This window comes from Polaribacter sp. (assembly GCF_024639685.1).
Taxonomy (GTDB): domain Bacteria; phylum Bacteroidota; class Bacteroidia; order Flavobacteriales; family Flavobacteriaceae; genus Polaribacter.
Window position 1 is genome coordinate 57,672 of sequence record NZ_JAHEHX010000002.1, and the last position, 57,671, is coordinate 115,342.

A 57,671-nucleotide genomic window follows, 5' to 3' on the forward strand; every position below is an offset into this window, starting at 1 on the left:
CAAAAGTTTTACGCTTATGGGCAAAATAGATAGAAGGAATATCTATTTCTTCTTGTTTGATGTAAGACCAAACATCTAATTCTGTCCAGTTCGAAATTGGAAAAACGCGTACATTTTGTCCTAAATCAATTCGTCCATTTAGCATATCAAAAACTTCTGGTCGTTGATTTTTTTCATCCCATTGACCAAAATCATCTCTAACAGAAAAGATTCTTTCTTTAGCTCTAGCTTTTTCTTCATCTCTTCTTGCACCACCAATACAAGCATCAAAATCAAATTCTTCAATAGCATCTAGTAAGGTTTCTGTCTGCAATATATTTCTGCTTGCATACCTACCAGACTCTTCTTTTACTCTCCCAGAATCGATATTGTCTTGTACGTTTCTTACAATTAATTCTACTCCTAATTCTTTTGCTAATCGATCTCTGAATTCTATAGTTTCTGGAAAGTTATGACCAGTATCAATGTGTAATAATGGAAAAGGTATTTTTGCTGGGTAAAATGCTTTTTGTGCTAAACGTACTAAAGTGATACTGTCTTTACCTCCAGAAAAAAGCAACACAGGTTTTTCGAATTGTGCTTGCACTTCTCTAAATATATATATGGCTTCACTTTCTAAAGCATCTACTTGTATTGTGTTTTGATTCATAATCATATCTTTTATATATGTAAACCACATTCTCTGTTGCTTTCTACTTTTGTTGGATCGAAATATGTAAATTCATTAGGCAAATTCTTTTCTTCCAAATACGCATCTAATTGTTCATCTGACCAATGGTAAAAAGGACTCACTTTTAAAATTCCGTCTTTGCTTACAGAAACAATATCTATACTGTTTCTAAATGCAGTTTGCCCTTTTCTAAGATTTGTAAACCAAACATCTGGCTGATGTTCTTTCATTGCTCTAGCTAAAGGTTCTAGTTTTACTTGCTCTGTAAAAAAAGCATGTCTTGCATCATCTATTGATGGCACTCCTAAAACTATATTTCTATGCGCAACAGTTTGTTTTGGTGAATATAATTGAATGTTTAAATTCAGTTTTTGAATAATTTCTTCTGCATGTTTGTACGTTTGTACTGTATTATAACCAGTGTCACACCAAATAACTTTAATGTTATTATCAACCTTTGTAACCGCATTTAAAATAGCTACTTCGTAAGGTCTAAAGTTGGTGGTTATTACTGCATTCTTAGCTAATGAAATGGCCCAAGAAATTATTTCTGATGGACTTTTATCTTTTAATTCTTTATTAATTTCATCTATATCTAGGTTCATTATTTTCCCCATTTTATTTTGTTCCAAATTCTTTCGTGAAAAAAATAGAGCAATAGTTTTGTTGTAAAATCGATAGAAGCAATAGAGGTTGCTAAAGCAATTTCTCCAGTAAGCAAATAAGAAACAATAAGCGTATCTAATGTACCAACAACTCTCCAGCTCAAAGCTTTTATAACACTCCTTAAAGGTTTTTCTGATGATTGAGCATCTTTAAAACTTTTACTTTCTGATTTCTTATAAAGTAAAACTTGGTCTAAAATCATTTATAATATTGTCCATTTTATTACCCTACCTATTTGGTAGAGTATGCAAACATACATGAATTATATTCAAATAATAAGACTTTAATATTAAATTTTATATAAACCCTATAGTTTTTATAGATTAATAAATTTTAATAGAATTATTTAAAGATATTATATATTAAAAATCTATTTGGATAAGAAAAATTGGGTAAAAAATTAAGAATGGATTAGAAAATCTTTCCTAAAGTAAATTGAATAGGTACTGCAACACCTGCATTTCTTGTAAAAATATTACCATTTGAATAATGCATAATTCTCAACTCAAAATTATATGCTCTTTCTTTACCAAAGAAGACTCCAAAACCCATGGTATCATGATAGGTGATTTTAGGTCCAGATTGAAAACCATCAATATCACTTTTTGAAATAAAAGCAGGACCAATTATAGAGTAATTGGTATAAAAATCGTAATTTTTATTACGATATAAATAAAAACGTAGAACAGGAAAAATAGAAAAAGCAAACACATCGGATTTACCTTCTTGTGATTGAAAATAGGTTGCACTTACACCCCAATCTAAAGAAAAGGTCTTTTCTGATCTGTAAATTAATCTTTGATAGGTTAATGAAAATGCATGTTCTGCTTTTACATCACCCAACCAAAAAACAGGGATTCCAAAACTTTCAAAATTACCTACTTTTACATTCATCGAGAAAAACTCATTCATACCAAAGCCCAAAGCTCCTGTTCCATAACTAATTTGAAAAATATTTTTTGGAAAGAAATAGTCGTTATTGGCATATTGTTCTGCAGTGCTATCATCTACTTGTTGTAAATGATATTCAAAACCCAAAGATGCTTGAGATATAGATGGCTGATTGTACTTGTTTGACTTTGGCATAAAAGTTCCGTTTGCAGATAATCGCCATTTTTCTGATAGCCAGTATTGTAAACCAAATCCATATAAGAAACTAGCAAAATGTGCATCTTCGTAAATTACTTGGTCGTTTATAGAAAAACCAATTCGTGTAACATTTGCAATACCTGCTTCTGCATAAACAGATACCTTATCAGTAAGGTTAAAGTCATTTTTTAAAGATAGACTCCAAGCATTAATCCAAACACTTCTATCATAACCAATATTATTTACATCATCATATTTAAACCAAGAAGCTGGTCTTATAACTCCAAATTGTGCTGACAAGTCATCTGTAATTTTATGACCCAAAAGCATTCTACCAGAAAATCTATTCTTGCTAAAAGTTTCTGTTTTGAAACCATCAATTAAATTATCATTTGAAAAAGGATAAAAAATAGCTCCAAAATTTATACTATAATAAGATTTTGATAAAAATTCTGTGAACTTAGTTTTGCTTTCGTTATTATCTTGAGCGTAAGTTCTATTCCCAAAAAGTAGGAGGAAACCAACTAAAATAAGGAAAGATTTTTTACTATTCATCTATTCTTGTTTAGATGTATTAGAAGTTAAATCTGCCAAAGTTGTATTTCTAAATATTTGTAAAGTATTATCTCTAACTTGAATCATTAATTTATGAACAGCACATGCATTTTCATCTGGGCAATCATCGCACTTTTCATAGAAATTTAAACTTACACAAGGCACCATAGAAATTGGTCCTTCTAAAATTCGCATAATTGTGGTCATTAGAATTTCATCAGGATTTTTTAGCAGGTAATACCCACCACCTTTTCCTTTTTTAGATCCTAACAAACCATTTTTACGAAGTGTAAGTAAGATACTTTCTAAAAATTTTAAAGAAATATTTTCACTTTTAGATATTGTAGCAATTGCAACAGGCATTTTCTCCTCTTGTTTTGCTAAATAGGTCAGCGCTTTAATTCCGTATTTTGTTTTTTTAGAAAGCATGATTCTAAAGTAAACAAATTCTAGCTAACCTAGTTTGTTGTATGCGATTTTTCTAAGGCATAAAAAGTAGCTTGAGCATAATCATCTGCATTTCCGGAATTATTCAGATGATATATTCCAGCTTTAAAGTACATATATTGTCCACCAACATTAAAACCACTATTTACCATATCTACTGTTTTTACAACATCATCTTTTCCTTCTCTTAAAATTGTTACTGTCAAATCATCTCCAACAACGTTTATATTGTAACTAAATTTTTCATTGAGAGCAATACCATCTGTAGGATTAGCAGCAGAATTACTTCTAGTTCCAATCATTTCGTACCATTGCTCACTTCCATTACCATCAGTTTGTTCGTGTGCAAAATAAACAGACCCTAAAGCGTTATCTTTTAACTTTCTATAATATAATCGAATAGGTTCATCACTATTGGCGTGTATTTGTCCAATCACTAATCGTCCAATATGACTGCTACTTCCTGTTGTTGTAACGTGATTTATAGCAAGTGTAGCACTCATATCACCATCATAACCAGCAGCAGCAGTTTTATCTGATTCTGGAGCTGTTCCAAAAACCCAATTGTTCTTATTAACCCCTTGAGTACTGATGCTTGTGTTATTACCTCTTAACATTTCTCGCAATTCTACTCTGGTATAACTTGTATTTGCTGAAGTCTTAAAACCTTCTACAGGACATTTAAAAACCAAACCACCATCTGATCCCGTATAAAAGTAGTTGTTATCTTCATAACCACCATTTATTTCACTTACTGAAATAGTTTTAGAAAAACCACTTCCATTATTTTCTGGTGTGTTCAACTTCCAAGTAGATAAATCAAAATTTTGTGCTGGAGATTTATTAGGATCTAAAACTTCTCCATTATCTACTTTTGCCTCTTGAGTTACAGTAAGGTTTTTTGTGTAACTTCATCCAATAACGGTTATTGTTCCTGTTCGTTCTTCGAAATTTGGATTGCTAGCCACTGTAACGTTTATAGCACCATTATTTGTTCCAAATCTTGGTGAAAGTGTAATCCAATCCATATTTAATTCTGTGTACCAGTATAAATTTGAAGTAACTATAACTGACTGAGATTCTTGGTCTGCTGAAAAGATATTTAGCGTTGATAAAGCAACTGTTCTTCTATAATTACTTCATTATCTGGTTCTGATGAACTACAAGATTGTAGGATAAAAAACACAACACTTAACAAACTTAATTTGAATACAAATTTCATAGATATAGTGTTAAATTTATTTTTTTTGTAAAAGTACAAAATTGGTTAACCAATTATAATAATTTCATCTTAAAATTTTATGAATTGTAATTAGAGCTAATTTACAAGGTAAATAAATGTTAGTTGCTTAAAGCTTGTGTTAGATCTTCTATAATATCTGCCACATTTTCTAAACCTACAGAAACACGTACCAAACCGTTTGTAATACCAACTTCTAATCTGTCTTCTTCTGATAAACGACCATGAGTTGTAGATGATGGATGTGTAACAATGGTTCTTGTATCACCTAAATTTGCTGATAAAGAACACATTTTAATTTTATCTAAGAATTTTCTACCAGCTTCAATTCCACCTTTAATTTCAAAGGCAACAATATTACCTCCTAATTTCATTTGCTGCTGAGCAACATTATACTGAGGATGTGATTTTAGAAATGGATATTTTACCAAATCAACATTTTTATTTTCTTCTAAAAACTCAGCTACTTTCAAAGCATTTTCGCAATGTTTTTCTACTCTAATCGCTAAAGTTTCTAAACTTTTTGATAAAACCCAAGCATTAAAAGGAGACATAGCTGGTCCTGTATTTCTAGCAAATAAATAAATTTCACGAATCAAATCTTCTTTACCAACTGTAACTCCAGCTAAAACCCTTCCTTGTCCATCCATTAATTTTGTAGCTGAATGAATTACCAAATCTGCTCCAAACTTTATCGGTTGTTGTATGTAAGGTGTTGCAAAGCAATTATCAACAATATAAATTAGATTATGTTTCTTAGCAATTTTACCAATTAAAGCTAAATCTAAAATATCAACAGCAGGATTTGTTGGAGTTTCTATATAAAGAATCGTTGTATTTTCTTTAATTAGGCTTTCTACCAAATCAACTTCATCAACCTTGAAATAGGAAGTTTCAATATTCCATTTTGGTAAATATTTGGTGAACATACTGTGTGTTGAACCAAAAACAGATCTGCAAGAAACAATATGATCGCCTGCATTTAACAAGGCTGCAAACGATGAAAAAATTGCAGACATACCTGTTGCAAAGGCGTAACCACTTTCTGCACCTTCCATAGCAACCACTTTACTTACAAACTCACTAGTATTTGGATTTGTAAATCTGCTGTATAAATTACGTTGTTTTTCTTCTGCGAATGAAGCTCTCATTTCTTCTGCATCATCAAAAACAAAACTAGATGTTAAATATAAAGGCGTAGAATGCTCAGAAAACTGACTTCTTTCAGTTTGGTTTCTTATTGCTTCTGTTTCGAAATGTTTTTTCTTAGTCATTTATAATCTTTATGAAATTCTGATACAAATTCAGAATGACTTTATGTTTTAATTATTATGTTTTGCCAATCTTAAAATATCACCAAAAACACCTCTTGCAGTTACACTTGCTCCTGCTCCTGCTCCTTGAATTACAATAGGTTGTTCTCCATAAGATTCAGTGTAAATTTCAAAAATTGCATCAGAACCTTTTAAGGATCCCAAAGGAGTACTTGTTGGTGTAGAAACTAGTTTAACTTCTAAATTTCCTTTTTCTTTAGATAAATCTCCACTTAACTCACCTATATATCTTAGCACATGATTTTTTTCTTGTTGTTCTTTGAGGATTTGATATTCTTCATTCAACAAATCTAGCTTGCTTAAAAAATCTTCAGGAGAACCTTCTCTTAAATTTTCTAGAATTAAATTTTTAATGTTAACCTCATCAAACTCATTTTCTAAATCTAATTCTCTTGCTAAAATTAGTAGTTTTCTGGCCACATCATTTCCACCTAAATCTTCTCTTGGATCTGGTTCTGTAAAACCTTTATCTATAGCTTCTTTTAAAACTTCAGAAAAAGGAACATTGTTTGCAGAAAAATTATTGAATAAATAACTTAAACTTCCAGAGAAAACTCCTCTAATCTTTGTAATATTTTCACCTGATTCGTGTAATAAACGAATGGTATCAATTAAAGGTAAACCTGCACCAACATTGGTTTCATATAAATACTGTTTTTTGTATTCTTTTAACTTTGCTCTTACTTCTTTATAAAAATCAAAAGACAAGGTATTTGCAATTTTATTGCACGAAACTAAATCGAAACCAGCTTTAATTAACGGAATATAATTGTTTACAAAGTTTACACTTGCTGTATTATCTACAGCAATTAAATTTTCTAAGTGATGCGTTTTTGCAAAAGCAATAATATCACCTACAGATGCATTTTCATCACCATTTTCTAATAAATTTTGTTTCCATTTTTTAGTAGCTCCATTTTTATTTAAGAGCACTTTTTTAGAATTGGCAACTGCAAAAACAATCAATTGTATTTTACGCCTTTCTAATACAGATTGTGTGTTTTCTATTATTTGATCTATTAATGTTCCACCAACCAAACCTTTACCAAAAACAGCAATATTTATCTTTTTGGTTACTCCAAAAACTTGACCATGAATTACGTTGACAGCTTTATATAATTGCTCTTTTTTAACAACCAGACTCACATTTTTACCAGAAACTGTGTTATTAAATAAAAGTGGAACAATTTGATTCTTTATTAGAGCATTATATGGATGATGAAATTCGCTTAAATCTTGCCCAATAATAGAAATAACTGCAACATCATTATTTACTGAAACATGATTTACATCTTGTGCATAAAGGTCATTTTCAAACTCTTTCTCTAACGCTTCAACAGCTTGTTTTGCTTTATTTGAATCGATAATTAAACCTATACCTCTTTCAGAAGAACCTTGTGCAATAATACTTACATTGATGTTTCTATCACTCAGCGTTTTAAAAATTCTAGCATCAATGCCAACTTTACCCAGTAAACCTCTACCTTCAAAATTAAGTAAAGAAACATTATCAATGGTTGATATAGATTTAATCCCTTTTGCTGAAGATTCTGAAGTGATTAATGTTCCCTGATCTTCTTTATTAAACGTATTTAAAATACGTAAGTTGATGTTTTTCTCTAATAATGGTATTATTGTTTTTGCATGCAAAATGTTAGCTCCAAAATTGGCTAGTTCATTAGCTTCAGAAAATGATAACTGTGCTATTTTTTTAGCATCAGCAACAATATCTGGATTTGCTGTAAAAATTCCATTTACATGTGTGTAATTTTGTAACTCATCAGCATCTAAAAAATTAGCTAATAAAGCTGCTGTATAATTACTTCCATTTCTACCTAAAGTAGTTGTTTCTCCTTTTTTATTTGATGAAATAAAACCTGTTACAACATTTATTGCACCTTTATTCTCTTTAAAAAATTTAAGAATCTTTTCTTTAGACTCTAATTGAATTGGCTGCGCATTTCCAAAGTTTTCATCAGTAATTATGAGTGATCTCGCATCAACAGGATTAACGGATAAACCCTCTTCCTCTAATAAACTTGCTACTAATTTTACTGATAATATCTCTCCTTGAGCTAAAACCTCATCTTTTATTTTTTGGCTAAAGTCCCCTAATAAAGAAACCCCTTCAAAAATGATTTCTAGTTTTGTAAACTGCTCTTTTAAATCTATTGAACTATTAGGGTATTGCTGATATTCCCTAAACTTTTTAAAAGCAATTCTATAATCTTTTTTTTGAGCTGCTAACTCTAAAATGGCTTCTAAATCATTGGTTGTATTTCCTCTTGCAGAGAGAACAACTGTAAATTTTTCTCCATTTTTATCTTTATCAACAATAATATCAATAGCATTTTTTAAACCTTTTTCATTTGCTAAAGATTTACCTCCAAACTTTATAACTTTCATCTTCTTTTCTCTGTAATCTTTATTAAAAATAGGCTCAATTATTTTTTCTAACTGATTGTATTCTATTAAAAAAGCATCATGACCATGCACTGAATTAATTTCATTATAGGTCACATTCGCTTTTGTTAATGCCAATTTTTTATGTGTTTCTCTGTTTTCTTCGGCTGTAAAAAACAAATCAGAATCCACACCTATAATATGAATATTGGCATCTATTTGATCTAAAATTGCAATGTCTTTTTTGCCACCAACAGTAACATCAATCGTTTTTAACAATTGATTCATTAATTTATATGAAGATAATTGATAACGTTCTTGCAACTTTTTCCCATGATGCAATAACCAACTTTCTACATTAAAAATTGCTGAATCTTCATTTTTAGACCTGTGAAAACGTTCTTTAAAAGATTCTGGTGTTCTGTAACACAACATTGCATGCATTCTTGCATCATGCACAGGATTGCTAGAGTTTACTAAAAATTGTTCTTGAATTTGGCAATTTGCGATTAACCAATCTGTAGATTTCCAATCTGTGGCAATTGGCAAAAAATGTTGAGTTAATTGATTGTTTAAAACAACCATTTCCCAAGCAATTCCACCACCTAATGAACCCCCAATTAAAGCAAATAGTTGTTTAATTTTTAGGGTTGATAATCCTTCTAAAAAAAGTTTAGCAACATCTCTAGCAATAAAATCTTTGTAATTATCTATCAAAAATTCATCAAAACCATTACCAGGAATATTAAAAGATAGCACAGTGTAAACATCAATATCAATGGCTTTTTCTTTACCCACAATATCTTGCCACCAACCGTTTTTACCTGCAACTTCACTATTGCCTGTTAATGCATGGTTGATTAAAACCACAGGAGCTTTACCTAACTCTTTCCCAAAAACTTGATAACTCAAATTTAATTCAGGAATTTTTGCACCAGCTTCTGTGGTAAAATCTTTTATTTTAATATGTTCTAATGGATGTGCCAAATTTGCTATTACCAATACGTAGAAAGTTTTGAAAACTTTTTAAAAATTAAACATTTATATTTGTGAAAAAGCTGCTTTTAAATCTGCTTTTAAATCTTCTAAATCCTCTATACCAACAGATAAACGTATTAAATCTTGAGAAACACCTGCTCCTTCTTGTGCAACCTCATCTAATTGTTGGTGAGTAGTACTTGCAGGATGAATAATCAATGATTTAGTATCACCAATATTAGCTAGTAAAGAAAATACTTTTGTTTTATCTGCAATAGTTTTTGCAGCTTCATAACCTCCTTTATGACCAAATGTTACAATTCCACTTTGTCCCTTAGGCAAATACTTTTTTGCTAACTCATTGTATTTATTACTCTTTAAACCTGGATAATTTACCCAAGCAACTTCTTCTTGCTCCTCTAACCAAGTTGCAAGCGCTAATGCATTTTCTGAATGTTGTTTAATTCTAACTGGTAATGTTTCTAAACCTTGAATGATGTTAAATGCATTTGTAGGACTTAGTGCTCCTCCAAAATCACGTAATCCTTCTAAAATTAGTTTAAATGTATAAGATGCAGCCCCTAAAACTTCATGGTATTTTAAACCATGATAACCTGCTGAAGGTTCTGTAAATTCTGGGAATTTACCATTTGCCCAATTAAAAGTTCCTGCATCAATTATTGCGCCTCCTAAAGATGTTCCTTGACCACCAATATATTTTGTTAGTGAGTGAATTACAATATTGGCTCCGTGTTTAATTGGATTTAATAAAGCTGGTGTAGCAACAGTATTATCTACAATAAAAGGAACTTCTGCAACTTTAGAATGCTCAGCTATTGCCTCTAAATCTAATACATCTAACTTAGGATTTCCTAAAGATTCTACAAAAAAAGCTCTTGTATTGTCTTGTACAGCAGCTGCAAAATTATTTGGATTAGAAGCATCTACAAATGTTGTAGTAATGCCAAATCTAGGTAATGTCACGTTTAATAAATTAAAGGTTCCTCCGTACAAACTACTAGAGGCAACAATATGATCTCCTGCTTTTAATAGTGTTAATAAGCCTGTAGAAATTGCTGATGTTCCAGAAGCAAAAACAACTGCTCCTATTCCACCTTCTACAGCTGCCAAACGTTCTTGTAAAATTTGATTTGTTGGGTTGTTTAACCTCGTGTAAATAAAACCTAATTCTGCTAAAGAGAATAAGTTTGCTGCATGATCTGAATCATTAAAAACATAAGATGATGTTTGATAAATAGGAACTGCTCTTGCTCCTCCATTAGATTTTACATCATGACCTGCGTGCAACGCATTTGTTGCTAATTTGTGAGTACTCATTTTTCTATTTTTTTGAGTTAATAAATAATTAAAGTCAAAAGCATCAATTTTTTTGATGTGTTTACTAGAAAAATGTTATTAAGAAAATAGAAAGTTCAAGGAAATGAACATTCTTTTTTGTTATCTATCCAATCTCTTTTGTGAGATGCTGATATAAATTCAGCACTTTGGGTAGAATTTAGCACCTTCTTTATTTATAAAGGGTTGCTAAGGCTTCATAGGGTCTAATCCCTCCACCTTTCTTGATAACATTTCAATAAGTTAGTGAACTTTGTGAGTACAAATATTGCAACAGAAAAAGTTAACATCCAAATAAAAAGGACTAAATTTTTTAAAATGTATCATTTTCATAAAATTTTGAATCTTAAATTCTCGATTCTTTAAAAATGACCTTAATATCCTGTTAAAAATGATTTATTGATGATGTCATTGCAAATAATTATGGTACTAAATTGATTATATCTAAAATTATGATGTATTTTTGCATCATAATTAGAGGAAAAATTTGAACTGATTGCAACCTCATTAAAAAAATGCTAAAGCAGTAATTCTATACTCCTTTTAGCTTCCTGCAATCTTTATCGAATTTTTTAAATCAATAAAAAGAAGAGTATTATGTCATATTTATTTACCTCAGAAAGTGTTTCTGAAGGACATCCAGATAAAGTTGCAGATCAAATTTCAGATGCATTAATCGATAATTTTTTAGCTTTTGATAAATCTAGTAAAGTAGCTTGTGAAACTTTAGTTACGACAGGTCAAGTAATTTTAGCTGGTGAAGTAAAATCGAAAACTTATTTAGATGTACAACACATTGCAAGAGACGTTATCAATAAGATTGGTTATACAAAAAGTGAGTACATGTTTGATGGGAATTCATGTGGAGTTCTTTCTGCAATTCATGAGCAATCACCAGATATAAACCAAGGTGTAGATAGATCTAGTCCAGAAGAACAAGGGGCAGGAGATCAAGGTATGATGTTCGGTTACGCAACAGATGAAACTGAAAATTACATGCCTTTAGCTTTAGAATTATCTCATAGATTGCTAAAAGAATTGGCAGAAATTAGAAGAGAAAATTCAGACATTACTTATTTAAGACCAGATGCGAAAAGCCAAGTAACTATTGAGTATTCTGATGATAACATTCCACAAAGAATAGATGCAATTGTAATTTCTACACAACATGATGATTTTGATACGTCTGAAGAAGTTATGTTATCAAGAATTAAAAAGGATATTGTAGAGATTTTAATTCCTAGGGTTATTGCAAAATTACCTGAACACATTCAAAAATTATTTACTGATAGTATTACTTATCACATAAACCCAACAGGAATTTTTGTAATTGGTGGTCCTCATGGAGATACAGGTTTAACTGGTCGTAAAATTATAGTGGATACTTATGGAGGTAAAGGTGCTCACGGAGGAGGAGCTTTTTCTGGTAAAGACCCAAGTAAAGTAGATAGATCTGGAGCTTATGCTACAAGACATATTGCAAAAAACTTAGTAGCTGCAGGTCTATGTAAAGAAGTTTTAGTACAGGTTTCTTATGCTATTGGTATTGCAAAACCAACTAGTATTAATGTAGAGACTTATGGTACAGCAACTATTAATTTATCTGATGGAGAAATTAGTAAAAAAGTAGAAGAAATTTTTGATATGCGTCCTTATTTTATAGAACAACGTCTAAAATTAAGAACACCTATTTATTCTGATACTGCTGCTTATGGACATATGGGTAGAACTCCAGAAATTAAAACGGTTACTTTCTCAAATCCTATGGGAGAAATTGTTTCTGAAGAAGTAGAAACCTTTACCTGGGAGAAATTAGATTATGTGGACAAAATAAAAGAATCTTTTCAATTATAAAGAAAGAACTTTATAGTATTTAAGACGCTCTAATGTTAACATTAGAGCGTCTTTTTTTTGATAAAACCTTTGAGGCTCTTTAACATTTATTTAAGAGTTCTTCATGTAATGTTTACGTAAATTGGAAAACAATTCAAATTAAACATAATCATGACAAAAAAAGTATTCTCGCAATTGGTTTTAATTGCGCTTATTTTTGGTTTTTCTTCGGAGGCGAATGCACAATTCTGGAAAAAGAAAAAGAAAGAAGCACCAAAAAAAACAACTCCAAAACCAAGAGCTAAACCTAAAAAAGGAGCAATATTACCTTATGCTAAGGTAGTAACAAAAGAGATGAAAACAGACGAAGGTTTGTTTGATGTTCATTCAAAAGACAACACATTTTTATTCGAAATTCCAGATTCATTAATGGAAAGAGAAATGTTAATGGTAACTCGTATCGCTAAAACTGCGAGTGGTATCGGTTTTGGGGGAGGTAAAGCAAATACACAAGTATTACGTTGGCAAAGAAAGGATAAAAACATTTTGTTGAGAGTTGTATCTCATGATGTTGTTGCAGACACTATTTTACCTGTTCATGAAGCAGTTGTAAACTCTAACTTTGAACCTATATTATACACTTTTCCTATTAAAGCATTTAATAAAGATACCACTGGTGTAGTAATTGATGCAACTAATCTATTAACTGAAGATGTAAAACCATTAGGTTTTCCTCAATACTACAGAACCAGATATAGAGTTACACGTTTAGATAAATCTCGTTCTTATACTGAAAGAGTAAGTAGTTACCCGCAAAATATAGAATTAAGACATGTAAAAACATATTTTGCATCTAGCCCCCCTTCAAATGGAAGTGTTGGATCTATTTCTTTAGAAATGAGCAACTCAATGATCTTATTACCTAAAGTACCTATGAAACGAAGATACTTTGATGAAAGAGTAGGTTGGTTTGCAAGAGGCCAAACGGATTATGGTTTAGAAGACCAGAGAAGTAAAACTGTACAATATTTAGACAGATGGAGATTAGAGGTAAAAGATGAAGATATTGAGAAGTTTAAAAGAGGTGAATTAGTAGAACCTAAAAAACAGATTGTTTATTATGTAGATAGAGCTACACCAAAAGAATGGGTACCTTATATTAAGCAAGGTATCGAAGATTGGCAAGTTGCTTTTGAAGCTGCAGGTTTTAAAAATGCAATTATAGCAAAAGATCCTCCGAGTAAAGAAGAAGATCCAAATTGGAGCCCAGAAGATGTTCGTTATTCTGTTGTAAGGTATTTAGCATCTCCAATTCCAAACGCAAATGGTCCTCACGTAAGTGACCCAAGATCTGGAGAAATCTTAGAATCTGATATTAATTGGTATCATAATGTAATGACATTATTACACAACTGGTACTTTATACAAACTGCTGCTATTAACGAAGAAGCTAGAAGCAACAGTTTTAAAACAGAAATTATGGGACGTTTGGTACAGTTTGTATCTTCTCATGAAGTTGGTCATACCTTAGGTTTACCACACAACATGGGTAGTTCTGTAGCATATCCTGTAGATTCTTTACGTTCATCTTCTTTTACAGATAAATATAGTACAGCTCCTTCTATTATGGATTATGCACGTTTTAATTATGTTGCTCAACCAGAAGATAAGGGTGTTGCTTTAATGCCAAACATTGGTGTTTACGATGAATATGCAATTTCTTGGGGTTATAGACCAATTTTAGACACAGATGCCAAAGCTGAGAAGGAAACTTTAGATGCTTGGATTATGAAACATGCTGGAGACCCAATGTATCGTTTTGGTCATCAACAAGCAGGTGGTGTTGTAGATCCTAGTTCACAAACAGAAGATTTAGGAGACAATGCAATGAAAGCATCTATGTATGGTATTAAAAACTTAAAAAGAATTTTACCTAACTTAGAAAAATGGACTTCAGAAAAAGGACAAAATTACGATGAGTTATCTACAATGTATGGCCAATTATTAGGTCAGTTTAACAGATACATGGGTCATGTTTCTGCTAATATTGGTGGTGTTTATGAGTACTACAAAACATCAGATCAAGAAGGAGCTGTATATACACATGTTGACAAAGCAACTCAAAAAGAGGCTTTAAATTTTGTGATAGACAATCTTTTTGAAACTCCAACTTGGATGTTAGATGAAAACATTTTTAGTAAAATAGAATTCTCTGGAGCAGTTGAAAGAGTTCGTGGCTTACAAGCTAGAACATTAAACAATGTATTAGATGCTGGTAGAATGGCTAGAATGATTGAAAATGAAACTTTAAATGGTGCTAAAGCTTATACATTAGTGAATATGATGAGCGATTTACGAAGAGGTGTTTGGACAGAACTTTATAACGGAAAATCTATAGATACCTATAGAAGAAACTTACAAAGAGCTCATTTAGATCGTTTAAATTATTTATTAAATGAAGCTAAAAACCAAAGAGGTTTCAATAATGGATACTTAAAAAGAAGTGGAATTAACATTAATCAATCTGATTTAAAATCAGTTGCAAGAGGAGAGTTAAAAAGAATTCAAAGAGATTCTAGAGCTGCAGCTTCAAGAGGAAATACTTTAAGACGTTACCACTTACAAGATGTTGTTGATAGAATTGATATGATTTTAGATCCTAAATAATCTAAAATACTGATAAGAAAAAACCTCGCAATTGCGAGGTTTTTTTGTGTTATAACTATGGGTTTACTTCCATTTAATTCCACAACCCATACTCGGTTTTTGATTTTTGACAGATTCTTTACCTTCTAAAAGGTTACCTATAGCATTTCTAATATCTTTTCCACTTAAAGGCACTAAATTGCCTGGTCTTGAGTCATCTAATTGTCCATGATAAACTGCCTTTAAATCTTTATCAAAAACATAAAAATCTGGTGTGCAAGCAGCATTATAAGATTTTGCAACTTCTTGAGTTTCGTCAAATAAATAAGGAAAAGGATAATTTAAATTTTCTGCAACCTCTTTCATAAATTTAGGAGCATCTTGCGGATAATTCTCTATTTCATTAGAACTTATTGCAATAAAATTAATCCCTTTTTCTTGAAACTCATTTGCCATTTTTACCAATTCAGAATTCACGTGAATTACAAATGGACAATGATTACAAATAAACATAGTTACAGTTCCTATACCTCCTTTTAATTGATGTAAAGAATAATATTTTTCATCTACAGTATTTATTAAATTAAACTCTGGAGCTTCTTTTCCAATTTCAAATTCGTTAGATTCTGTTCGTGCCATTTGTATATTGTTTGTTTGTCAGTTCAAGTGGTTTCGATTTTTCATCGAAATTATATCGAGAACTTTTGATTTGTAAAAACTTATTCTCGATACTAATTTAAAAATTTTTCATTTTTAAATTCACTCGAATTGACAGTTTTTAATTTAATTATCCTTCTGCTAAAGCATTTGCACAAATATAGCCACCTGTCCAAGCATTCTGAAAATTAAATCCTCCTGTTACAGCATCAATATTTAAAACTTCACCAACAAAAAATAAATTTTTATGTTTTTTACTTTCAAAACGCTTAAAATTTATTTCTTTTAAATCTACTCCTCCTGCTGTTACAAATTCGTCTTTAAAAGTAGTTCTACCATTTGCATTATAAATACCTTTTGTAAGCTCAGTTGCTAATTTTTCTAATTGAGTATTTTTTAAATCTGCCCAATTCTGATTTTTAGTAATTCCAGAAAACAGCACAAAACGTTCCCATAATCTTTTTGAAATTTCAGTAAAGGGTGATTTTAAAATCACTGTTTTTCGAGGTTCTTTATTTTTTAGATTTAAAAGCACATTCAATACTTTATCAGTAGATCTAGACAGCCAATTTACCTCAACATTGTATTGGTAATTTTTATCCGCCAAAATTCTTGCACCAAAAGCTGATAATTTTAAAATGGCTGGCCCACTCATTCCCCAATGTGTAATTAACAAAGGTCCAGAAGCTTCTAACTTTGTACCAACAATAGTTACAGTTGCATTTGGTACAGATGTACCTAATAAATCTACTAATCTTTTATCATTAATATTAAAAGTAAATAAAGAAGGTACAGGATTTATTACTGTATGATCTAACGTTTTGCAAAGTTCCCATACTTTTTTAGAACTACCAGCAGCAATAACAACTTTATCTGCGATAAAACCTTGTTGTTTCGTGTTTATAACCCATTGTTTACCTTGTTGATAAACTGAATTCACACCATGGTTTGTCAACACTTTAATTTCTAACTTATCAACAGCTTTTTGAAAGCAATCTATAATAGCTTGACTAGTATTGGCTTTTGGAAAAACGCGATTATCATCTTCAATTTTTAAAGGCACACCTTTGTTTTCAAACCACTCAAAAGTATCACCAGTCATAAACTGATGAAAAGGACCCAACAACTCTTTTTTTCCTCTTGGATAAAACGCTATTAGTTCTTTGGGTGTAAAACAAGCGTGAGTAACATTGCATCTTCCTCCTCCAGAAATCTTAACTTTCTGTAAAACATCTTTTCCTTTTTCTAGAATCGTAATATCTAAGTTTGGATTATTTTCTTTCGCATTTATGGCTGTAAAATAGCCTGCTGCTCCACCTCCAATTATAATTACTTTGCTCATAGAATCATTTCTGAATAGGTAAGAATTGTTTCAAATCCTTTATTTTTAAAATAACTAGGTGTTTCTTTAGTTCCTGTTGCTAAAATAAAATCTCCACCCCAAGCCCCTAAACTTTTTATTGCACCAAAATAATTTGGAAACAACTTTTCTTTAACTGGCTGTAATTTTATTATCGAGCTTATAATTTGTTCGTGTTCTGTTATTAAATCATTGAAATTATCTAACGAAGTTACTTTGGTAAACTCTTCTGAAATTTCTGAAATTCTTTTAATTTCCTTGTTAAAGTCATTGTTACTTTCTCTAAACTTAGTAATACCTTCTTTAGAATCTTGCTTTTGATTTAGATATATAAAGTATAAGTTATCTTTAAAGATAGGATTGAACTCAACAGCAGCTACTTTTGGATTTTGGGCTTTAATTTGATAAAAAATAGGAGTATCATTTTGAGCACAAGCAATATCATAACCACTACCTTTAAATGAATTCCATAATAACTGAAAAGCATCTACTTTAGACCAACTTGCTATAGAATTTATTAAAGTTGATGAACTACCTAAACCCCAATTTCTAGGGAAATTCAATTCAGTTTTCACTACAAAACCATGTTCTTCCTTTAAAAAATCCGGATTTAATCTTTTTGCTTCAGTTAAAATGTCTAGTAAAGTCTCTGCTATAAACTCTGCACTTCCTTCTTTATCTGAATTAAATGTACATTTTATCAAACGCAATTTTGGTAAATCAAAAACTGCCTCAAACCAACATTCTCCTGTATTTGTAAAACTACCCCAAATTAATTGAGGTTCTTTAATTTTTTCAAGAACTAAATCTTGTCCAAACTTTGTGGGTAGAGCCAAAGATTTAGCACCATCTAAAACAAGGTATTCTCCTGTAAGCAACAATTTTCCATTAGAATAATAATTCATTACAATAAATCGAATTGTTTAAAATGATGTGTAAAATGTTTTACTTGGAATTTTTCCCAATATTCAAAATTTAATTCCCCAAAAAAGGGATGAACTACTATTCTATCTTTTTCTTTTTTAAACACAATTACAAATTGTTGTATTTGATCATGTAAATCATCTATAGCTTCTTTGATGGAATTGAATTTTAATTCAGCCGGTCCATCTGATAAATAAGCTGCTTTAAAGCCCATTTGCAATTCATTTTCTGAATCTAAGAATGGTTTTCTTCTTGCGCTTTTTTCATCAGTAACAAAAACGTCTATATTCCAATTACCGTTTGCAATTTGAGTTATTGCGCTTAAATGTTCAATCATTTGCTGAGCATTCATTTGCCCAAAAACAGGTTTAGAATCTTTGTTTAATTTAGATAATTTAGACTTTACATCATCAAAATTTAAAAAGTCAACCCAATTTACCTTTGGTTTTCTAAGTGTCTTTATTTTTTCTACAACTGCAGAGTGAGAAACTGTTCTTTTTTCAAAATACTTCTCCACAATTTGCTTTTCGTTTTCTGTAGCGTCAAAGTGATTCAATATGTTCTGCAAGTGCATTTTCATATGACCATGCTGAATACCTTTTGTGGTTAATGCTCTTAAAGCTGCAAAATTTTGCGCTAAACCAGCTGCTGCCATTATTTGCATTAAGTGTCTAGCAGATGGTTTTTGCAACATCTCTAAAGACAATTTAGCCATTGGATGTAATGCTGTTAAACCACCAACAGTTCCCAATGCTAAGGGTAAGTCTATCCAAAATTTAAAAATTCCATCATCAATTGAACAATGAGATAAACTTGAATAATAACCACTCCTAGAAGCATACGCATGTGCACCAGCTTCAACAGCTCTAAAATCGTTACCAGTTGCTAAAACAACCGCATCTACCCCATTCATTATTCCTTTATTATGAGTAACTGCTCTATAAGGTTCAATTTCTGCAATTTCAACTGCTTGCTTAAATTTTTCTGCAAATTTCTGAGGATCATCACCTCCTAAATCATCTATTTTACAGTTAACTTCTGCTCTTACCAGACATTCAGGAACGTAATTAGACAGAATACTCATTACAATCTCTATGTCTTCATTTTCAAATTGTCTAGCAATTGCTTCTAAACAAGAATTAATAAAGTTTGCACCCATGGAATCTTTAGTTTCAAAGGTGACATGTAATTGATAATAGTTAGCAAGTTTATCTCTTTTATCAACCAAAGTAATATCTAAAATACCTCCACCTCTTTTTTCCATATTTTTTGTAATGGAAGCTGTAGCTGCATAAAGTTCAGTTTTATTCTCATTAAAATAATTATGAAGTTCCTCTTTTTTACCTGCATACATAAAGTGCACCTGACCAATTTTAGTAGTACCTAAAACTTTTGTTTTAAAACCACCTCTTGTACTCCAAAACTTTGCAACTTTAGAAGCTGCAGCAACCACAGAGCTTTCTTCAATAACCATTGGTATTACATAAGTTCTATCATTAATTAAGAAATTTGGAGCTACACCAAAAGGCATATAAAAGTTAGAAATGGTATTTTCTATGAAATCATCATGCAATTTTTGAAGATTGCTGTTTACGTTCCAATATTGCTTAATTGTTGCAATAGTTTCAGATCGATTTTGAAAGTAATTTCCCGTTAACCAATCCATTTTTTCTTGTTTGGTTAGTTTAGAAAAACCAGATATAATTTTGCTCATTTATGCAGATATAAACTATGTACAACAAATATAAATTAATCTTAGATAACAATGTAGAATAATCAAGATTTCTGATTTTTTAGGATATTTTTTGCTGATTTTTCCGTAAACTTGGCAAACTTTTATCAAATACAAAGTCTGTAATGAAAAAATTAATCATTTTAGCAACCATAGCTTTATTAACAGGTTGTTCAAAAAATAATTCAGAAATATCAAAAACTACACCTAAAGGAACAAAAGAAATTACACTCGAAGAAATTTTGGATGGTACTTTTTCTGCAGAAAGAATGAATGCCCTTAATTCTATGAATGGCAATTTTTATTCTCTTTTAAACAGAGATGAAAATGGCAATACTTCTGTTGACAAATACAATTATAGTACATTAGAAAAAACTGAAACTATTGTTACCAGTGCTGATTTAAAAGAGTTAGATGGTTTTTCTTCTTACACGTTTAATGATGATGAAACCAAACTAATTTTAGGTACGCAATTCAAAAAAATGTTTAGACGCTCTTTTAGTGGTACATTTTATGCGTATGATGTAGCTTCTAAAAAACTAACTTTAATTGGCAAAGATATCCAAGAGCCTTTGTTTTCTCCTGACAATAAGAAAGTAGCTTACGCAAAAGGAAACAACATTTTTATAAAAGATTTTTCTAGAAATGCATTAATTCAAGTTACTAAAGATGGTAAAAAAAATAGTATTATTAATGGAATTACTGATTGGGTTTATGAAGAAGAATTTGGTTTTGTAAGAGCTTTTGAGTGGAGTAAAAATAGTAAATATTTAGCTTTTTTAAGGTTTGATGAATCTGATGTACCTACTTTTTCTATGGATATAGTTGGTAAAGAACTGTATCCAGATCAGCAAGTATTTAAATATCCAAAAGCAGGAGAAAAGAATGCAGATGTTACCTTACATATGTATACGTTAGCAAATAGAACTACCAAAAAAATTAATTTAGGAAATTACGAATATATTCCAAGAATTAAATGGTCTAATAAGGATGCTGTTTTAATAGCTACTACTCTTAATCGTTATCAAAATAACTTAAAACTTCAAAAAGTTAATGCATTAAGAAATTCATCTACAGTATTATTAAACGAAACTGATAAAGCATACATAGATATTACAGATAATTTAACTTTCTTAACAGATAATTCTTTTATTTGGACAAGTGAAAGAGACGGTTTTAATCATATCTATCATTATGATTTTAATGGAAACTTAATCAATCAGATTACAAATGGAGATTGGGAAGTAACCAATTACTATGGTTTTAATCCAACCAAAAAAACTATTTATTATCAATCTGTAGAAAACGGTTCTACAAACAGAGGTGTTTATTCTATTGGTTTAAATGGGCAAAACAAAAAATTGTTAAGTAACAAAGATGGGCAAAACGCAGCTGCATTTAGCACCAACCTTAATTACTTTATCAATACATTTTCAACTTCAGAAATTCCACCAATTTATAGTTTATATTCTGCAGAAGGAGAAATGCTAAAAGTGGTAAAAGACAATGCCGAGTTGAAAGAGCAATTAGTAGATTATAAAATGAGTCCTAAAGAATTTTCTATCTTAAATATTAATGGTAATGATTTAAATATGTGGATGATTAAACCCGTAGATTTTGATGAAAACAAAGCCTACCCAATGTTAATGTTTCAATACTCAGGTCCAGGTTCTCAACAAGTGGCTAATAAATGGAATGGAACAAATGATTACTGGCACAATATGCTTGCGCAAAAAGGGATGATTGTTGTTTGTATAGATGGTAGAGGAACAGGTTTAAAAGGCGCTGAATTTAAAAAGGTAACTCAAAAAGAATTGGGTAAATTCGAAGTAGAAGATCAAATAGCAGCAGCTAAAAAATTAGCTGAGCGTTCTTATATCGATAAAAAGAATATTGGCATTTGGGGATGGTCTTTTGGAGGCTTTATGAGTACAAACGCCTTATTAAAAGGTAGTGATATTTTTTCTACTGCAATTGCTGTAGCTCCAGTTACTTCTTGGCGTTTTTACGACACTGTTTATACTGAACGTTACATGCAAACACCTCAAGAAAATGCTAGTGGTTATGATGAAAACTCGCCTATTAATTACGCAGATAAATTAGATGGTAACTACTTATTAGTTCATGGTACAGGAGATGATAATGTTCATGTACAAAACTCAATGAGAATGATAAATGCATTAATTGAAGCCAATAAGCAATTTGATATGTTTATAGTTCCAGATAGAACTCATGGTATTTATAAAGGCGCAAACACAAGATTGAATTTATACACAAAAATGACCAATTTTGTGGAAGAACATTTAATAGAAAAGTCAAACACAACAACTGAAATAAAAGGATAATTATGTTAGATAAAGGAGTTAGTACAGCTACAGAAGAACCACAAATGTTTGGGCATCCAAAAGGATTGTTCTATTTATTCTTTGCAGAATTATGGGAGCGTTTTAGTTTCTATGGAATGAGAGCGTTATTAACGCTTTACATGGTAAATGAAATTTTTAAAGCAATAGCAGAAAGAGATACAGCTACAGCAATTGTATATGCCTCTTATGGTTCTTTAGTATATGCATCAACTGTTATTGGAGGTCAAATTTCTGATAAAATTTTAGGGATGCGTTCTTCCATTTTTCTTGGGGGTATACTTATGGCTTTAGGACATTTTGTTTTAGCTATTGAAAACGATACTGCTTTCTTTTTAGCACTAGCATTAATTGTAGTTGGTAATGGTTTCTTTAAGCCAAATATATCCACCTTTGTAGGTGCTCTTTATAAAGAAGGAGATGTAAGAAAAGATTCTGGCTTCACCATATTTTATATGGGTATTAATATAGGAGGTTTTGTTGCTCCATTGCTATGTGGATGGTTAGCATTAGAATATGGTTATCACTATGGTTTTGGTCTAGCTGGTATAGGAATGATGGCTGGATTAATTTTCTTCTGGAGTGGAATAAAAAAGAATGTTTTTGGCGACAAAGGAATGCCACCAAGCCAAGAAATCTATGAGAAAAAAATAGTCGGAGTTCCTCAGAAAACATTAATTCCAATTATTGCATTTTTATTTGTACCAGTCATTGCCTATTTGTTAGCTTCTTGGCAACAAAATTATGTAAGTGGAATATTTAAATTTATTGGTTTTGCAGTATTAGCGTATTTAGTTTACATCATGGTTAAATTAGATTCTGATGCTCGTAAAAAACTAATTATGGCTGTATTAATTACATTTTTTATGACACTTTTCTGGGGTTTCCATGAATTATCTGGGAGTGTAATTACGCTTTTTGCATCTAGAAATGTAGATTTAGCAGGTATTATGAGTGCAGCACAAACCAATGCGTTAAACTCAATGTTTATTATTGTCTTAGCAATACCTATTTCTTTATTATGGGGTTATTTAGCAAAAAAAAGATTAAACCCAAGAACACCTTATAAATTTGGATTAGGATTACTATTTGCAGGTTTATGTTTTTATATCTTATCAATTTCTGGTGCAAGTGCAGATGAAAATGGTTTAGTACCCTTTGTATATCTTTTAATTATGTACTTTATTTTATCTATTGGAGAGCTATTTATGTCTCCTGTTGGGTTATCAAAAATTACAGATTTATCACCTAAAAATATTGTTGCATTTATGATGGGAGTTTGGTTCTTATCATCAGCATTTGCTTTTCAAATTGTAGGATTCATTGGTGAGCAATTGGCCATTGAAAGTACAGACAAAAATGTAGGTGGTTTAGAAACCTTAACAATCTATACAGATGGTTTTCACTTAATTGCTATGTATGCATTAGGTGCAGGTGTAATTGTACTATTATTTTCCCCTTTAATGAAAAAATTATTGGGTAATGTCCATTAACAAAAAATAGCAAGCCTACTATTTCTAGGCTTGCTATTAAATATCGGTTTTTCTGCTATTTTTTTTAAACAATAATTTATAAAATGCGAATTATACAAAAAATTCTTTTTTACTTTTTAATACTTTTATCGCTTAGCACTAATGCTCAAGAAGAGGTTAATTGGTTGTCTTTTGAGAAGGCTATCGAATTAAATAAAGAAAATCCAAAACCTATACTAATAGATGTGTATACAGATTGGTGTGGGTATTGCAAAAAAATGGATAAAGAAACCTATGCTAATTCAACAATTGCAGGCTACATTAATAAATATTTCTATGCCATTAAATTAAATGGTGAAGGTAAAGAAGATATTAGCTATAAAGGTCATACCTTTAAATACAGAAAACAAGGTAAAAGTGGGTTTCATGAATTATCAGCAGCTTTACTAGAAGGTCAATTGTCATATCCTTCAACGATTTTCATGACAGAGAAAGAACAGATGTTGCAAAAAATTCCTGGCTATTTATCTTTAGAAAGGTTTGAGAAAATTTTAGCTTATTTTAATACAGGAGTCTATAAAGATCAAGAATGGGCAGACTTCGAAAAAAATTTTAAAAGCAACTTAAACCCTTAATCTCCTAAAACAAAAGCTCCTTTATTTGCGGTGCTATGAAACGGGATGTTTAAGCTTTAGCAATAGATTGCCAATCATTAACATAACTTTTGTAATTAGATCCATCTGCAATTATTTGCTTTGGCGCTAACTTTTTTATAAGACGCTCTAGATTAATTTTAGGTGACTGTTTTAGAAGTATTATTTGATTTTTAAAATTGCTGAGATTATAAACCCCTAAAGAATCTACCACCAAAACTTTTTGATTTCTAAAAGCAAAAACATTAGGGATGTTTTTTACAGCATTTAATTTCAGATTTTGGTTCACTTTATAAGATACAATTGCATTTTCTTTGCTTATTGACGTTGAATCTAAATCATGATTTATTTTAAAATTTGCACCATTTCTTTGACCAATAATTGTATTTCTTGATTTATGAAACACAATAAATTCGTTTTTATTCTCCTTTTGATGTTCTTTCAACATAACCAAACCTTGTAGCAAAATAATAGATAACAGTGCATAAGTTAATATCCTTGGCTTTCGATTTAATAAAAATAAAACAGAAAAAACAATTGACAAATAAACAACAAGCATGAATTCTAGTGAAAGTGAAATTTCTGTAAATAAAAAATCTTCTTGCTTAGAAATCCAACTCACAAAATTATTCATTAAAGAAATAATTTCACCAAAGAATTCTGCCAAATATTGAGGTAAACTATTAAATAGAGCTAGTGTTATAATTAAAATTCCACCTATTAAAATCAAACCTAAAACTGGTACAATAATTAAGTTTGATAAAATAAAAAGGCTTGGGAATTGATGAAAGTAGTACAGACTTAAAGGTAATACACCAATTTGAGCAGCTAAAGAAACAGTGGTTAATTGCCACATCTTATCTATTAATTTAATCTTTGGCTGCCATATTTTATAAATTTTAGACTGCAACACTATAATACTAAACACAGCCAAATAACTTAACTGAAATCCTACATCAAATAAAAATAGAGGATTAAAAATAAGCAACAAAAACTAAGAAGAAATTAAAGAAAATAAAATGGTATTATTCCGATTAAAAAATAACCCTATTGTAATAAATGTAAACATGGTTACCGCTCTAACAACGCTCGCAGATAATCCAGCTATAAAAGCAAATACCTAAAGAAAAATTACAATTAAAATTGTTTTTAAAACTTTACCATTCTTAATCTGCTCTAAAGGTTTTAACAAAAAAGAAAGAATTAACAAGATAATAACTACATGTAAACCAGATACTGCCAAAATATGAATAGCTCCAGCATTGGCATAGTCTTCTAATAATTGCTTTGATATTTGAGCTCTTTTCCCAAGTAATAAAGCATTAATTACAGCCAACTCATCTGGTGTAAATTTATAATTCTCAAGAGAATATTGTACCTCATTCCTAAATAAATTTGCATACCCTAACCAAGAACTTTTTGCAGAATGTATATTCTTATATTCTTTATTCTTTAAAAATATTTGCTGTTGTATTCCCTGCTTTTCTAAATATGATTTATAATTAAATTGATAAGGATTTAAGGGTGGGTTTATAGTTTGAAAATTAGAATTTACGATCAATACATCATCAACAAAAAAAGTGGATAGCGTATCTTTTTTAGCACTATTTACCAGCACTTTTCCTCTTGTAAAGACTGTTCCTAATTGTATAACCTCTGCTTCATACTTTTTATTATATTGGCTTTCTTTTAAGACTTTACGTACCTTTAAAACAGCTAAAGAGTTGTTTTTTAGATAATTTTCGTAATAATTGATATGATTACGATCATTATGCAAAACAACTAAAGCAATTCCGAAACAAAAGAAAATTAAAAAACTAACAAGTGTCCTAAGGATTTTTTTGTTAATTAAAAGTACAACTAGAAGTAATAAAAAAACGAGAATAATAAAAGGAATAGAAAACGTCCAGATTTTAAAATAAAACTGACAAAGAATTCCTAAAATTAATAACAAAGCGAAGTGCAGAGGTAAATAAGCAAGTACCTTTTTCATAGCAATTTAAAGGTACTACTTTTTTAACAAAAAGAACTTTAGCTAAAATACTATTAATTAAACCTTAACTATTCGTTCTTTTTTGCATTGGAAACAATTATTTTGGCAGTCTTAGTTGAGGCTCCCTTACCTCCTAATTTCTTCTCTAAATCAAAATAATCTAAGAACATTTTTTTTCGATGACTCTCGTCTAAAACCTTAGTAAGTTCTTGCTTTAAATTAGATTTCGTTAAATCATTCTGAATTAATTCTTTTACAACCTCTCTATCCATTATTAAATTAACGAGAGAAATGTATTTTAAAGTAATAATTCTTTTTGCTATTTGATAAGAAATAAAACCACCTTTATAACAAACCACTTGTGGCACTTTAAACAAGGCAGTTTCTAAAGTTGCTGTACCTGAAGCTACAAGTGCTGCATAGGAAACACTAAGTAGATCATAAGTTTTGTTATCTATAAAACTAACTTCCCTATTTCCAATAATGTTTTTATAAAATGAAAAATCTAGACTTGGTGCACCTGCAATTACAAAAGTATACGCTTTAAAATCATCAACTAAAGAAAGCATTACGTTTAGTTTCTTTGTAATTTCTTGCTTTCTACTTCCTGGTAAAAGTGCTATAATTGGCTTATCGCCCAAATTATACTCTTTTCTAAATTCAAATTCACTTACCTGTTCTCTTCCAGCAATGGCATCTATTAATGGATGACCAACAAATGTTGCCTCATAGTCAAACTTTCTATAAAACTCTTTTTCAAAAGGGAGTATCACAAATAACTGATCTACATCTCTTTTTATTCCTTTAACCCTAGTTGCTCTACTTGCCCAGACTTGAGGAGATATATAATAATTTGTTTTGAATCCTTGTTTTTTTGCCCATTTCGCAATTCTTAAATTAAAACCAGAGTTGTCTATAAAAATTAAAACGTCGGGTTGAAATTTTTCAATATCTTTTTTACAAAAACCAATAAAAACAAGAAGTTTGTTTAGGTTTTTTAAAACTTCGAAGAACCCCATAAAAGCGCGTTCTTTGAAATGGCTTACCAAATAACCTCCAACTTTTTGCATTAAATCTCCTCCCCAGAAACGAATATCTGCATCACTATCTTCTTTATATATAGCTTTCATTAAATTAGAACCATGTAAGTCACCTGAAGCTTCACCAGCAATAATATAGTATTTCATTAAATGATTTTTAAGATTAATGTTGTTAAGGCTATTAAAACAATAGCTAATAAAACTCCCTTTGCTCTTTGGTCTTGATTTTTCTTAATAAAAATAAAGAAAACGAATAAGTTTGGTATTGCTGCTATAGTCAACACTCTTCCATATAAATTTCCTTCTGCGATAATTTGTAATGTTTCTGAAAAACTGAATTTAGAAAAATACTCGACGTATAAAAAAAAACCGCCTGCAGTTGCAAATAAAGCAACTAAAACACCAATAAATATTTCTTTTTTTACAGTTCCCAAGCGTTTAATTTTTGAATCATATGATGTGCAGTTAAATCAAATTGAACAGGTACAATAGAAATATATCCATTTTCTAAAGCATAAATATCGGTGTCTTGTCCTTTATCTTTATTTACAAATTCTCCTGAAAGCCAATAATATTCTTTTCCGAAGGGACTTTTTCTTTTATCAAAATCTTCTTTCCAAACTCCAATAGCTTGCCTACAAATTTTAGTCCCTTTTATATCTTCTCTCTTTTCATTGGGAATGTTAACATTTAAAACAATACCCTCAGGTAATCCATTTAATAGTGTATTTAACGTTATGTTTTTTATAAAATCTTCTGCTGGTTTAAAGTCTGCATGCCATTTAAAATCCGATAACGAAAAACCAATAGCTGGTATTCCTTCAATTCCAGCCTCAATAGCTGCGCTCATGGTACCAGAATAAATTACACTTATAGATGAATTTGCTCCGTGATTAATACCAGAAACACATAGGTCTGGTTTTTTATTTAAAATTTCGCTGATTGCCATTTTAACACAGTCTGCAGGTGTTCCAGAACACGTATATTCTAATTGCGGTCCGTCATCAATAGTAATAGGGTTACAGGTTAATACATTATCTACAGTAATTGCATGCCCCATTCCACTTTGTGGGCTATCAGGAGCGACTACAACAACGTCTCCAATTGTATTCATAATTTTAATTAATGCTCGTATTCCAGGCGCAGTAATTCCGTCGTCATTGGTAACTAAAATTAATGGTTTCTCTTGCATACTAAACGTTTTAAATACAAATGTAATTTATTTTATGGTATTTTCTTTTTAACATTTTGTAAAGAATAAAAAAGCAGTAAAATTGGTAACATTGTAGAGAATTAAGCCAATAGTTTTACAATACTATAGAAAGGCTAAAAAATTATCATTATTTTAGTGGTTTAACTCTAGTTTTTTAAAATATAAAATAACTCCAGAAGATTTATGAAGACGCATTTTAAGATTATTACTTTATCATTTACTTTTTTACTTTGTTTTAAAAGTTTTTCATGGAATACATCAAAAATAGATTCAAATAATGATCCTGAAAAAGATAAAGTACTCGTTTATGTTTTAAAGAATATTTTAACACGTGGACACTTTGTAGTGAAAGACATGAATGATGATTTTTCGGAATTTGTATATCAAAATTTTATAGACGGCTTAGATGGTAGTAAGCGTTATTTTACTCAAAAAGATATTAAGGAATTTTCGCAATATAAATATCAGATTGATAACCAATTATTACAAGATGATTTAACATTTTATAATTTAGTATATGGCCGCTTTTTAGAAAAAATTAAAAATGCCAAATCATATTATGGAGAATTACTAGCACAACCATTTAATTTTAAGAAAAAGGAAACCATAGACTTAGATTACAAAAATGTACCTTTTGCAAAAAACAATAATGAATTGATAGATTATTGGAGAAAGCAACTAAAACTACAAACGTTAAGTAGAATTCAGGAACAAACTGCTATTCAAAAAAATAAGTTAGAGAAAGATAAAAATTTTCCTGAAAAGGCTTTTAAAACTTTAGAGAAAGAAGCTAGAGCAGAAGTGCTTAAAAACATGGAAGAACTCTATATTAGAATAGAGGAATTAGAACATGACGATTGGTTTTCTACTTTCTTAAATGCAGTTGTAGGTGCTTTTGATCCTCATACAACTTATATGGATCCAAATATTAAAGAACGTTTTGATCAGAATATTTCTGGTAAAGTAGAAGGTATTGGAGCTCGTTTACAGAAAAAAGGTATTTATACTCACGTTTCTGAATTAGTGGCTGGTGGCCCAGCTTCTAAACAAGGTGAATTAGAACCTGGAGATATTATTTTAAAAGTGGCACAAGGAGAGGAAGAACCTTTAGATATTGTTGGTATGCGTTTAGATGATGCCATAAAATTTATAAAAGGTAAAAAAGGAACTGAAGTACAATTAACAGTTAAGAAAAAAATTGATGGCTCTATTAAAATAATCTCAATAATTAGAGATGTAGTACAATTAGACGAAACCTTTGTAAAATCTAGCATTGTAGAGAAAAATGGAAAAAAATATGCCATTATAGATTTGCCAAGTTTCTACATTGACTTTTCTGATGACAATTATAGAGACTCTGCAAAAGATATGGAAAAGGAAATTGAGCGTTTAAAAGCTGAAGGTGTAGCTGGCTTAATTGTAGATCTTAGAAATAATGGTGGTGGTTCTTTAAAAACAGCGATAGAAATTTCTGGTTTATTTATAGATAAAGGACCAATTGTACAAGTAAAATATAGAGGAGAAAATCCTATTATAAAAGAAGACATAGATCCAACTATTCAATGGGATGGAGCTGTAGTAGTCTTAGTAAATGAATTTTCTGCATCTGCTTCAGAAATTTTTGCAGCGGCAATGCAAGACTATAAAAGAGGTATCATCTTAGGAGGTAACCAAACTTATGGAAAAGGTACTGTACAAAATATTCTACCCATCAATCAATTTTACCCTAAATATGAAAAAGATTTAGGTTACTTAAAAATGACTATTCAAAAATTCTACAGAGTTAATGGTGGTTCTACACAAAAAGAAGGTGTGTATTCAGATATTGCCATGCCAAGTAGATTAAGTTATATGAAATATGGAGAGCGCGATTTAGATGGTGCTTTAAACTGGGATAAAGTTCCACAAGCAAAATACACACAGACAAATACCTATGCTAATTTTAATGATGTGATTTACAATAGTAAACAAAGAATTGCGAATAGCGAGAACTTTAAAATGGTAAATAAGTATGCTAAATGGTTAAAAGAAAATCAAGAAGACACCTCTTTTTCTCTAAACTACAAAGAGTTTTTTACTGAAAATGAATTAAAAGAAAAAGAAGCCGATCAGTTTAAATCTGTTTTTGATTACAAATCAGACTTAACATTTACTTCTCCAAAATACGAAAAGGAGCTTTTTAAAAATAATAAAGATCTAGCTGATAAAAGAGTTGCTTGGCACAAAAATTTATCTAAAGACATGTACATTTCTGAAGCTTTAAATGTGTTAAACGAATTAAAACTTCAAAAAAAATCAGAAAGCATTAAAAATTAGTGCTTTTATTTAAAAACAACTATACTTTCTGATAAAAAATATTTTCGTCAGCTATTTTTAATAAAAACGATGAGTTACAAAGTTGGGTTTGCAACAAAGTGGTCAGATTTTGATCCTAATAGACATATGCGCCATACTGCATATAACGAATATGCTGCAGAGGTAAGAGTTCGATATTTTTCTAATCAAGAATTTTCTATTGAAAAATTTAACGAACATGATATTGGACCAATCCTCTTTGAAGAACATACCTCATTTAGAAAAGAAATTCATTTAGGGGAAAATATTTCTGTAAACATGAAAGTTTCTGGGCTTTCAAAAAATAACGAACGCTGGAAAATAACCCATGAAGTTTTTAACGAGAACGGAAAACTTTCTGCAATTATAAAGGTGTATGGCGCTTGGATAGATCTAAAAAAAAGGAAGCTAACTGTACCTCCTAAAGAAGCACAAAAATTATTTTTAAATGCAGTTAAAACTGATGACTTTGAAGAAATTAAATTAAAAGAATAAATACTATAAATAAAAAAGCTTCTCAGATGAGAAGCTTTTTTTTAAGTACAGGCGGAGAGACTCGAACTCTCACACCTCGCGGCACTAGATCCTAAGTCTAGCGTGTCTACCAATTCCACCACGCCTGCATTTTGGACTGCAAATATAAACAATAAGCAGAAACTACAAAGCAGTTCATTATTATTTTTCTATTTTTGAAAAAGAATTAAATTATGAAGGAATGGAGAGCATAAACAATTACATTAAACAACACAAACAAAGATTTTTAGATGAACTTATAGCACTTTTAAAAATCCCTTCAGTAAGTGCAGATACCGCATTCAAAAAAGAGGTATTATTAACTGCTGATTTTGTAATGGAGCAATTAAAAAAAGCAGGTTGTGATACCGTTGAATTGTGCGAAACTCCAGGCTATCCAATTATTTACGGAGAAAAAATTATAGACAAAAATTTACCTACAGTTTTAGTGTATGGCCATTATGATGTACAACCACCAGATCCGATAGAATTATGGGATTCGCCCCCATTTGAACCCGTTATAAAAAAAACAGAATTACACCCAGAAGGAGCAATTTTTGCACGAGGTGCTTGTGACGACAAGGGGCAGATGTATATGCACATAAAGGCATTTGAATACATGACCTCTTCAAGCAATTTACCTTGTAACGTGAAGTTTATGATTGAAGGTGAAGAAGAAGTTGGTTCTGAAAGTTTGTCTTGGTTTGTTCCAAGAAATATAGAAAAATTAAAAAATGATGTAATTTTAATTTCAGATACAGGAATGATTGCAAATGACATTCCCTCAATTACAACAGGATTAAGAGGCTTAAGCTATGTAGAGGCAGAAATTACTGGACCAAATAGAGATTTACACTCAGGTTTGTATGGAGGTGCAGTAGCGAATCCTATAAATATTTTAAACAAAATGATTGCATCACTACATGATGAAAACAATTTTATTACCATACCAGGTTTTTATGACAATGTAGAAGAATTATCTAAAGAAGAAAGAGCAGAAATGGCCAAAGCTCCATTTAATCTTAAGGAGTATAAAGATGCTATTAAAATTGATGATGTGTATGGCGAAAAAGAGTATACAACTAATGAACGTAACTCTATAAGACCTACTTTAGACGTTAACGGAATTTGGGGAGGGTATACTGGCGAAGGTGCAAAAACAGTTATTGCTTCTAAAGCATATGCTAAAATTTCTATGCGACTAGTTCCAAATCAAGATTGGAAAAGAATCACAAACTTGTTTGTAAAACATTTTGAAAATATTGCTCCAAATGCAGTAGCTGTAAAAGTTACACCACATCATGGTGGCCAGGGGTATGTAACGCCAATAAACACAACTGCTTACGAAGCAGCAAGTAAAGCTTATGAAACTACTTTTGGAAAAACACCAATTCCGCAAAGAAGTGGTGGTAGCATTCCAATTGTGGCTCTCTTTGAAGAATACTTAAAAAGTAAAACTATATTAATGGGTTTTGGTTTAAATTCTGATGCCATTCACTCTCCTAACGAACATTTTGGAATTTGGAATTATTTAAAAGGAATTGAAACTATCCCTTATTTTTATAAATATTTTACAGAATTGCACTAAAAATAGTTTAATAGTGGATTTGTAAGTGTTTTCTTTGATACTAATAAAACTCAAATCCAAGATGGTTCTTTTAATGCCATTAATACACTAAACCAGTTTATGTTAAACAACCCATCCATTAATGCAAAATTAATAGGATATACAGATGAAACTGGAGTTGAAAAAAGAAATATTGCATTATCTCAAGATAGAGCAAAACGAGTTTTAATGTTTTAGTAGCCGCTGGCATTAGCCCTGCAAGGATAAGTTATTTTGGAGGAGGAGAAGATAAATCTGTTGGTGTAAATGCAAGACAGCTTGCAAGAAAAGTTACATTCAACATTAAATAATTATATCTAAGAATGCGTATATCTTAAAAGAACACAGCAATGTTATTACTCCTTTAAGATATACGCCTTTTTAATGTAGTCTACTTTAGGATATTCAGTTCTTAAAAAAGCGTTTCCAAATTTAGCAATTGAAGCTTGTTTTCGGCCTAAGACCTCTCCATAACCATCGTAAAATTTTAATATATTTTCTTGGCCATCAATTACTTTAGCAATTACTGGAAAACCAGTAACTCCAGAATAAGCAAGCTTATCTAATCTATAATTTTTCTTTAAATTAATAAAAATTTGATTAGACCTCGTTTCTACTCCGCCTCTTGCAAACGCAATAGTCATAGAATCATTTTTTTGTAAAACTGGTTCATCTTTAATACCTCTTTTTTGCCAAGCATTATTTATTAAGCTATCATTATGAATACCAAATTGTGCCACAAATTTGGGCACAACTCTAAAAATAGAAACATCTTCATAATAGTTGTGGGTAATAAGTTGATACAATCTATCTACTCCTGCAGGAGACCATTCTCTAACGGCTTTAATATCAAAATTACCTTGCGTAGTTTCAAAACGTGCTTTAAAAGTTGCTGGCGCTTCTTTTTCTAACCATTTTTCTTTAAATTTTTTTGATGCACAAGAATTAAGTATTAAAATAGCCACAAAAGCAATACATTTTTTCATAATTCTATGTTTTAGAACGAATATAACAAAAAGCTCAAAGGTTAAAAAAATAATGAATAATCTAATTTCACTTGGCATAGCTATAAAATAAAAAAAGCGTCCCTTTAAAGGGAAGCTTTCCATTGGTTAACAAAACCAAGACACTTTTACGAAAGTGCCAAAACAACACAACTTTATCACTCTAACAAAAAGTGATCGACAAATATACTTAGATTTTGGATATCATAAAATAAATATCCTTTTTTTTACTATTTTCTGAATGCTCTATTAATTGATAGATTGTATCTTTGCAACCATTATTTAACACTAGAAATTTACAAAGCAAATGCAATTATCAGAACAAGAAGTTGTACGTAGAGAGAAGCTCGCAAAATTAAGAGAATTGGGTATAAATCCTTACCCAGCAAATTTATTTCCATTAGATTCTAATTCTAAAGAAATAAAAAATGATTTTGCAGAAGATAAAAAGGTTGTTATTGCTGGTAGATTAATGTCTAGAAGAATACAAGGTAAAGCGTCTTTTGCAGAGTTACAAGATGGTGAAGGTAGAATACAAGTGTATTTTAATCGTGATGAAATTTGTACTGGAGAAGACAAAACATTATACAATGACGTTTATAAAAAATTACTAGATATTGGCGATTTTATTGGTATAGAAGGTTCTTTATTTACTACAAAAGTAGGTGAAAAAACAGTAATGGTTAAAGATTTCAAATTACTTTCTAAAGCTTTAAAACCTTTGCCATTACCAAAAGTAGATGCAGATGGTAATACTTATGATGCGTTTAACGATCCTGAAATGCGTTACAGACAACGTTATGCAGATTTGGTAGTAAACCCAAATGTAAAAGAAGTGTTTATTAAAAGAACAAAATTGTTTAATGCAATGCGTTCTTTCTTTAATGATGCTGGTTATTTTGAGGTAGAGACACCTGTATTACAACCAATTCCAGGAGGTGCAGCTGCAAGACCATTTATTACGCATCACAATTCATTAGACATTCCTTTATACATGAGAATTGCCAATGAATTATATTTAAAAAGACTAATTGTTGGTGGTTTTGAGGGTGTATATGAGTTTTCTAAAAACTTTAGAAATGAAGGAATGGATAGAACTCATAATCCTGAATTTACAGCAATGGAAATCTATGTTTCTTACAAAGATTACAATTGGATGATGGATTTCTGTGAGCAACTTTTAGAGCATTGTGCAATTGCTGTTAATGGAACATCAAAAGCAACCTTTGGTGAGCATGATATCGATTTTAAAGCACCTTATGCTAGGGTAACCATGGCAGATTCTATTAAGCATTTTACAGGTTTTGACATTTCAGGTAAAACCGAAGATGAAATTAGAGCAGCAGCAAAATCAATGAATATTGAGGTTGATGAAACTATGGGTAAAGGAAAATTAATCGATGAAATTTTTGGTGAAAAATGTGAAGGAAACTACATTCAGCCAACTTTCATTACAGATTACCCTAAAGAAATGTCTCCACTTTGTAAAGAACACAGAAACAACCCAGAATTAACAGAGCGTTTTGAGTTAATGGTTTGTGGTAAAGAAATTGCAAATGCATACTCTGAGTTGAATGATCCAATTGACCAACGTGAACGTTTTGAGCATCAACTAAAATTAGCTGCTAAAGGTGATGATGAAGCTACAGAATTTATAGATCATGATTTCTTAAGAGCTTTAGAATACGGTATGCCACCAACATCTGGAATGGGAATTGGAATGGACAGATTAATTATGTTCTTAACCAACAATCAATCGATACAAGAAGTGTTATTTTTCCCTCAAATGAGACCCGAGAAAAAAGCACCCTCTGTTGAGCTGAATGATGAAGAAAAAGCGGTTTTAGCAATCATTACAAAAGCAGAAAAAATAGAATTGGTAAGTTTAAAAAATCAGTCTGGTTTATCTAACAAAAAATGGGATAAAACCATTAAAGGATTAACCAAAAAAGAAGTTGCAAAAGTTTCTAAAACTGAGGAAGGCTTGTTCGTAGAAGCTTTATAAAGTTTGTTTAATTTATAGAAAAAAGGGGTATTACAACATGTAATTCCCCTTTTTTTATTCAACAAACAAATATTTGTAAATATGTTTGTAAGACTAGCCCTTAAACTTCATTCCTAAATGAACAACTTTTTTGGTTTCAAAGAACGGTTCATCAAAATAATTTGGTAAATCATAAATAGTTGCTGAAGTATATTTTTGGAGCTCTTGGGTTAAATCACCCCCTTTTAAATACAGGATTCCATTTTTTAAATCGTGATTTTGCTTTTTTGCAATTTTACCTTTTGTCCATCTTACAAAAGTTTCCATCTGCGCAACAGCTCTACTTACAATAAAATCGTAGGTATCTTTTACATCTTCTACCCTACCATGTGTAGTGGTCACATTTTCTAGGCCTAAACCTTCTGCCACCTCATTAACAACCTTAATTTTTTTACCAATAGAATCTACTAAATGAAACTGAGTTTCAGGAAACAAAATAGCTAAAGGAATCCCAGGAAAACCACCTCCTGTGCCTACATCCATCACCTTTGCTCCAGGTTTAAAAGACATTACTTTTGCAATACCTAATGAGTGTAAAACGTGACGTAGATAGAGTTCATCTATATCTTTTCTAGAAACCACATTTATTTTTAAATTCCAATCTTTATATAAATCCTGTAATTTAGAAAATTGTTCTATTTGAGTTTCTGTTAAATCTGTAAAGTATTTTAGCAGTATATTCATTTAAAAAACATTAATGCACAAAAGTAGTTATTTGGTCTTAACAATTATCAATAATATTAGACGTTTAACATAGTAATTATTTTAAAATACATATTTTTACAACATAATACACAAACATGAATACTATCACATTTTCTAGAGTTCAAAAAGCAAAATTTTTTAGAACTTTAAATAAAAGAGTTAACACGTATTTTAAAGAAAATAAAATTAATAGAACCGGTAACTGGAAATTATACTCCAAAGCCATCGTTATGTTTTCACTATTTTTAGTACCATTTATTTTAGTACTTACAGTTTCTATGCCTCAATGGGTTATGGCATTATTTATGGTTATAACAGGTTTAGGTATGGCTGGTGTTGGCATGAATGTAATGCACGATGCTAACCACGAATCCTTTTCGAAACGTAAGTGGGTAAATAAGTTAATGGGTAGTAGTATTTATATTTTAGCAGGTAATGTATATAATTGGAAAGTCCAACACAATGTTTTACACCACACATTTACCAATGTAAAAGATCACGATGAGGATATTGATGCAGGAAGAATTATTCGCTTTTCTTTGCATTCTAAATGGTTAAAAATTCATAAAGTACAAAAATACTATTCTATCTTTTTATATGGTTTACTAACGATTAACTGGGCTATTACAACTGATGTAAAGCAAATGCATAGGTATTTAAAAAGAAAATTATCTTATGGTAAATTTCCAAATCCAAAAACAGAATGGACAAAATTAGTAATTTCTAAGTTGGCTTATTATGCCCTTTGGATATTATTACCAATGTTAGTTTTAGATGTTGCTTGGTGGAAAGTTTTATTAGGTTTCTTTGTAATGCATTATACTGCAGGTATGATTTTAAGCTTAGTTTTTCAATTGGCACACATTGTACCAAATACAGAAATGCCTATGCCAGATAAAAATGGAAATTTAGAACATACTTGGGCAGTCCATCAATTATACACCACAAGTAACTTTGCACCAAGTAATTGGCTTATAAATTTTTATACTGGTGGTTTAAATCATCAAGTTGAACATCATATTTTTCCGCACATTTCTCATGTGCATTATGGTAAATTAGCTAAAATTGTAAAAGAAACTGCTGCAGAGTTTAACTTGCCCTATAATGAGTATGCTACTACTAGAAGAGCACTTATTGAGCACTTTAGGCACCTAGGCGTTTTAGGACAAAAACCAGAATTAGTAGCATAACAAATTATTTAAAAATGTCACACCCATTATCAGACAGAATTAACAGTTTACCTGTTTCTGCAACTTTAGCAATGGCAGCTAAAGCAAGAGAATTAAAAGGCCAAGGAAAAGATATTATTGGTTTAAGTTTAGGAGAGCCAGACTTTAATACTCCAGATTTTATTAAAGTCGCAGCTATTGAAGCTATCAATCAAAACTATAATTCTTATTCTCCTGTAGATGGTTATTTAGAGCTAAAAGAAGCAATTTGCGTTAAGTTTAAAAGAGATAATGGTTTAGATTACAAACCAAACCAAATTGTAGTTTCTACAGGTGCAAAACAATCAATTGCAAATGTTGCGCAAGTATTATTAAATAAAGGTGATGAAGTCTTATTACCTGCCCCTTATTGGGTTAGTTATTCTGCAATAGCAACTTTAAGTGAAGCTACTTTTGTAGAAATACCTTCTTCTATAGATACCGATTTTAAAATTACTCCAGCTCAGTTAGAAGCAGCAATTACGCCTAAAACTAAGATGATATTCTTTAACTCTCCAAATAATCCTAGTGGAACTATTTACAGCGAAGCAGAATATAGAGCTTTGGCTGAAGTTTTAGAGAAACATCCACAGATATTTATTTTATCTGACGAAATTTATGAACACGTAAACTATGATACAAAACCTTTTAGTTTTGCAGCTATAGAAAGCATGTTCGATAGAACTATTACAGTAAATGGTTTAGCTAAAGCATTTGCAATGACAGGTTGGAGAGTTGGGTACATAGGTGCTCCTGAATGGATTGCTAAAGCTTGTACAAAAATGCAAGGCCAAGTTACTTCTGGCACAAACTGTATTGCACAAAGAGCTGCAATTACTGCTGTTTTAGCTCCAGTAGAGAAAATACAATATATGGTTGATGAGTTTAAAACTCGTAGAGATATTGTAATTGGATTACTTAGAGAAATTGATGGTTTTAAAGTAAATGTACCTGACGGTGCCTTTTATGTTTTTCCAGATATTTCTGCATTTTTTGGTAAATCTATAAATGGTACCAAAATTAATAACGCCAATGATTTTTCTTTATACATTTTAGAAAATGCAAATGTTGCCACTGTTACAGGTGATGCTTTTGGGGCTCCTAATTGTATTCGAATATCTTATGCTGCTTCAGAAATTCAAATACGAGAAGCAATTAAAAGAATTAAAATAGCACTTAGTTAATAAAACTTTTATAAAATTAAAAAATCTCATAGCGATCTGTTATGAGTTTTTTTTTGAAGTTTCTAAATTTAGAAAACCACCAACACAAGTGTTGATGGTTTATCATTGACCTAGGGTTAATAAAAGCTAGTGTAATACCAACTTTTTACTATTATAAGTTTTAAAATCATTGGACACCTTTACACGTCATCTAAACCATTTAAACAATCTTCTTGTGGTACTGGAGCTGTAGGACATCTTGCTCTGTCATTTAAACTACTAGAAAGTCCGAAAGCAAAAAGGTTTGAATTTATGATAGAGCCAACCTCTAAGTTTTGTACATCTTCAATCATGTAAACAGTACCCGTTTGATTTGCAGAAATGTAAAACCTACCTTCTACATCAAAATATACTGCACCAAAAGTATATTTTAAGCCATTTAAAATTGGTACAACACCTAAGTTTAAAACCACTCCACTTTCAGGATCTACAAGATATAACTTATTCGTATTCTTTTCTACAGTATATAACAAACCATCTACAGCATTAAATGCCCAATCATGGATGTTTAAATTACTAGATAATGTAAATGTTGAAAAGAAATTTTCCATAAGTATCAGACTCAGGATTTAAGTCTACTCTGTAAGCAGCACTTCCCCAAGGTTTTAAATGGTAAACACCTGTTGCACTAACATCGCCCACATACCTATTTGCAGTGGGTAATTCTGGAATATAAAAAGTTTCCGTTTCAAAATTCTTACCAATTTTAACGATAGATTTTAAAGGTGCACTTAATGATCCCCAGATATAACCATCTGCAGGATTATATCCTACTGCATTTACGCTTCTTGGAGTTACATCCTTTTTTACCAAATAAGAATTTCCTGATGCCAAGTCTAATGCATACACATCATTTGCCTGAAACAGATAAGCATTATAATCACAATTAAAAGGTTGCTCTTGTGCATGAATAAAAACACTAAAAAAAAGTGATAAAAAAGATAAACTAATTAAGTAGGGTATTGGTTGTTTCATTATTCTCTTGATTTTCTACAAAAGTATAATTCACAAATATGGATTTACTTTGATTAGAGATTTAAGACAAATAAGTATCGACGAACTGTATTTTAGTTTAGTTGAACTGCGCCCTTCTTTAACAAAAAAATCATGCCTAAAAAGCATGATTTTTTTTATTGAAAAGTATTTTTCTTTTAATCTACATTATCGTGTAAAAAAGAATTATTAGATATAAAATCGATATCATCTGTGTCTTTTTTTAATGCTGTTTTAATTTTACTGATTGGCACATTTTTATCTAGATCTACACCTTGTCTTTTATAGGCTGGTTGTCGCTCTATTTCATCTATATTTTTATTTAAATTTTCATTAAAACTATAGTTAAACTTCTTCATACTCTTGCGTCTTTCTTCTGCTCTTTTTTGAAGTTCATTTATGGTTAAATCTAAAGGAGAGACTTCTTCACTTTGCGTATCGATTTGATTAATTTCTGACTGTGGAGTAGCTGTTTTTAATTGAAATTTTATTTCTTCTTCTACCTTAGGCTCCATAATTTGTGAACTTTTACCAATAGTAGGTAATGTATCAAAATCTTCTAATACGTAACGTGTTTCTTTTTTAGTTTTAACTTCAGTAGCTCCAAAAACTTCAATCTCGTTTACATCAACTTCATTCTCATCTGTTAAATTAAATCGAATCTCTTCATCTTTAGTGATTTCTGTATAGTCGTTTAAAGGAATATCAAATAAGGATTCAGAAGCATTTTGTATTGGTGCTTCTTCTTTTTTTACTTCTTCTTTTGGAGCCTCTGTTATAATAAAACCATCTTCAGAAACTATATCTAGAATGATCTCCTCATAACTAACTGGCATGTTTGCTATAATTTCATTCGTCTTTATCAAATCCATATTTGAACCTTGATCTTCTAAATCTTCTTCTAAAGTATGAACAATTTTAGCATTTGATTGTTGACCATTAGCTATTGGCCCATCTAAAGTTGGTTGTCTCGAAATAGTTTTCTCTTCGAAACTATACGTTGCACGTTGTTCTTCTTCTAATGTATGTATAATCTTTTTTACCTCAGTATTGCTAATATTGCTCTGTTGATCTGCTGCAAAACCGGTAGCTACAATAGTTACAGAAATGGCTTCTCCTAAATTTTCATCTTCACCAATACCCATAATAATATTGGCATCATAACCTGCCTCATCTTGAATGTAGTCATTAATTTCACCAATCTCATCTAAAGTAACTTCACTTGTACCTGAAACAATTAAAAGTAATACATTTTTGGCTCCTGTAATTTTATTATCATTCAATAAAGGAGAGTCTAATGCTTTAACGATAGCATTTTTAGCTCTTGTTTGTCCTTCTTCTTTTGCAGAACCCATTATTGCTGTTCCGCTGTTAGAAAGGACTGTTTTTGCATCATGTAAATCAATATTTTGCTTATAATGATGTGTAATAACTTCTGCAATTCCTTTAGAGGCTGTAGACAAAACCTCATCTGCTTTAGAAAAACCTGCCTTAAAACCCAGATTTCCGTAAACTTCACGTAGCTTATTATTATTAATTACAATTAAAGAATCTACATTTTGACGAAGTTGATCAATACCTAATTGAGCTTGTTTAGTTCTTCTCTTTCCCTCAAAAGCAAATGGCATAGTTACAATACCTACTGTCAGGATATCCATATCCTTTGCAATTTTAGCAATAATTGGAGCGGCTCCAGTTCCAGTACCTCCTCCCATACCAGCTGTTATAAAAACCATTTTTGTTTGGTTATTTAACATCTGTTGTATCTCTTGCATACTTTCTTTTGCAGCTTGCTCTCCAATTTCAGGATTAGCACCTGCCCCCAAACCAGAGGTAAGTGTTGCTCCTAATTGAATTTTGTTTGGAATTGGACTATTTTCTAACGCTTGTGCATCTGTATTACAGATTACAAAATCTACTCCATTTATATGCTGTTGAAACATGTGATTAACAGCATTACTTCCACCTCCACCAACACCTATTACCTTAATAGTGTTTGATTGTGACTTTGGCATTACAAATTCAATATTTTCAAATTCTAAGCTCATACTAACTTTTTATTTTTGTGTTCTTTTGGTTTGTCTTTTTTACTCTGGTAATTTATTCAGCGTTATCTAAAAAATCTTTTAAACCCTCTGTAAATTTCTCAAAGAAAGTTCTTGTTTTAGGCTTTGGCTTTGTTTTAATACCTGGGTCTGCTTCAGGTTCTTCTGTATTTAATATTTCTTCTTTCTGTTCTATGCTTTCAAGAGCAACTTCTTCATCTTCTTCTAACTTATTCTCTTTTTCCAAACCTTCCATCAACAAACCTACAGCAGTTGCATAAGAAGGACTTGTTAAAGCCTCATCTGATTCTCCTGCTAAATGTTCATTCGGATAACCTATTCTGGCATCCATACCAGTAATATATTCTACTAGTTGACGCAAATGTTTTAATTGAGAGCCTCCACCTGTTAAAACAATTCCTGCTATTAATTTCCCTTTAGCAGTCTCATGTCCATAATTTTTAATTTCTAAATACACGTGTTCAATAATTTCTTGAACTCTAGCATGAATAATTTTAGATAAATTTTTGAGTGTTATCTCTTTAGGCTCTCTTCCTCGTAATCCAGGAATAGAAACAATCTCTGTTTCTTTATTTTCACCCGGCCAAGCTGAACCAAACTTGATTTTTAACAACTCAGCTTGTTTCTCTATGATAGAGCAACCTTCTTTAATATCATCTGTAATTACATTACCTCCAAACGGAATTACTGCTGTGTGTCTAATAATACCATCTTTAAAAATTGCCAAATCGGTTGTTCCGCCTCCAATATCGATTAAAGCTACTCCTGCCTCTTTTTCTTCTTGACTTAAAACGGCTTGTGCAGAGGCTAAAGGCTCTAAAGTAATTTCATTTAAATCTAACCCTGCACTTTTTACACATCTACCAATATTTCGGATAGAAGAAACTTGCCCTACAACTACATGAAAGTTTGCTTCCAAACGACCTCCATACATACCAATTGGCTCTTTAATATCTGCTTGAGAATCTACTTTAAACTCTTGTGGAAGTACATGAATTATTTCTTCTCCTGGTAACATAACCAATTTATGCACTTGGTTCACTAAATTTTCAATATCTAAAGCATCAATAACCTCATCTGCATTATTTCTCGTAATATAGTCGCTGTGGTGTAAACTACGTATGTGTTGACCCGCAATACCTACAACAACATCTTCTATTTTAAGGCCAGAAACACTTTCTGCCTCATCTACAGCTTGCTGTATAGATTGAATTGTTTGTGTAATGTTGCTCACTACTCCACGTTTTACACCTAAACTTTTTGCTTTACCAATGCCAACTACCTCTATTTTACCATAATCATTTTTACGACCAATCATGGCAACAATTTTGGTGGTACCAATATCTAAACCAACCGCTATTTTGTTATTTCCCATTTTAGTTTATTTAGTGCACACAACTTGGTTGTGATATTTTACATTAATTGTTTTATAATTTTGAATAGTTTTATCTTCAAAAGTTGTATTATAAAACGCTTTTAACTTTTTAAATTTTAAATCGATTTTAGTTAAATTTCCAAAATCGATTTTATAATCTCCGCTTCTCATTGAGAATTGAAATTCATTTTCTGCAGATTTTTCAATTCCAACAATTTCTTTGTGAAGAAAATCATCTTTCTTTATAGCCGTAATAAGCTTTAAAAGTTCTATAATTTCTTCTTCAGAAAAGATACCTAAAACTAATAAAACTCTAGAAGAATAGTTGACTGATAAGGGCATCTTTACACCTTGCTTATCAATATAATAAGCCTCACCATCTCCAAGAATCCTAGCAATTGGCTCTCGTTGTTTTACCACCGATATAAGCTTACCGTCTACCGTTAAAAAAACATCTGCTTTAGCTACATATGGATTATTTGAAACGTTATTTTCTAGATTATATAAATCTATCATAGATTTTGGATTATTTTGCATCTTTTTTGGATTTTGTATTAACAATTTATTAACCATAGAATGAGTTAAAAAATTATTGTCTCCAGAAGCAAAATCAACCAAAGGAACTCCCACTTTTATGGCTTCATTTCTTTTGCTTGAAAAAGCAAAAAGCAATCCTAAACCAGCTATAGTTAGGAGAAAAAAAAGGTATTTTAAACTTCTTTTAAACTTCATTTTTTAGGGGGTAAGTTTATTTTTAACCTCATTTATTAACACTCCAATATCTCCAGCTCCCATCATAGCGACTACTTTACAGGAAGAACTCTTAATTTCTGTTACTAAGCTATTTTTTTGCACTACTTTTTTATAGTCACAGTCTATTTTACTTAATAGCCAAGATGAGTTAACGTTAGGTATGGGTTGCTCTCTAGCTGGATAAATATCTAAAAGCAAAACCTCATCAAATTTAGAAAGTGCTAATGCAAAATCTGAAACAAAGTCTCTTGTTCTAGAAAATAAGTGAGGCTGAAAAACAGCAAGCACTTTTTCATTTGGATACATTTCTTTAATGGAATTTTCTACAGCATTAATCTCTGTAGGATGATGCGCATAATCATCTATTAAAACTAATTCAGAAGTTTTAATTTTATAAGAGAACCTTCGCTTAACACCTTTAAAGGTTGCTAATTGCTCTTTTATTTTTTGCAATGAAACCCCAGACACATTTGCCATGGCTAAAGCTGCCATAGCATTCATAACATTATGTTTTCCTGAAAGTTGCAAGGAAACATCTGTAATACTAGCTGTTGGGGTTTTAACATCAAAAAAATAAGTTCCATTAGATATTTTTAAATTATATGCCATAAAATCTGCTGATTCGTTAATAGCATATGTAAGACCCTCTAAAGGAAGTCCTTTTGCAATAATTAGAGTATCTGTAACTTTCTTTGAAAATTCTAAAAAAGAATTTTCTAACGCAGAAGCCTCTCCATAAATATCTAAGTGATCTGCATCCATAGAAGTTATACAAGCAATATTTGGACTTAGTTGTAGAAAAGATCTATCAAACTCATCTGCTTCAACAACAGATATTTTATCATCACCCAAAATTAAATTTGAGTTATAATTTTCTGCAACTCCACCTAAAAAAGAAGTTGCTTTTTCTGGCTGCATAATATGCCCTAAAATAGATGATGTTGTTGTTTTACCATGTGTACCTGCAGCTGCAAAACAGAAAGTAGATTTTGTAATTGCTCCTAATATTTCTGCTCTTTTAAGAACGATAAAATTTTTGTTCTTAAAATAATTCAATTCCGCTGAGATTTCAGGGATTGCTGGTGTAAATACCACCAAAGTTGTTTCTTTATCTAAAAATGATAATGGAATATTTTTTACAATATCCGAAAAGTGAATAGCTACACCTATTTTCTCTAATTCTTCAGTTATTTCAGAAGGTGTCTTATCATAACCAGCCACATTTTTACCCTGCGCAGCAAAATATCTTGCAATGGCACTCATACCTATGCCACCAATACCTACAAAATAAATATTATGTATGTTTTTTAAATTCACTTCTTTAATAATTTTTTTACTTCATTCACAATATTGCTTGTTGCACTAGGCAAGGCTAGTTCATTTATATTTTCTGACAATTGTTGTTGTTTACCTTCGTCTTTTAACAAGGTTTCAAAAACAATTTTAAAAGTATCTAACTCGTTTTCTTTTAGCAAAATAGCTCCATGTCTAGCTACAATAAATTTGGCATTTTTAGTTTGATGATCTTCTGCCACATTTGGTGAAGGAATAAATATTACTGGTTTACCTACAATGCATAATTCAGACACAGAACTTGCACCCGCTCTAGAAATTATAATATTTGAAGCTGCATAAGCCAAATCCATTTTATTGATAAACTGATGAACTTGAACATGCTTTAAATCATTATACTTTTTATATTCATCAAAGTATAATTTTCCACATTGCCAAATTACTTGAACATCCTGTGCTTCTAAAAACTCTAGGTTACTTTCTATAAGTTGATTTATTTTACGTGCACCTAAACTACCGCCTAAAACTAAAATTGTTTTCTTTTTTGTGTCTAACTTAAAGAACGTTTTTGCTTCATGAACCTTAGAATGGATACTTAATAAATCTTGACGAACAGGATTCCCTGTTTTTATAATTTTATCTATCGGGAAAAAGCGCTGTAAATCATCATATGCAACACAGATTTTACGTGCACGTCTTCCTAATAATTTATTTGTTATTCCTGGAAAAGAATTTTGCTCTTGAATTAATGTTGGAATTTTTTTTCGATTGGCCATAATCAATGTAGGACCACTTGCAAAACCTCCTGTACCAATAGCAATGTCTGGTTTAAATGTCTTTATAATTTTTGATGCTCTCCATAAACTACTTAACAATTTTAATGGAAAAATTAAATTCTTGGATAAGTTTTTTCGCTGAATTCCTGCAATCCACAGTCCCTCAATTTTATATCCTGCTTGAGGTACTTTTTCCATTTCCATTTTATCTTTTGCCCCTACAAATAAAAAATTTGCATCTGGGTAACATAACTTTATTTCATTTGCAATAGCAATTGCTGGGTAAATATGCCCACCTGTTCCACCTCCTGAAATAAGTATATTAAATGGTTTCATGCAAAATATCTAAAGGGTTATCATCTAAAATATCTTCTTCTGTCTCTTGCTTAGAAGCACTTACACTTAGTATCATTCCTAAAGCAAAACAAGTCATCCAAATAGAAGTACCTCCACTGCTTATTAAAGGCAAGGTTTGCCCTGTTACAGGGAACAAGTTTGTTGCAACTGCCATATTTATAATGGCTTGAAAAATAATTGGACACCCTACACCTATGACTAGCAATGTTCCAAAAATGGTAGCTGTTTTTCGTATGACTACAAAGATTCGGAATAATAATAAAAAATAAATTAGGGCTATAATAATGCCGCCAGCTAACCCATATTCCTCTATAATAATTGCAAAAATAAAATCTGAGGAAGATTGTGGTAAAAAGTTTTTTTGAACACTCTTACCTGGTCCTAAACCAATTGGACCTCCAGTAGCAATCGCAATTTTAGCTTTTTCTACCTGATAGGCATCTTTATCATTAGTGTAAGAAAAACGCTCTATTCTGTTTTGCCAAGTTTGTACACGATTTGGCATAGCATCTGGAAAAGCTTTTGCTATTAAAACAAAGAAAGAAAGTATTAAAATACCAACTCCAAGTATAATACCTAAATACTTTAATGGATAACCACCAATAAAAGTAACTACTAAAATCATTAAAAAAATGATTGCTGTAGTAGAAAAGTTTGCAGGCAAAATAAGTATTAATACTGCTGCAACTGGAAGCCACAACTGCAGAATACTTTCTTTAAAATTAATAACCTGTTCTTTCTTTTTAGCCAAATATCTAGCTACGTAAACCATTAAAACCAAACCCGCAAGTGTAGAGGTTTGAAAACCAACACCTACAAAAGGTATTCGTATCCACCGACTTGCATTTGCACCACCAATAGTGGTTCCTTGAAGCATAGTAAAGACTAATAAAACGATAACAATTGGCAACATTAATACAGATCCTCCAGAAAAAAAACGATAAGGTATTTTATGCACTCCGTAAATGATACCAAACCCCATAATTAACAAAACCATATGTTTAACTAAGTACCCTAAAGTAGATCCAGAACCAACTACGTAAACCAAGTTTGTGCTTGCACTATAAACAGGCATAAATGAAAAAACTGCTAATATGGCTACAATAGCCCAAATAGTTTTGTCTCCTTTAATATGTTTAAAAATAGTTTTCAATTGGCTTAATCTCTTATAAATTTCTTACTGCCTTTTTAAATTGACGCCCTCTATCTTCGTAATTATCAAATAAATCGAAACTTGCACAAGCAGGAGAAAGTAAAACAGTGTTACCTCTTTCTGCTAATTTATGAGCAACCTTTACAGCTTCTTCAGCACCAGCAGTCTCCACTATGGTTTCTATAACGTTTCCAAACGTATGTTTAATTTTTTCGTTATCAATACCTAAACAAACAATTGCTTTTACTTTTTCTCTAACTAAAGGCAACAAGTCAGTATAATCGTTACCTTTATCCACTCCTCCAACAATCCATACTGTTTGTTGATCCATACATTCTAAAGCATAAAATGTAGCATTAACATTAGTTGCTTTAGAGTCATTTATATAATGTACATCTTTAATTTTTGCCACATTTTCTAAACGATGTTCTGCTCCTTCAAAATTAGACAAGCTTTCTTTAATAGCTTCTTTTCTAACTTTTAATAACTGAGCAGCCATTGTAGCTGCCATAACGTTTTTAGTATTGTGTTTTCCTTTAATTGATAATGATGATATTGGCATTTGTAATGTATGTTTTTGAATGTTGATTGTTAGTATATTGTTTTTTAAAAATGCTCCATATTCGAGCTCTTTATTTAATGAAAATGGAACTAATTGTGCTTTTGTTTTATTTTCTTCTAACCCTTTTGCAATTACATCATCATCTGCGTCATAGATTAGAAAATCTTTAGCTTCTTGATTTTTAGTAATGCTAAATTTTGAGTTTATATAGTTTTGAAAATCGTAATTATACCTATCTAAATGATCTGGTGTAATATTGGTTAGAATAGCTATGTGTGGTTTAAAATCTAAGATTCCATCTAACTGAAAACTGCTTATTTCTAACACATAGTTATCATAATTATTTTTGGCAACTTGCATTGCAAAACTGTCTCCAATGTTACCTGCAGCACCAACATGTAAACCTGCACTTTTTAAAATATGATGCGTCAACAATGTTGTTGTTGTTTTACCATTTGAACCTGTTATACCAACCATAGTTGCTTTAGTAAAGGCTGCTGCAAATTCAATTTCAGAAATTACTGGAATTGCATTTTTAACTAATTTTTGAACTATAGGAACTGTATCTGGAATTCCAGGACTTTTCATAACAACATCAGCCGCTAAAATTTTAGCTTCTGAGTGTTGATTTTCTTCAAAATTTATTTGGTGATGTAAAAGAACTTTTTTGTATTCTTTGGTTATTGCTCCTTTATCAGAAACAAAAACTTTATACCCTTTTTGTTGTCCTAAAATGGCTGTACCTACTCCACTTTCTCCTCCTCCAAGAATCACCAAAAACCCACCCTCTCCTAAATAACCTAGAATTGATTTTTCTGTATTTTTTTGATGCTTCATATTTTTAATAAAAGTCACTCTTGCTTTCCAAAGGAAAAGTTAAGACTAGTACTTTTTACCTTAATTTTAATGTTACTATTGTAAATACTGCTAATAGAATTCCTACAATCCAGAAACGCACTACAATTTTACTTTCGTGATAACTTAACTTTTGATAGTGGTGATGTAAAGGAGACATTTTAAAAATTCTCCTTCCTTCACCATATTTTTTACGTGTGTACTTAAACCAAGAAACTTGCATGATTACTGATAAGTTCTCAACCACAAAAATTCCTGCTAAAATTGGCAACAACAATTCTTTACGAATGGAAATGGCTATAACCGCTATGATTCCTCCAATAGTTAAACTACCTGTATCACCCATAAAAACTTGAGCAGGGTAAGTGTTATACCATAAAAATCCGATTAAAGCTCCTGCAAAAGCAAGAATAAAAACAGTCATTTCACCAGAATTAGGAATGTACATGACATCTAAATAATCTGCGAAAATGATATTACCAGAAACCCAAGCAAAAACAGCGAGTGTAATTACAATTATTGCTGATGAACCTGCTGCTAAACCATCAATACCGTCTGTTAAATTTGCTCCATTAGAAATACCTGTTACAATAAATACTGTAATAAAAATGAAAACAATCCATCCATGTTTTTCATATTCATCACCTAAAAAACTTAAGGCTTTAGAATACTCCAGCTCATTGTCTTTAAAAAATGGCACTGTTGTTTTGGTAGATTTATGTGCCTCTCCAAAAACTTGGTTTCTACCATTTTCTTGAATAGTTTGTTGCTTAATTGGCAATTGTTCTTTGATAGTTACACCCTCATTAAAATATAACATAGAACCCACAATTACACCTAAACCAACTTGCCCTAATACTTTAAACTTACCACTTAGACCTGCTTTATCTTTTTTGAAAACTTTTATATAATCATCTAGAAAACCAATAAAACCCATCCAAACTGTGGTAATTAGTAAAATAATTATATAAATATTATCTAACTTAGCAAGTAAAATTGCAGGAATAAGAGTAGCTAAAATTATTATGACACCACCCATTGTTGGTGTTCCAGATTTTTGTTTTTGACCTTCTAATCCTAAATCTCTTACTGTTTCTCCTACTTGCTGTTTTCTTAAAAAATTAATTATTCGTTTACCATAAATAGACGAAATTAAAAGAGACAGAATAAACGCTGCAGCTGCTCTAAATGTGATAAACTGAAATACACCTGCACCTGGAATGCTAAACTGGGTATCTAAATATTGAAAAAAATAATACAGCATTCTATTTCTTTTTTAGTTGATTAAAACAATTAGTAACTTCTTCTAGATCATTAAAATGAGTTCGCTCTCCATTTATTTCTTGATAACTTTCATGACCTTTACCAGCAATTAAAATAATATCTCCAGCATCTGATAACTTACAAGCTGTTTTTATGGCTTGCTGTCTATTAATCACTGTAAGTGTTTTGTTGTAATGTTCAGGAGAAATACCCGCTTCCATTTCATCTAAAATACTTTGTGGATCTTCTGTTCTTGGATTGTCTGAAGTAAATATTGCTTGATTACTTAAATAAGCAGCTATATTTGCCATTTTTGGTCTTTTAGTTTTGTCTCTATCACCTCCACAACCAACAACCGTAATTACTTTTTCGTTATTGGTTCTGATATCATTTATAGTTTCTAAAACATTTTTTAATGCATCTGGCGTGTGTGCATAATCTACAATTGCTGTGACTCCATCATCAGAAACAACATATTCAAAACGACCATTTACACTTTCTAACTGACTTATAATTGGTAAAATTTCTAGCCTCTCCAAACCTAGTAACTCTGCAGTTGCAATAATTGCTATAAGATTGTAGATATTAAAAACACCAATTAATTTTGTCCAAACCTCTGTATTATCAATAGAAATTAAAGTACCTGATAAATGTTTTTCTAAAATCTTAGCTTTAAAGTCAGCCATTGTTTTTAAAGCATATGAGTATTTTTTAGCCTTTGTATTTTGCAATACGAAACTCCCATTTTTATCATCGATGTTGGTTAAGGCAAAGGCAGATTTTGGTAAAAAATCAAAAAAATTCTTTTTTACATTTCTATACTCAGAAAAATCTTTATGGTAGTCTAAATGATCGTGAGATAAGTTTGTGAAAATTCCACCTCTAAAATGTAAACCCTCTATTCTCTTTTGATGTATACCATGTGAACTCACCTCCATAAAACAGTACTCTACACCTTCATCTAACATTAAATCTAGGTACCTATTTATAGTTACAGAATCTGGAGTTGTGTGGGTAGCTTTATATTCTTTATTATCAACTAAAACTTTAACTGTAGATAATAAACCTACCTTGTAACCCGCCTTTCTAAAAAGCTGATAAAGTAAAGATGCTATTGTGGTTTTACCGTTAGTACCTGTTACACCAATTACAGAAAATTTCGTCGATGGATTTTCATAAAAGTTAGCTGCCATTATTGCTAAAGCCTCATTTGCATCAGCTACTCTTACATAAGTAATTCCCTCTTGCCTATCAAAAGAAAACTTTTCGCAAACTACTACTTTTGCTCCAAGTGCTATTGCTTTGTCTACATACAAATGACCATCAACATTTACTCCTTTCTGAGCAATAAAAACAGCATCTTTTTTAACAGCTCTTGAATCGAATACAAGTTGATTTACCAAAACATTAGTATCTCCATAAACTTGTTTAATTGCCACTTTATATAAAATGTCTTGTAATTTTCTCAAGCTATGAAAGTTTTAAAGTTATGGTTTCTCCTTTTTTCAACATCACGCCTTTTTTAATAGATTGATTTTGAACTTTCCCTACACCTTCAGCTCGAACTTTTAATCCTATATTTTCTAATAAAGCAATGGCATCCATGCCGTTCATACCTTTCACATCCGGAACTTTTGTATGAACTTTATTTAAAACTTCGTTAAATGTATTATATGCTTCATCTATAGAGGTAAAGTAAACCTCATCAGTTACAGTTTGATTGTTTATAGGAGTGGCGGTATAGATCTTTTGAGCAATTTCTTTAAATACTGGTGCTGCCACTGTTGCTCCATAGTACCCTTTTTCTTTTTTTGGATCGTGGACCACAACAATACATGAATATTTAGGCTCCTCTACTGGAAAAAAACCAGCAAAAGAGGCTGTGTAATGCTTTGTAGAGTAATACCCACCTTCCCAATCACCATTGCTGTTTTTTACTCTTGGCATAAACTTTTTTGCAGTTCCTGTTTTACCTGCCATAGAAAAATTTGGAGAATAAATATTAGTTGCAGTTCCTTTAACAACTACATTCTCCATTACTTTTTTAATTTTATTTAAAGTTTCATTAGAAGCTATTTTAGGATGAAGAACTTCAGTAGAAAAAATTTTTTCTGCTTTATCCTCTCTTCTCAATTCCTTTACAAATCTTGGTTTAACCATAATTCCGTTATTTGCGACCGCATTGTAAAACATTAGTGTCTGCATAGGTGTTACAGAAACTCCATAGCCCCAAGACATCCACTCTAAAGAAATTTTACTCCAAGATTTATCTTTAGGCTTTGGCACATAAGGTTTCCCTTCTCCTTTTATAGAAAATCCAATAGGTTTTGTGAATCCATAGGTTTCTAATTTAGAGATAAACTTCTCTGGATAGTCATCATAATGTTCTTTGATTAATTTTACAATGCCAACATTAGAAGAGACCTCAAACGCTCGGGCTGCTGAAATTTTACCATAGCCTCCTCTTCTTGAATCTTCCACTTTTTTTCCATGAATGTAAATTCGACCTTTTTCAGTATCCACAACAGTTGAGGTATCTATTTTTTTATCATCTAAAGCCGCCATTAAACTGGCTAACTTAAATGTAGATCCTGGCTCATGGCTTTCCCAAACTGCATAGTTTCTTTTTTCGTAGTATTTTCCTTTAGAAGTTCTGCCAAGATTAGAAATTGCTTTTACCTCACCAGTTGCAGTTTCCATAACAACAGCACAACCATGATCTGCTTCAAAATATTCCAATTGCCTTAGTAAGGCATGATGAGTTATGTCTTGAATATTTACATCTATAGTAGTTATTACATCATGCCCATCTATAGGTTCTTTTTCATTTACATCAGAAATAGGTTTCCATTGATTTTTAGCAATCTTTTGTTTCCATCGCAATCCATTTTCACCTTGCATAAAATCAGCAAAAGCTCCTTCTATACCAGCCTCACCTCTAAAATCATCATACCCTATTGTTCTTTCTGCTATTTTTCCTATTGGATGTGCTCTTACTGTTTTATGTTCTGCAATAAAACCACCCCTATATACACCTAATTTAAAAATAGGGAATTGCTTTAATTTTAAATAATCATTGTAACCAACATTTCTAGCGATAAGTAAGTATCTATTTTTTTGTTTTCTAGCAGCTCTTAACTTAGCTTCATAGTAACTTTTACTTTTCCCAAACATAACTCCTAACTCTTTTGCTAGGTTTGCAACATTTTTCTCAAAAACAGTAGCATCTATTGCTAAAAGATCTACTCTAATAGTAAATTTAGACATAGACGTTGCTAACAAATTACCGTCTGCAGCATATACATTTCCCTTATTTGCATATACAGTATCTTGTTTAACGGTTAGCTCTGTAGCAAGTTTTTTATATTTTTCTCCCTGAAAATATTGTATATTGATAACACGAAAAATAATTGCAAAAAGAAAAAGCGTCATAAAAGAAGCTACTATGTAGAATTTTGTAAGTATGCTTTTTTTGTGAGTTGCCAATTGTATTTAATCTTTATAAGTTACTTTAATCTTTTCTGGGGGAGTTTCTGAGGGCTTCAACCCAATTTTTAATGCATTTTCCCTAATACTAGACTCCATTTTCATTCGCATTAATATGGTGCCTGTATCTACATAAGCTGCTCTTAATTCCCGTTTCTTTTTATTTAGTTCAGCTATCTTTATTACTTTTTTGTCAATATTATGAGCACTTGTAATTGTTATTAATAGCAAGGAAACAATAAAAAGGATAACCTTCCAATTGCTAAAAGCGGACTCATCTGTGAGAAAACTTCCTCTTAGAATGTCATATATATTCCTCTTAACCTTTAACATTACTTTAGAGTAGCCAGCCTTAACTTGGCACTTCTTGCCCTATTATTAACTTTTATTTCTTCTTTAGAAGGGACAATCAACTTCCCTACTTTCTTTAAAGGTTCATTAGAGTTTCCAAAAACATCTTTTTCAGGCTCACCTTCAAACAATCCAGTTCTAATAAAACGCTTGACCAACCTATCTTCTAGAGAGTGGTAAGAGATTACACTTAGCCTACCATCATCAGACAATAAATTTGGTATTTGCTCTAAAAACTCTTTTAAAACCGATAACTCTTCATTAACCTCAATTCTTATCGCTTGAAAAATTTGTGCTAAAATTTTATGTTTTTTTGCGTTTGGTAAAAATGCCTTTAATACTTCTTTCAATTGAAAACTAGTTTCAATAACCCTAGTCTTTCTTTCATGCACAATAGTTCGTGCTAACTTCCTTGAATTCCTTAACTCTCCATATAAAAATAGAATTTCCGCAAGTTTTTCTTCAGAATATTGATTAATTAATTCTTTAGCAGAAACTTTAGATTTTTGATTCATTCGCATATCTAAATCGCCATCAAATCGGATGGAAAAACCCCTTTCAGCTTCATCAAACTGATGAGAAGAAACCCCTAAATCCGCAAGAACACCATCTACCTTTTTTATGCTATGAAATCTTAAAAAACGAGAAATGTACCTGAAGTTTTCAGGGATTAAAACGAAACGCTCGTCGTCTATAACGTTTTTAAGCGCATCAGGATCCTGGTCAAAAGCAAATAATTTACCGTCTTTCCCTAAACGTTTTAATATTTCTTTAGAATGACCTCCACCACCAAACGTCACATCCACATAAACACCATCTTCCTTAATGTTTAAACCACTTATACTTTCCTCTAGTAAAACTGCATTATGATAACTCATCCTCACCTGTATTTCCCATCACTTCCTCTGCTAAATCTGAAAAATTTTCAGCAGCATTCTCTATCGCATTCTCATACCTATCTTTATCCCAAATTTCAATAATGTTTACTGAAGAAGACATAACCACTTGCTTTTTTATCCCTGCAAAATCAGACAGGTTTTTAGGGATTAAAATTCTACCAGTTGCATCTAACTCAAGTAATTTTACCCCAGCAGTAAAACGTCTTATAAAATCATTATTTTTTTTCTTAAACTTATTTAAGCGATTTACTTGAGCCATAGTTGTGTTCCATTCTTTTAAAGGATACAACTCTAAACATTTCTCAAAAACCGATTTTTTTAAAACAAACCCATCTTGTAGTATAGGCGCTACCTGCTTTTTAAAAGCAGAAGGAAATAATACCCTGCCTTTAGCATCTGCTTTACATTCATATGTACCTATTAGGTTAATCACTTAAAAAAGATTTAATTAAAATCAAAAATATATAAAAATTACCACTTTTTACCACTTTTTACCACTTTGTTAATAAAAAGAAAGATTTCTTAACATTCATAGTATTTAAGAGATTGTTAATAACCTAAAATGGGATCATTTTTAATTAATTCTTATATCATAAAAAAGAAGTACATTTGCTTCTTAGCGATTCAAATAAAAATCAATGACTGACAAGTTAAAAACTGAAGATAAGTTTACATATGCAGAAGCTGGTGAAGGACCTGCAATCATTGTTTTACACGGATTAATGGGAGCTTTAAGCAACTTTGAAGCTACTTTTAATTTTTTTTCAAACAAGGGTTACAGGGTACTTATCCCAGAATTACCTTTATATACTTTACCACTAGCCAAAACTAATGTTAAAAATTTGGCAAGCTATTTACAAGACTTTTTATCTTTTAAAAAAATTGACAAAGCAATGCTTTTAGGAAACTCTTTAGGTGGTCATATTGCTTTGTATTTCACAAAACACTATCTTGAAAAAGTAAATGCACTTATACTAACAGGTAGTTCAGGGCTGTATGAAAACGCAATGGGAGGTAGTTTCCCTAAAAGAGGAAATTATGAATATATAGAACAAAAGGTTAGAGATGTTTTCTATGACCCTAAAGTGGCAACAAAAGAACTAGTAGATGATGTATATGCAACTGTAAATGACAGAATGAAAGCCTTAAAGACACTTTCTATTGCCAAAAGCGCTATAAGACATAATATGGCTAATGATTTACCAAAAATGACACTTCCTAGTTGTTTAATTTGGGGAAAGCAAGATGGTGTTACTCCACCAGAAGTAGCAGACGATTTTTACAAACTATTACCAAACTCAGATTTATTTTGGATTGATAAATGTGGTCATGCTGCAATGATGGAAAGACCTACAACTTTTAATCAAATTTTAGACAGCTGGCTAACTACTAGAAAATTATAAAACTTATTTTATTTTGAAAATTAAGTCTGCTGAATTTGTAATGAGTAACAGTAATGTTATTAATGCTCCAAAAGATAGAATACCAGAATATGCATTTATAGGACGTTCTAATGTTGGTAAATCTTCATTAATTAATATGTTAATGGAGCGTAAAGATTTGGCAAAAATTTCTGGAAAACCAGGTAAAACGCAACTAATCAACCACTTTAAAATTAACGAAGAATGGTTTTTGGTAGATTTACCAGGATATGGTTATGCACAAGTCTCTAAAAAGAAAAGAGTAATTTTTCAGTATTTCATAGAGAATTACTTTAAAGAAAGAGAACAATTGGTTTGCACCTTTGTCCTAATTGATTCTAGACACGATCCTCAAAAAATAGACCTAGATTTCATGCAATTTTTAGGAGAAAATCAAATTCCGTTTTGTTTGGTTTTTACAAAAGCAGATAAATTAGGAAGCTCAAAATTAAACAAGCAAACTACTTCTTACAAAAAGAAATTATTACAACATTGGGAAACATTACCAATGAATTTTTTAACCTCTTCTTCTACAGGATTAGGCCGAAAAGAATTTCTAGATTTTATTGATGGCATAAACGAAGACGTTGCTAAAGATTTTAAATAAATTTAGCTATAGCTGTTATGCATTCTACTAAGCAAAACTTACAAGTACTTTTTGAAGACAATCATCTTATTATTGTTAATAAAAGATCTGGAGATATTACTCAGGGTGATAAAACTGGTGATAAACCTTTAAGTGATGTAGTAAAAGAATATATTAAAGACAAATACAACAAGACTGGTAATGTTTATTTAGGTTTAGTG

The 57,671-nt window shown here is 31.0% G+C and carries 48 protein-coding genes, 1 tRNA gene, 3 pseudogenes and 1 riboswitch (2 of these 53 cut by a window edge); of the genes and pseudogenes, 15 read left to right on the forward strand and 37 right to left on the reverse strand.

All coding sequences use genetic code 11. The annotated features are described in order from the left end of the window. The 10 genes and pseudogenes from cysD to Q0L44_RS01590 all read right to left on the reverse strand — a co-directional run. On the reverse strand, positions 1–649 hold the 5' portion of the coding sequence (gene cysD / locus Q0L44_RS01545) for a sulfate adenylyltransferase subunit CysD (RefSeq protein WP_296634327.1). The gene continues 257 nt to the left of window position 1, outside the view; 649 of the gene's 906 nt are visible here — the first part of the coding sequence; its start codon is at positions 647–649; its stop codon lies beyond the left edge, outside the window. A gap of 11 nt (positions 650–660) precedes the next feature. Then, the gene (locus Q0L44_RS01550; RefSeq protein WP_296634330.1) at positions 661–1,275 is read right to left on the reverse strand and encodes a phosphoadenosine phosphosulfate reductase family protein; all 615 of its coding nucleotides are present in this window, start codon (positions 1,273–1,275) and stop codon (positions 661–663) included. Next, positions 1,275–1,538, reverse strand: coding sequence for a DUF2061 domain-containing protein (locus Q0L44_RS01555; protein ID WP_296634333.1), 264 nt, complete (start codon positions 1,536–1,538; stop codon positions 1,275–1,277). The genes Q0L44_RS01550 and Q0L44_RS01555 overlap by 1 nt, the downstream gene beginning before the upstream one ends. Before the next feature lie 209 nt (positions 1,539–1,747). Further along, positions 1,748–2,980 carry an acyloxyacyl hydrolase gene (locus tag Q0L44_RS01560; RefSeq protein WP_296634335.1) on the reverse strand — a complete coding sequence of 411 codons (1,233 nt, stop codon included), beginning with the start codon at positions 2,978–2,980 and terminating at the stop codon, positions 1,748–1,750. Beyond that, positions 2,981–3,409, reverse strand: coding sequence for an Rrf2 family transcriptional regulator (locus tag Q0L44_RS01565; RefSeq protein WP_296634338.1), 429 nt, complete (start codon positions 3,407–3,409; stop codon positions 2,981–2,983). A gap of 29 nt (positions 3,410–3,438) precedes the next feature. Continuing rightward, positions 3,439–4,239, reverse strand: a pseudogene (locus tag Q0L44_RS01570) (polysaccharide lyase family 7 protein); the annotation flags it as partial. Between the two features lie 99 nt (positions 4,240–4,338). Next, complete coding sequence (locus Q0L44_RS01575; protein WP_296634704.1) at positions 4,339–4,527, reverse strand: BACON domain-containing protein; 189 nt, start codon at positions 4,525–4,527, stop codon at positions 4,339–4,341. A gap of 241 nt (positions 4,528–4,768) precedes the next feature. Then, positions 4,769–5,941 carry an aminotransferase class I/II-fold pyridoxal phosphate-dependent enzyme gene (locus Q0L44_RS01580; protein WP_296634340.1) on the reverse strand — a complete coding sequence of 391 codons (1,173 nt, stop codon included), beginning with the start codon at positions 5,939–5,941 and terminating at the stop codon, positions 4,769–4,771. A 48-nt stretch (positions 5,942–5,989) separates the two neighbouring features. Continuing rightward, positions 5,990–9,391 (reverse strand): bifunctional aspartate kinase/homoserine dehydrogenase I, encoded by a 3,402-nt coding sequence (thrA, locus tag Q0L44_RS01585; RefSeq protein WP_296634709.1) that lies wholly within the window; start codon positions 9,389–9,391, stop codon positions 5,990–5,992. Positions 9,392–9,445: 54 nt separating this feature from the next. Further along, positions 9,446–10,720 (reverse strand): O-acetylhomoserine aminocarboxypropyltransferase/cysteine synthase family protein, encoded by a 1,275-nt coding sequence (locus Q0L44_RS01590; protein ID WP_296634343.1) that lies wholly within the window; start codon positions 10,718–10,720, stop codon positions 9,446–9,448. A gap of 117 nt (positions 10,721–10,837) precedes the next feature. Beyond that, a riboswitch (SAM riboswitch) is annotated at positions 10,838–10,972 on the reverse strand. Between the two features lie 363 nt (positions 10,973–11,335). Between Q0L44_RS01590 and metK the strand changes: the two genes are divergently transcribed. Beyond that, the gene (gene metK, locus Q0L44_RS01595) at positions 11,336–12,592 is read left to right on the forward strand and encodes a methionine adenosyltransferase (RefSeq protein WP_296634344.1); all 1,257 of its coding nucleotides are present in this window, start codon (positions 11,336–11,338) and stop codon (positions 12,590–12,592) included. 150 nt (positions 12,593–12,742) lie between these two features. Continuing rightward, on the forward strand, positions 12,743–15,238 hold the full coding sequence (locus Q0L44_RS01600) for a zinc-dependent metalloprotease (protein WP_296634347.1): 2,496 nt from the start codon (positions 12,743–12,745) through the stop codon (positions 15,236–15,238). Between the two features lie 63 nt (positions 15,239–15,301). Here the strand turns inward: Q0L44_RS01600 and Q0L44_RS01605 are convergent, their stop codons facing one another. From Q0L44_RS01605 to Q0L44_RS01620, 5 genes and pseudogenes are all read right to left on the reverse strand, one after another. Then, positions 15,302–15,856, reverse strand: a complete 555-nt coding sequence (locus Q0L44_RS01605) for a thioredoxin family protein (RefSeq protein ID WP_296634350.1) — start codon at positions 15,854–15,856, stop codon at positions 15,302–15,304. 148 nt (positions 15,857–16,004) lie between these two features. Further along, the gene (locus Q0L44_RS01610; protein ID WP_296634354.1) at positions 16,005–17,216 is read right to left on the reverse strand and encodes an NAD(P)/FAD-dependent oxidoreductase; all 1,212 of its coding nucleotides are present in this window, start codon (positions 17,214–17,216) and stop codon (positions 16,005–16,007) included. After that, complete coding sequence (locus Q0L44_RS01615) at positions 17,213–18,139, reverse strand: GYDIA family GHMP kinase (protein WP_296634357.1); 927 nt, start codon at positions 18,137–18,139, stop codon at positions 17,213–17,215. Before Q0L44_RS01615 ends, Q0L44_RS01610 begins: the two co-directional genes overlap by 4 nt. After that, positions 18,139–18,510 (reverse strand): DUF1569 domain-containing protein, encoded by a 372-nt coding sequence (locus Q0L44_RS11495; RefSeq protein ID WP_366084982.1) that lies wholly within the window; start codon positions 18,508–18,510, stop codon positions 18,139–18,141. Before Q0L44_RS11495 ends, Q0L44_RS01615 begins: the two co-directional genes overlap by 1 nt. 93 nt (positions 18,511–18,603) lie before the next feature. Next, positions 18,604–19,872 (reverse strand): annotated as a pseudogene (locus Q0L44_RS01620) (hydroxymethylglutaryl-CoA reductase, degradative); the annotation flags it as partial. Positions 19,873–20,015: 143 nt separating this feature from the next. On the opposite strand from Q0L44_RS01620, the gene Q0L44_RS01625 reads away from it, so the two are divergent. The 3 genes from Q0L44_RS01625 (at position 20,016) to Q0L44_RS01635 (ending at position 24,360) form a co-directional block, all read left to right on the forward strand. Further along, complete coding sequence (locus Q0L44_RS01625; RefSeq protein ID WP_296634360.1) at positions 20,016–22,235, forward strand: S9 family peptidase; 2,220 nt, start codon at positions 20,016–20,018, stop codon at positions 22,233–22,235. Between the two features lie 2 nt (positions 22,236–22,237). Then, entirely contained in the window at positions 22,238–23,746 is a 1,509-nt protein-coding gene (locus Q0L44_RS01630; RefSeq protein ID WP_296634362.1) for an oligopeptide:H+ symporter, read from the forward strand. An 83-nt stretch (positions 23,747–23,829) separates the two neighbouring features. Beyond that, entirely contained in the window at positions 23,830–24,360 is a 531-nt protein-coding gene (locus Q0L44_RS01635; RefSeq protein WP_296634364.1) for a DUF255 domain-containing protein, read from the forward strand. A gap of 49 nt (positions 24,361–24,409) precedes the next feature. Here the strand turns inward: Q0L44_RS01635 and Q0L44_RS01640 are convergent. The 4 genes and pseudogenes from Q0L44_RS01640 to surE form a co-directional block, all read right to left on the reverse strand. Further along, positions 24,410–26,371 (reverse strand): annotated as a pseudogene (locus tag Q0L44_RS01640) (ComEC/Rec2 family competence protein). A gap of 68 nt (positions 26,372–26,439) precedes the next feature. Beyond that, positions 26,440–27,558, reverse strand: coding sequence for a lipid-A-disaccharide synthase (gene lpxB, locus Q0L44_RS01645; protein ID WP_296634367.1), 1,119 nt, complete (start codon positions 27,556–27,558; stop codon positions 26,440–26,442). After that, positions 27,558–27,845 carry a hypothetical protein gene (locus Q0L44_RS01650; protein ID WP_296634369.1) on the reverse strand — a complete coding sequence of 96 codons (288 nt, stop codon included), beginning with the start codon at positions 27,843–27,845 and terminating at the stop codon, positions 27,558–27,560. Before Q0L44_RS01650 ends, lpxB begins: the two co-directional genes overlap by 1 nt. Beyond that, positions 27,833–28,603, reverse strand: coding sequence for a 5'/3'-nucleotidase SurE (gene surE / locus Q0L44_RS01655; protein WP_296634373.1), 771 nt, complete (start codon positions 28,601–28,603; stop codon positions 27,833–27,835). The genes Q0L44_RS01650 and surE overlap by 13 nt, the downstream gene beginning before the upstream one ends. 204 nt (positions 28,604–28,807) lie before the next feature. Between surE and Q0L44_RS01660 the strand changes: the two genes are divergently transcribed. After that, complete coding sequence (locus Q0L44_RS01660; protein WP_296634376.1) at positions 28,808–30,940, forward strand: carboxy terminal-processing peptidase; 2,133 nt, start codon at positions 28,808–28,810, stop codon at positions 30,938–30,940. 69 nt (positions 30,941–31,009) lie between these two features. Beyond that, positions 31,010–31,453: a thioesterase family protein gene (locus Q0L44_RS01665; RefSeq protein WP_296634378.1), complete on the forward strand. Its 444-nt coding sequence runs from the start codon at positions 31,010–31,012 to the stop codon at positions 31,451–31,453. Between the two features lie 46 nt (positions 31,454–31,499). Here Q0L44_RS01665 and Q0L44_RS01670 read toward each other — a convergent pair. After that, positions 31,500–31,581, reverse strand: a tRNA-Leu gene (locus Q0L44_RS01670). Positions 31,582–31,673: 92 nt separating this feature from the next. Here Q0L44_RS01670 and Q0L44_RS01675 point away from each other — a divergent pair. Together Q0L44_RS01675 and Q0L44_RS01680 are read left to right on the forward strand one after the other, a co-directional pair. Beyond that, complete coding sequence (locus Q0L44_RS01675) at positions 31,674–33,059, forward strand: dipeptidase (protein WP_296634380.1); 1,386 nt, start codon at positions 31,674–31,676, stop codon at positions 33,057–33,059. Between the two features lie 78 nt (positions 33,060–33,137). Then, a complete protein-coding gene (locus Q0L44_RS01680) occupies positions 33,138–33,275 on the forward strand; it encodes a hypothetical protein (protein WP_296634712.1) in 138 nt (45 codons plus the stop codon). Between the two features lie 158 nt (positions 33,276–33,433). Here the strand turns inward: Q0L44_RS01680 and Q0L44_RS01685 are convergent, their stop codons facing one another. Continuing rightward, positions 33,434–34,063: a peptidylprolyl isomerase gene (locus tag Q0L44_RS01685; protein ID WP_296634382.1), complete on the reverse strand. Its 630-nt coding sequence runs from the start codon at positions 34,061–34,063 to the stop codon at positions 33,434–33,436. Between the two features lie 325 nt (positions 34,064–34,388). Here Q0L44_RS01685 and lysS point away from each other — a divergent pair, with 325 nt between their 5' ends. Next, positions 34,389–36,086: a lysine--tRNA ligase gene (lysS, locus tag Q0L44_RS01690; protein ID WP_296634385.1), complete on the forward strand. Its 1,698-nt coding sequence runs from the start codon at positions 34,389–34,391 to the stop codon at positions 36,084–36,086. Positions 36,087–36,179: 93 nt separating this feature from the next. Here lysS and rsmG read toward each other — a convergent pair whose 3' ends face one another. Further along, positions 36,180–36,809, reverse strand: coding sequence for a 16S rRNA (guanine(527)-N(7))-methyltransferase RsmG (gene rsmG / locus Q0L44_RS01695; protein WP_296634387.1), 630 nt, complete (start codon positions 36,807–36,809; stop codon positions 36,180–36,182). A gap of 116 nt (positions 36,810–36,925) precedes the next feature. Between rsmG and Q0L44_RS01700 the strand changes: the two genes are divergently transcribed. Continuing rightward, positions 36,926–38,020 (forward strand): acyl-CoA desaturase, encoded by a 1,095-nt coding sequence (locus Q0L44_RS01700; RefSeq protein WP_296634391.1) that lies wholly within the window; start codon positions 36,926–36,928, stop codon positions 38,018–38,020. Positions 38,021–38,034: 14 nt separating this feature from the next. Continuing rightward, a complete protein-coding gene (locus tag Q0L44_RS01705; protein WP_296634393.1) occupies positions 38,035–39,222 on the forward strand; it encodes a pyridoxal phosphate-dependent aminotransferase in 1,188 nt (395 codons plus the stop codon). Between the two features lie 179 nt (positions 39,223–39,401). Here the strand turns inward: Q0L44_RS01705 and Q0L44_RS11500 are convergent, their stop codons facing one another. The 15 genes from Q0L44_RS11500 to mraZ form a co-directional block, all read right to left on the reverse strand. Next, positions 39,402–39,812 carry a hypothetical protein gene (locus Q0L44_RS11500; protein WP_366084957.1) on the reverse strand — a complete coding sequence of 137 codons (411 nt, stop codon included), beginning with the start codon at positions 39,810–39,812 and terminating at the stop codon, positions 39,402–39,404. Next, on the reverse strand, positions 39,778–40,236 hold the full coding sequence (locus tag Q0L44_RS11505; RefSeq protein ID WP_366084959.1) for a hypothetical protein: 459 nt from the start codon (positions 40,234–40,236) through the stop codon (positions 39,778–39,780). Before Q0L44_RS11505 ends, Q0L44_RS11500 begins: the two co-directional genes overlap by 35 nt. Positions 40,237–40,412: 176 nt before the next feature. Then, positions 40,413–42,302, reverse strand: a complete 1,890-nt coding sequence (gene ftsZ / locus Q0L44_RS01715; protein WP_296634398.1) for a cell division protein FtsZ — start codon at positions 42,300–42,302, stop codon at positions 40,413–40,415. A gap of 52 nt (positions 42,303–42,354) precedes the next feature. Continuing rightward, complete coding sequence (ftsA, locus tag Q0L44_RS01720; protein WP_296634400.1) at positions 42,355–43,695, reverse strand: cell division protein FtsA; 1,341 nt, start codon at positions 43,693–43,695, stop codon at positions 42,355–42,357. A 6-nt stretch (positions 43,696–43,701) separates the two neighbouring features. Further along, on the reverse strand, positions 43,702–44,427 hold the full coding sequence (locus Q0L44_RS01725; protein ID WP_296634403.1) for a cell division protein FtsQ: 726 nt from the start codon (positions 44,425–44,427) through the stop codon (positions 43,702–43,704). A gap of 3 nt (positions 44,428–44,430) precedes the next feature. After that, positions 44,431–45,765: a UDP-N-acetylmuramate--L-alanine ligase gene (murC, locus tag Q0L44_RS01730; protein ID WP_296634406.1), complete on the reverse strand. Its 1,335-nt coding sequence runs from the start codon at positions 45,763–45,765 to the stop codon at positions 44,431–44,433. Beyond that, positions 45,762–46,853 (reverse strand): undecaprenyldiphospho-muramoylpentapeptide beta-N-acetylglucosaminyltransferase, encoded by a 1,092-nt coding sequence (gene murG, locus Q0L44_RS01735; RefSeq protein ID WP_296634409.1) that lies wholly within the window; start codon positions 46,851–46,853, stop codon positions 45,762–45,764. The genes murC and murG overlap by 4 nt, the downstream gene beginning before the upstream one ends. Continuing rightward, positions 46,840–48,027: an FtsW/RodA/SpoVE family cell cycle protein gene (locus Q0L44_RS01740; protein ID WP_296634411.1), complete on the reverse strand. Its 1,188-nt coding sequence runs from the start codon at positions 48,025–48,027 to the stop codon at positions 46,840–46,842. Before Q0L44_RS01740 ends, murG begins: the two co-directional genes overlap by 14 nt. Before the next feature lie 13 nt (positions 48,028–48,040). Further along, positions 48,041–49,426 (reverse strand): UDP-N-acetylmuramoyl-L-alanine--D-glutamate ligase, encoded by a 1,386-nt coding sequence (gene murD, locus Q0L44_RS01745; protein ID WP_296634414.1) that lies wholly within the window; start codon positions 49,424–49,426, stop codon positions 48,041–48,043. A 55-nt stretch (positions 49,427–49,481) separates the two neighbouring features. Beyond that, entirely contained in the window at positions 49,482–50,708 is a 1,227-nt protein-coding gene (mraY, locus tag Q0L44_RS01750) for a phospho-N-acetylmuramoyl-pentapeptide-transferase (RefSeq protein ID WP_296634415.1), read from the reverse strand. Between the two features lies 1 nt (position 50,709). Then, positions 50,710–52,176, reverse strand: coding sequence for a UDP-N-acetylmuramoyl-L-alanyl-D-glutamate--2,6-diaminopimelate ligase (locus Q0L44_RS01755; protein ID WP_296634416.1), 1,467 nt, complete (start codon positions 52,174–52,176; stop codon positions 50,710–50,712). Between the two features lies 1 nt (position 52,177). Beyond that, a complete protein-coding gene (locus Q0L44_RS01760) occupies positions 52,178–54,139 on the reverse strand; it encodes a penicillin-binding protein (protein ID WP_296634715.1) in 1,962 nt (653 codons plus the stop codon). 60 nt (positions 54,140–54,199) lie between these two features. Continuing rightward, entirely contained in the window at positions 54,200–54,526 is a 327-nt protein-coding gene (locus tag Q0L44_RS01765; protein WP_296634419.1) for an FtsL-like putative cell division protein, read from the reverse strand. After that, the gene (rsmH, locus tag Q0L44_RS01770) at positions 54,526–55,422 is read right to left on the reverse strand and encodes a 16S rRNA (cytosine(1402)-N(4))-methyltransferase RsmH (protein ID WP_296634421.1); all 897 of its coding nucleotides are present in this window, start codon (positions 55,420–55,422) and stop codon (positions 54,526–54,528) included. Before rsmH ends, Q0L44_RS01765 begins: the two co-directional genes overlap by 1 nt. Continuing rightward, entirely contained in the window at positions 55,409–55,876 is a 468-nt protein-coding gene (mraZ, locus tag Q0L44_RS01775; RefSeq protein WP_296634425.1) for a division/cell wall cluster transcriptional repressor MraZ, read from the reverse strand. Before mraZ ends, rsmH begins: the two co-directional genes overlap by 14 nt. 205 nt (positions 55,877–56,081) lie before the next feature. Between mraZ and Q0L44_RS01780 the strand changes: the two genes are divergently transcribed. The 3 genes in view from Q0L44_RS01780 to Q0L44_RS01790 are tightly spaced (at most 17 nt apart) and all read left to right on the forward strand, a layout consistent with a single transcriptional unit that may run on beyond the window. Further along, positions 56,082–56,846 carry an alpha/beta hydrolase gene (locus Q0L44_RS01780; RefSeq protein WP_296634427.1) on the forward strand — a complete coding sequence of 255 codons (765 nt, stop codon included), beginning with the start codon at positions 56,082–56,084 and terminating at the stop codon, positions 56,844–56,846. A 13-nt stretch (positions 56,847–56,859) separates the two neighbouring features. After that, positions 56,860–57,471, forward strand: coding sequence for a ribosome biogenesis GTP-binding protein YihA/YsxC (yihA, locus tag Q0L44_RS01785; protein ID WP_296634430.1), 612 nt, complete (start codon positions 56,860–56,862; stop codon positions 57,469–57,471). Positions 57,472–57,488: 17 nt separating this feature from the next. After that, positions 57,489–57,671, forward strand: the beginning of a protein-coding gene (locus tag Q0L44_RS01790; RefSeq protein WP_296634433.1) for an RluA family pseudouridine synthase. Its footprint extends 504 nt past the window's final position; 183 of the gene's 687 nt are visible here — the first part of the coding sequence; the start codon lies at positions 57,489–57,491; its stop codon lies beyond the right edge, outside the window.

Bases quoted from the DNA above. Each gene is read 5' to 3' on its own strand.
- Q0L44_RS01565 (WP_296634338.1), bottom strand. From the start codon at position 3,409: ATGCTTTCTAAAAAAACAAAATACGGAATTAAAGCGCTGACCTATTTA.
- lysS (WP_296634385.1), top strand. From the start codon at position 34,389: ATGCAATTATCAGAACAAGAAGTTGTACGTAGAGAGAAGCTCGCAAAA.
- Q0L44_RS01765 (WP_296634419.1), bottom strand. From the start codon at position 54,526: ATGTTAAAGGTTAAGAGGAATATATATGACATTCTAAGAGGAAGTTTT.
- surE (WP_296634373.1), bottom strand. From the start codon at position 28,603: ATGCAAGAGAAACCATTAATTTTAGTTACCAATGACGACGGAATTACT.
- rsmG (WP_296634387.1), bottom strand. From the start codon at position 36,809: ATGAATATACTGCTAAAATACTTTACAGATTTAACAGAAACTCAAATA.
- Q0L44_RS01560 (WP_296634335.1), bottom strand. From the start codon at position 2,980: ATGAATAGTAAAAAATCTTTCCTTATTTTAGTTGGTTTCCTCCTACTT.
- lpxB (WP_296634367.1), bottom strand. From the start codon at position 27,558: ATGAAATACTATATTATTGCTGGTGAAGCTTCAGGTGACTTACATGGT.
- ftsZ (WP_296634398.1), bottom strand. From the start codon at position 42,302: ATGAGCTTAGAATTTGAAAATATTGAATTTGTAATGCCAAAGTCACAA.
- Q0L44_RS01555 (WP_296634333.1), bottom strand. From the start codon at position 1,538: ATGATTTTAGACCAAGTTTTACTTTATAAGAAATCAGAAAGTAAAAGT.
- metK (WP_296634344.1), top strand. From the start codon at position 11,336: ATGTCATATTTATTTACCTCAGAAAGTGTTTCTGAAGGACATCCAGAT.
- Q0L44_RS01700 (WP_296634391.1), top strand. From the start codon at position 36,926: ATGAATACTATCACATTTTCTAGAGTTCAAAAAGCAAAATTTTTTAGA.
- murG (WP_296634409.1), bottom strand. From the start codon at position 46,853: ATGAAACCATTTAATATACTTATTTCAGGAGGTGGAACAGGTGGGCAT.
- Q0L44_RS01610 (WP_296634354.1), bottom strand. From the start codon at position 17,216: ATGAGCAAAGTAATTATAATTGGAGGTGGAGCAGCAGGCTATTTTACA.
- mraY (WP_296634415.1), bottom strand. From the start codon at position 50,708: ATGCTGTATTATTTTTTTCAATATTTAGATACCCAGTTTAGCATTCCA.
- Q0L44_RS01685 (WP_296634382.1), bottom strand. From the start codon at position 34,063: ATGAAAAAATGTATTGCTTTTGTGGCTATTTTAATACTTAATTCTTGT.
- Q0L44_RS01780 (WP_296634427.1), top strand. From the start codon at position 56,082: ATGACTGACAAGTTAAAAACTGAAGATAAGTTTACATATGCAGAAGCT.
- Q0L44_RS11500 (WP_366084957.1), bottom strand. From the start codon at position 39,812: ATGGAAAATTTCTTTTCAACATTTACATTATCTAGTAATTTAAACATC.
- Q0L44_RS01705 (WP_296634393.1), top strand. From the start codon at position 38,035: ATGTCACACCCATTATCAGACAGAATTAACAGTTTACCTGTTTCTGCA.
- Q0L44_RS01580 (WP_296634340.1), bottom strand. From the start codon at position 5,941: ATGACTAAGAAAAAACATTTCGAAACAGAAGCAATAAGAAACCAAACT.
- Q0L44_RS01665 (WP_296634378.1), top strand. From the start codon at position 31,010: ATGAGTTACAAAGTTGGGTTTGCAACAAAGTGGTCAGATTTTGATCCT.
- Q0L44_RS01630 (WP_296634362.1), top strand. From the start codon at position 22,238: ATGTTAGATAAAGGAGTTAGTACAGCTACAGAAGAACCACAAATGTTT.
- rsmH (WP_296634421.1), bottom strand. From the start codon at position 55,422: ATGAGTTATCATAATGCAGTTTTACTAGAGGAAAGTATAAGTGGTTTA.
- Q0L44_RS01625 (WP_296634360.1), top strand. From the start codon at position 20,016: ATGAAAAAATTAATCATTTTAGCAACCATAGCTTTATTAACAGGTTGT.
- Q0L44_RS11495 (WP_366084982.1), bottom strand. From the start codon at position 18,510: ATGAATGCTCAGCAAATGATTGAACATTTAAGCGCAATAACTCAAATT.
- Q0L44_RS01660 (WP_296634376.1), top strand. From the start codon at position 28,808: ATGAAGACGCATTTTAAGATTATTACTTTATCATTTACTTTTTTACTT.
- Q0L44_RS01590 (WP_296634343.1), bottom strand. From the start codon at position 10,720: ATGAGTACTCACAAATTAGCAACAAATGCGTTGCACGCAGGTCATGAT.
- Q0L44_RS01725 (WP_296634403.1), bottom strand. From the start codon at position 44,427: ATGAAGTTTAAAAGAAGTTTAAAATACCTTTTTTTTCTCCTAACTATA.
- ftsA (WP_296634400.1), bottom strand. From the start codon at position 43,695: ATGGGAAATAACAAAATAGCGGTTGGTTTAGATATTGGTACCACCAAA.
- Q0L44_RS01600 (WP_296634347.1), top strand. From the start codon at position 12,743: ATGACAAAAAAAGTATTCTCGCAATTGGTTTTAATTGCGCTTATTTTT.
- Q0L44_RS01615 (WP_296634357.1), bottom strand. From the start codon at position 18,139: ATGAATTATTATTCTAATGGAAAATTGTTGCTTACAGGAGAATACCTT.
- Q0L44_RS01675 (WP_296634380.1), top strand. From the start codon at position 31,674: ATGGAGAGCATAAACAATTACATTAAACAACACAAACAAAGATTTTTA.
- Q0L44_RS01550 (WP_296634330.1), bottom strand. From the start codon at position 1,275: ATGAACCTAGATATAGATGAAATTAATAAAGAATTAAAAGATAAAAGT.
- Q0L44_RS01760 (WP_296634715.1), bottom strand. From the start codon at position 54,139: ATGACGCTTTTTCTTTTTGCAATTATTTTTCGTGTTATCAATATACAA.
- Q0L44_RS11505 (WP_366084959.1), bottom strand. From the start codon at position 40,236: ATGAAACAACCAATACCCTACTTAATTAGTTTATCTTTTTTATCACTT.
- murD (WP_296634414.1), bottom strand. From the start codon at position 49,426: ATGAAGCATCAAAAAAATACAGAAAAATCAATTCTAGGTTATTTAGGA.
- Q0L44_RS01635 (WP_296634364.1), top strand. From the start codon at position 23,830: ATGCGAATTATACAAAAAATTCTTTTTTACTTTTTAATACTTTTATCG.
- Q0L44_RS01605 (WP_296634350.1), bottom strand. From the start codon at position 15,856: ATGGCACGAACAGAATCTAACGAATTTGAAATTGGAAAAGAAGCTCCA.